The sequence below is a fragment of the Allobosea sp. 67-29 genome, assembly GCF_001898115.1.
In the GTDB taxonomy this organism is placed as follows: Bacteria; Pseudomonadota; Alphaproteobacteria; order Rhizobiales; family Beijerinckiaceae; genus Allobosea.
Genome location: NZ_MKSQ01000008.1, coordinates 264791 through 321307, shown reverse-complemented (window position 1 = coordinate 321307; position 56517 = coordinate 264791). Strand labels below are relative to the sequence as shown.

51 protein-coding genes (2 of these 51 only partly in view) are annotated in these 56517 nt (G+C 67.9%); 38 read left to right on the top strand and 13 right to left on the bottom strand.

Translation table 11 applies throughout. The annotated features are described in order from the left end of the window. The 17 genes from BGO20_RS08140 to BGO20_RS08060 all read left to right on the top strand — a co-directional run. Window positions 1–91, top strand: the 3' end of a protein-coding gene (locus tag BGO20_RS08140; RefSeq protein ID WP_465246019.1) for a phage tail assembly chaperone. It extends 212 nt beyond the left edge of the window; only the last 91 of its 303 coding nucleotides appear in the window; its start codon lies beyond the left edge, outside the window; it ends in the stop codon at window positions 89–91. A 36-nt stretch (window positions 92–127) separates the two neighbouring features. Further along, complete coding sequence (locus BGO20_RS08135; RefSeq protein ID WP_291661350.1) at window positions 128–724, top strand: phage tail tape measure protein; 597 nt, start codon at window positions 128–130, stop codon at window positions 722–724. 9 nt (window positions 725–733) lie between these two features. Then, window positions 734–1372, top strand: a complete 639-nt coding sequence (locus BGO20_RS08130) for a DUF2460 domain-containing protein (RefSeq protein WP_291661348.1) — start codon at window positions 734–736, stop codon at window positions 1370–1372. Window positions 1373–1379: 7 nt separating this feature from the next. Continuing rightward, window positions 1380–2261, top strand: coding sequence for a DUF2163 domain-containing protein (locus BGO20_RS08125; protein ID WP_291661347.1), 882 nt, complete (start codon window positions 1380–1382; stop codon window positions 2259–2261). Then, on the top strand, window positions 2258–2689 hold the full coding sequence (locus BGO20_RS08120; protein ID WP_291661345.1) for a C40 family peptidase: 432 nt from the start codon (window positions 2258–2260) through the stop codon (window positions 2687–2689). Before BGO20_RS08125 ends, BGO20_RS08120 begins: the two co-directional genes overlap by 4 nt. Further along, window positions 2689–6606: a baseplate multidomain protein megatron gene (locus BGO20_RS08115; protein WP_291661343.1), complete on the top strand. Its 3918-nt coding sequence runs from the start codon at window positions 2689–2691 to the stop codon at window positions 6604–6606. The genes BGO20_RS08120 and BGO20_RS08115 overlap by 1 nt, the downstream gene beginning before the upstream one ends. Before the next feature lie 63 nt (window positions 6607–6669). Further along, window positions 6670–6993 carry a PepSY domain-containing protein gene (locus BGO20_RS08110; RefSeq protein ID WP_291661341.1) on the top strand — a complete coding sequence of 108 codons (324 nt, stop codon included), beginning with the start codon at window positions 6670–6672 and terminating at the stop codon, window positions 6991–6993. Window positions 6994–7039: 46 nt separating this feature from the next. Continuing rightward, window positions 7040–7708, top strand: a complete 669-nt coding sequence (locus tag BGO20_RS08105; protein WP_038361444.1) for a response regulator transcription factor — start codon at window positions 7040–7042, stop codon at window positions 7706–7708. A 9-nt stretch (window positions 7709–7717) separates the two neighbouring features. Further along, complete coding sequence (locus tag BGO20_RS08100; protein WP_291661340.1) at window positions 7718–9100, top strand: ATP-binding protein; 1383 nt, start codon at window positions 7718–7720, stop codon at window positions 9098–9100. 67 nt (window positions 9101–9167) lie between these two features. Continuing rightward, complete coding sequence (gene ccmI / locus BGO20_RS08095) at window positions 9168–10271, top strand: c-type cytochrome biogenesis protein CcmI (protein WP_291661339.1); 1104 nt, start codon at window positions 9168–9170, stop codon at window positions 10269–10271. Then, a complete protein-coding gene (gene ccmE, locus BGO20_RS08090) occupies window positions 10268–10774 on the top strand; it encodes a cytochrome c maturation protein CcmE (RefSeq protein ID WP_291661338.1) in 507 nt (168 codons plus the stop codon). Before ccmI ends, ccmE begins: the two co-directional genes overlap by 4 nt. 7 nt (window positions 10775–10781) lie before the next feature. Then, a complete protein-coding gene (locus BGO20_RS08085; protein ID WP_291661336.1) occupies window positions 10782–12758 on the top strand; it encodes a heme lyase CcmF/NrfE family subunit in 1977 nt (658 codons plus the stop codon). A gap of 5 nt (window positions 12759–12763) precedes the next feature. Then, window positions 12764–13228 carry a cytochrome c-type biogenesis protein gene (locus tag BGO20_RS08080; protein WP_291661335.1) on the top strand — a complete coding sequence of 155 codons (465 nt, stop codon included), beginning with the start codon at window positions 12764–12766 and terminating at the stop codon, window positions 13226–13228. 122 nt (window positions 13229–13350) lie between these two features. After that, a complete protein-coding gene (locus BGO20_RS08075; RefSeq protein ID WP_465246009.1) occupies window positions 13351–14529 on the top strand; it encodes a trypsin-like peptidase domain-containing protein in 1179 nt (392 codons plus the stop codon). 122 nt (window positions 14530–14651) lie between these two features. Next, window positions 14652–15335 carry a response regulator transcription factor gene (locus tag BGO20_RS08070; protein WP_291661333.1) on the top strand — a complete coding sequence of 228 codons (684 nt, stop codon included), beginning with the start codon at window positions 14652–14654 and terminating at the stop codon, window positions 15333–15335. After that, window positions 15319–16821 (top strand): sensor histidine kinase, encoded by a 1503-nt coding sequence (locus BGO20_RS08065; RefSeq protein WP_291661331.1) that lies wholly within the window; start codon window positions 15319–15321, stop codon window positions 16819–16821. The genes BGO20_RS08070 and BGO20_RS08065 overlap by 17 nt, the downstream gene beginning before the upstream one ends. Before the next feature lie 14 nt (window positions 16822–16835). After that, entirely contained in the window at window positions 16836–19790 is a 2955-nt protein-coding gene (locus tag BGO20_RS08060) for a bifunctional [glutamine synthetase] adenylyltransferase/[glutamine synthetase]-adenylyl-L-tyrosine phosphorylase (RefSeq protein ID WP_291661329.1), read from the top strand. 3 nt (window positions 19791–19793) lie between these two features. On the opposite strand, the gene BGO20_RS08055 is transcribed toward BGO20_RS08060, so the two are convergent. The 3 genes from BGO20_RS08055 to BGO20_RS08045 form a co-directional block, all read right to left on the bottom strand. Beyond that, a complete protein-coding gene (locus BGO20_RS08055) occupies window positions 19794–22082 on the bottom strand; it encodes a PAS domain-containing sensor histidine kinase (protein ID WP_291661328.1) in 2289 nt (762 codons plus the stop codon). A gap of 213 nt (window positions 22083–22295) precedes the next feature. Next, window positions 22296–24941: an aminopeptidase N gene (pepN, locus tag BGO20_RS08050; protein ID WP_291661327.1), complete on the bottom strand. Its 2646-nt coding sequence runs from the start codon at window positions 24939–24941 to the stop codon at window positions 22296–22298. Between the two features lie 65 nt (window positions 24942–25006). After that, window positions 25007–26446, bottom strand: a complete 1440-nt coding sequence (locus BGO20_RS08045) for a cation-efflux pump (RefSeq protein WP_291661325.1) — start codon at window positions 26444–26446, stop codon at window positions 25007–25009. Window positions 26447–26538: 92 nt separating this feature from the next. Between BGO20_RS08045 and BGO20_RS08040 the strand changes: the two genes are divergently transcribed. The 5 genes from BGO20_RS08040 (at window position 26539) to BGO20_RS08020 (ending at window position 30246) form a co-directional block, all read left to right on the top strand. Beyond that, on the top strand, window positions 26539–26988 hold the full coding sequence (locus BGO20_RS08040; protein ID WP_291661324.1) for a VOC family protein: 450 nt from the start codon (window positions 26539–26541) through the stop codon (window positions 26986–26988). Window positions 26989–26992: 4 nt separating this feature from the next. Beyond that, a complete protein-coding gene (locus tag BGO20_RS08035) occupies window positions 26993–27883 on the top strand; it encodes a PfkB family carbohydrate kinase (protein ID WP_291661322.1) in 891 nt (296 codons plus the stop codon). A 124-nt stretch (window positions 27884–28007) separates the two neighbouring features. Further along, on the top strand, window positions 28008–28328 hold the full coding sequence (locus tag BGO20_RS08030) for a hypothetical protein (RefSeq protein WP_291661321.1): 321 nt from the start codon (window positions 28008–28010) through the stop codon (window positions 28326–28328). 229 nt (window positions 28329–28557) lie between these two features. Then, entirely contained in the window at window positions 28558–29436 is an 879-nt protein-coding gene (locus BGO20_RS08025; RefSeq protein ID WP_465246018.1) for a DUF1003 domain-containing protein, read from the top strand. A gap of 129 nt (window positions 29437–29565) precedes the next feature. Continuing rightward, window positions 29566–30246: an urease accessory protein UreE gene (locus BGO20_RS08020; RefSeq protein WP_291661319.1), complete on the top strand. Its 681-nt coding sequence runs from the start codon at window positions 29566–29568 to the stop codon at window positions 30244–30246. Window positions 30247–30401: 155 nt separating this feature from the next. Here the strand turns inward: BGO20_RS08020 and uxuA are convergent, their stop codons facing one another. After that, on the bottom strand, window positions 30402–31598 hold the full coding sequence (gene uxuA, locus BGO20_RS08015; RefSeq protein WP_291661318.1) for a mannonate dehydratase: 1197 nt from the start codon (window positions 31596–31598) through the stop codon (window positions 30402–30404). A gap of 44 nt (window positions 31599–31642) precedes the next feature. Continuing rightward, complete coding sequence (locus BGO20_RS08010) at window positions 31643–32338, bottom strand: GntR family transcriptional regulator (RefSeq protein WP_291661316.1); 696 nt, start codon at window positions 32336–32338, stop codon at window positions 31643–31645. A 161-nt stretch (window positions 32339–32499) separates the two neighbouring features. Between BGO20_RS08010 and BGO20_RS08005 the strand changes: the two genes are divergently transcribed. The 15 genes from BGO20_RS08005 (at window position 32500) to BGO20_RS07935 (ending at window position 48174) form a co-directional block, all read left to right on the top strand. Further along, window positions 32500–33690, top strand: coding sequence for an extracellular solute-binding protein (locus BGO20_RS08005; protein WP_291661315.1), 1191 nt, complete (start codon window positions 32500–32502; stop codon window positions 33688–33690). Window positions 33691–33778: 88 nt separating this feature from the next. Then, window positions 33779–34846 carry an ABC transporter ATP-binding protein gene (locus BGO20_RS08000; RefSeq protein ID WP_291661716.1) on the top strand — a complete coding sequence of 356 codons (1068 nt, stop codon included), beginning with the start codon at window positions 33779–33781 and terminating at the stop codon, window positions 34844–34846. Further along, window positions 34843–35733: an ABC transporter permease gene (locus BGO20_RS07995; protein ID WP_291661314.1), complete on the top strand. Its 891-nt coding sequence runs from the start codon at window positions 34843–34845 to the stop codon at window positions 35731–35733. Before BGO20_RS08000 ends, BGO20_RS07995 begins: the two co-directional genes overlap by 4 nt. 4 nt (window positions 35734–35737) lie before the next feature. Next, window positions 35738–36568 (top strand): ABC transporter permease, encoded by an 831-nt coding sequence (locus BGO20_RS07990; RefSeq protein WP_291661313.1) that lies wholly within the window; start codon window positions 35738–35740, stop codon window positions 36566–36568. 52 nt (window positions 36569–36620) lie between these two features. Further along, window positions 36621–37625: a tRNA dihydrouridine(20/20a) synthase DusA gene (gene dusA, locus BGO20_RS07985; protein WP_291661311.1), complete on the top strand. Its 1005-nt coding sequence runs from the start codon at window positions 36621–36623 to the stop codon at window positions 37623–37625. A 206-nt stretch (window positions 37626–37831) separates the two neighbouring features. Then, window positions 37832–38311, top strand: coding sequence for a hypothetical protein (locus BGO20_RS07980; protein WP_291661309.1), 480 nt, complete (start codon window positions 37832–37834; stop codon window positions 38309–38311). Next, complete coding sequence (locus tag BGO20_RS07975) at window positions 38308–38889, top strand: peroxidase-related enzyme (RefSeq protein ID WP_291661307.1); 582 nt, start codon at window positions 38308–38310, stop codon at window positions 38887–38889. Before BGO20_RS07980 ends, BGO20_RS07975 begins: the two co-directional genes overlap by 4 nt. 104 nt (window positions 38890–38993) lie before the next feature. Beyond that, entirely contained in the window at window positions 38994–39962 is a 969-nt protein-coding gene (locus tag BGO20_RS07970; RefSeq protein ID WP_291661305.1) for a LysR family transcriptional regulator, read from the top strand. Further along, entirely contained in the window at window positions 39962–41407 is a 1446-nt protein-coding gene (locus BGO20_RS07965; protein ID WP_291661304.1) for a flavin-containing monooxygenase, read from the top strand. The genes BGO20_RS07970 and BGO20_RS07965 overlap by 1 nt, the downstream gene beginning before the upstream one ends. Then, entirely contained in the window at window positions 41407–42381 is a 975-nt protein-coding gene (locus BGO20_RS07960) for an ABC transporter permease (RefSeq protein ID WP_291661302.1), read from the top strand. The genes BGO20_RS07965 and BGO20_RS07960 overlap by 1 nt, the downstream gene beginning before the upstream one ends. Continuing rightward, window positions 42378–43277, top strand: a complete 900-nt coding sequence (locus BGO20_RS07955) for an ABC transporter permease (RefSeq protein ID WP_291661301.1) — start codon at window positions 42378–42380, stop codon at window positions 43275–43277. Before BGO20_RS07960 ends, BGO20_RS07955 begins: the two co-directional genes overlap by 4 nt. Then, on the top strand, window positions 43274–44263 hold the full coding sequence (locus BGO20_RS07950) for an ABC transporter ATP-binding protein (protein ID WP_291661299.1): 990 nt from the start codon (window positions 43274–43276) through the stop codon (window positions 44261–44263). The genes BGO20_RS07955 and BGO20_RS07950 overlap by 4 nt, the downstream gene beginning before the upstream one ends. Next, window positions 44260–45285 (top strand): ABC transporter ATP-binding protein, encoded by a 1026-nt coding sequence (locus BGO20_RS07945; protein ID WP_291661298.1) that lies wholly within the window; start codon window positions 44260–44262, stop codon window positions 45283–45285. The genes BGO20_RS07950 and BGO20_RS07945 overlap by 4 nt, the downstream gene beginning before the upstream one ends. After that, entirely contained in the window at window positions 45282–46853 is a 1572-nt protein-coding gene (locus BGO20_RS07940) for an ABC transporter substrate-binding protein (RefSeq protein ID WP_291661297.1), read from the top strand. Before BGO20_RS07945 ends, BGO20_RS07940 begins: the two co-directional genes overlap by 4 nt. A gap of 40 nt (window positions 46854–46893) precedes the next feature. Further along, on the top strand, window positions 46894–48174 hold the full coding sequence (locus BGO20_RS07935; protein WP_291661295.1) for an acyl-CoA thioester hydrolase/BAAT C-terminal domain-containing protein: 1281 nt from the start codon (window positions 46894–46896) through the stop codon (window positions 48172–48174). Between the two features lie 252 nt (window positions 48175–48426). Here BGO20_RS07935 and BGO20_RS07930 read toward each other — a convergent pair whose 3' ends face one another. The 3 genes from BGO20_RS07930 to BGO20_RS07920 are packed head-to-tail and all read right to left on the bottom strand — an operon-like array spanning window position 48427 to window position 51383. Next, entirely contained in the window at window positions 48427–49116 is a 690-nt protein-coding gene (locus BGO20_RS07930; RefSeq protein ID WP_291661294.1) for an ABC transporter ATP-binding protein, read from the bottom strand. Next, window positions 49113–50360, bottom strand: a complete 1248-nt coding sequence (locus BGO20_RS07925) for an ABC transporter permease (protein ID WP_291661292.1) — start codon at window positions 50358–50360, stop codon at window positions 49113–49115. Before BGO20_RS07925 ends, BGO20_RS07930 begins: the two co-directional genes overlap by 4 nt. A 3-nt stretch (window positions 50361–50363) precedes the next feature. Beyond that, window positions 50364–51383 carry an efflux RND transporter periplasmic adaptor subunit gene (locus BGO20_RS07920; protein WP_465246017.1) on the bottom strand — a complete coding sequence of 340 codons (1020 nt, stop codon included), beginning with the start codon at window positions 51381–51383 and terminating at the stop codon, window positions 50364–50366. 138 nt (window positions 51384–51521) lie between these two features. On the opposite strand from BGO20_RS07920, the gene BGO20_RS07915 reads away from it, so the two are divergent. Next, complete coding sequence (locus tag BGO20_RS07915) at window positions 51522–52220, top strand: TetR/AcrR family transcriptional regulator (RefSeq protein ID WP_291661289.1); 699 nt, start codon at window positions 51522–51524, stop codon at window positions 52218–52220. 185 nt (window positions 52221–52405) lie between these two features. Here the strand turns inward: BGO20_RS07915 and BGO20_RS07910 are convergent, their stop codons facing one another. The 5 genes in view from BGO20_RS07910 to BGO20_RS07890 are tightly spaced (each overlapping or abutting the next) and all read right to left on the bottom strand, a layout consistent with a single transcriptional unit that may run on beyond the window. Continuing rightward, window positions 52406–53422 carry a DUF6925 family protein gene (locus BGO20_RS07910; protein WP_291661288.1) on the bottom strand — a complete coding sequence of 339 codons (1017 nt, stop codon included), beginning with the start codon at window positions 53420–53422 and terminating at the stop codon, window positions 52406–52408. Continuing rightward, window positions 53419–54210 (bottom strand): ABC transporter ATP-binding protein, encoded by a 792-nt coding sequence (locus tag BGO20_RS07905; RefSeq protein WP_291661286.1) that lies wholly within the window; start codon window positions 54208–54210, stop codon window positions 53419–53421. The genes BGO20_RS07910 and BGO20_RS07905 overlap by 4 nt, the downstream gene beginning before the upstream one ends. Continuing rightward, on the bottom strand, window positions 54210–55223 hold the full coding sequence (locus BGO20_RS07900) for a FecCD family ABC transporter permease (protein WP_291661284.1): 1014 nt from the start codon (window positions 55221–55223) through the stop codon (window positions 54210–54212). The genes BGO20_RS07905 and BGO20_RS07900 overlap by 1 nt, the downstream gene beginning before the upstream one ends. Further along, entirely contained in the window at window positions 55220–56071 is an 852-nt protein-coding gene (locus tag BGO20_RS07895) for an ABC transporter substrate-binding protein (RefSeq protein ID WP_291661283.1), read from the bottom strand. Before BGO20_RS07895 ends, BGO20_RS07900 begins: the two co-directional genes overlap by 4 nt. Continuing rightward, window positions 56068–56517: the final stretch of a TonB-dependent receptor plug domain-containing protein gene (locus BGO20_RS07890; RefSeq protein ID WP_291661282.1), read on the bottom strand. 1500 nt of this gene lie beyond the right edge of the window; only the last 450 of its 1950 coding nucleotides appear in the window; its start codon lies beyond the right edge, outside the window; it ends in the stop codon at window positions 56068–56070. Before BGO20_RS07890 ends, BGO20_RS07895 begins: the two co-directional genes overlap by 4 nt.

The following is a 56517-nucleotide window of genomic DNA, read 5'->3' as shown; positions in this document are numbered from 1 at the left end:
GGCCATGCGCGCCTGGCGGCCCGGCGAACCGCAAGCCGCGACGCAGCGCACGGCGCTCTTGGCCCTGATGACCGCTTTTCCCGACACCTGAGGTCGGAACTTGAATCACTTTGTGAAGAGGACGGCCATGACCGATGAAGACGCTCTCGAATCCGTCCGCCTGTCCGATCTGCGGGCGATGGATTCCTTGACTCAATCTCTCAGCCGCTCCTCGGAAAGCTTTGGCAGATCGATTGTCAGTGCGTTCTCGCGGGGTGTCGTCGAAGGCAAGCGTTTCGAGGATGTTCTGCGCAGCGTCGGCCGCTCGATGACCGACAGCCTGCTGAAAACGGCGCTGAAGCCGCTGCAGTCCGGCCTTTCGAGCCTGCTCGGAACCGGTGTCAAAAGCCTGAGCGGTCTCCTGGCGGGCGGGTTCGGCTCGCTTGGTGGCGCCGTGTCCGTTCCTGTCGCGCCCTTCGCCGACGGCGGCATCGTCGCCTCGCCTTCCTATTTTCCGACGGGTCGCGGTCTCGGCCTGATGGGCGAGAGCGGAGCCGAGGCCATCATGCCGCTCTCGCGCGGGCCGGACGGGCGCCTGGGCGTGCGGGCCGGGGGCAATGCCGGGCGTCCGGTCAACGTCACCGTTCAGGTCTCGACGCCCGATGCCGACAGCTTCCGCCGTTCCGAGGCCCAGGTCTCGGCAGCGATCGCGCGGGCCGTCGCGCGCGGCCGCCGCGCGCTCTGAGGGCCGGACATGACCGATTTCCACGACGTTCGCTTTCCGACGGATGTCGCGCGCGGCGCGCGTGGCGGGCCGGAGCACCAGACGCAGGTCGTGACCCTCGCGTCGGGCCGCGAGGTTCGCAACAGCCGCTGGGCCCATTCGCGGAGGCGCTACGATGCGGGGCTCGGCGTGCGCTCGCTCGATGCGCTGGCGCTGGTCGTCAGCTTCTTTGAGGAGCGGCGCGGCAGGCTTTACGGCTTTCGCTGGCGGGATCAGCTCGACTGGAAAAGCACGATGCCTTCCCAGGTGCCGGCAGCAACCGACCAGCTCATCGGCACGGGCGACGGCGTCAGGCTCGAATTCCAGCTCTCGAAGCACTACGGCGCGGGCGCTACGGCCTATCTGCGGACGATCGCCAAGCCGCAGGCCGGCAGCGTGCTGGTCGCGGTGGATGGCGTCCAGCAGCCATCCGATGCGTTCTCCTGTGATGCCGCGACAGGGCTCGTGAGCTTCGCGGCCGGACATGTCCCGCCGCCTGGCGCCGCGATCACCGCCGGCTTCGTCTTCGACGTGCCGGTCCGTTTCGACACCGACGCGATCGAGGTCGATCTCTCCGCCTTCGAGGCCGGCGAGATTCCGCGCATTCCCGTCGTCGAGATCCTGCCCTGAGGCTGCCATGCGCAAGATTGCACCCGACCTTGCCGCTCATCTCGACAGCGGCGCCACCACCCTGTGCCGTTGCTGGAGCCTGACGCGGCGAGACGGTCTCGTCCTCGGCTTCACCGATCATGACCGGCCTCTGTCCTTCGAAGACATCGTCTTCGCCGCGGCGACGGCGCTCGAGGGAGCCGAGGCGACGGCGGAGCTCGGCTTCGCCATCGGCGGTGGCGATGTCGCCGGAGCACTGGCGGCGACCGGGCTGAACGAGAGCGATCTTTCCCGCGGCCTCTATGACGATGCCCGTCTGCGCATCTGGCTCGTCAACTGGATTGAGCCCAGTCAGCGCGTCCTGCTCGATGAAGGCTTCGTCGGCGAGGTCCGGCGTGGCGAGAGCGGCTTCACGGCCGAGATGCGAAGCTTCGCCAAGGCGTTCGACGAGGAGCGTGGCCGGCTCTATCTGCGCTCCTGCTCCGCCGACCTTGGCGACGCGCGCTGCGGCATCGTGCTCAACACGAGTGCGGGCGTCGTGGCTGAAAGCGACGGCCGCCTCGCCCTCTCGACCGTGGAGCTCGGCGGTCATGGCGACGGTCATTTCACCGGGGGCAGGCTCGTTTTCACGTCCGGGGCCAATGCCGGCTTCGTCAGCGAGGTAAAGCGGCACGCCCTCGAAGGCGCAGTAGCCGTGTTCCAGCTCTGGCAGGCCGCTCCGGCGCCGATTCAAGCCGGCGATGGCTTCGGCGTGACGCCGGGCTGCGACAAGAGCTTCGCGACTTGCCGGGCGCGATTTGGCAATGCCGTCAACTTTCGCGGCTTCCCGCACATGCCGACCTCCGATTTCATTATCGGCGGCGTCAGGCCGGGTGATGGCGGGCTCGATGGCGGGAGTCTGTTCCGTTGAGGCGCACCGAGATCGTCGCGGCCGCGCGCGAATGGCTCGGCACGCCCTATCATCACCAGGCCTCGCTGCGCGGGGTAGGCTGCGACTGCCTTGGGTTGGTCCGCGGGCTCTGGCGGAACTTCTACGGCCCGGAGCCGGAGCCGCCACCGCCCTATTCGCCCAATTGGGCCGAGAGCCTCGGGCAGGAGACGCTCGCGATGGCGGCCCTGCGCCACCTGACGCCCGTCGCACCGGCCGAGCGGAGGCCGGGTGACGTGTTGCTGTTCCGCTGGCGAGAGCACCTGCCGGCCAAGCATTGCGCTGTGCTCAGCGCGCCCGATCGCATCATTCATGCCCATGACGGGGCCGCCGTCGCCGAAGTCGCCTTCACCGGCTGGTGGCGACGCCATCTCAGCCACGCCTTTTCCTTTCCCGGAGCAACGGACTGATGGCGACGCTTCTTCTCCAGGTCGCGGGCGCGGCCCTCGGTACGGCTTTGGGCGGCCCGGTCGGCGGCGCGGTCGGCCAGGCGCTCGGCGGCCTCGCCGGCGCAACCATCGATCAGAGCTGGCTCGGCGGGGCGGGCGGAAACAAGGTCGTCGAGGGACCCCGGCTGAAGGAGGTCAACGGCCTCGCGGCCACGGAGGGCGCCGCGATCCCGCGCCTCTACGGCCGCGCGCGCCTTGGTGGGCAACTGATCTGGGCGACACGTTTCGAGGAGGAGATCAAGCTTTCGATCAGCCGCACCAAGAGCGGCGGCAAGGGCGGGCGCTCGCAGAAGACCTACGAGACGACCTACAGCTATTCCGCGAACCTGGCGATCGGGCTCTGCGAGGGGCCGATCGCTTTCGTCCGCCGCATCTGGGCCGACGGCCGCGAACTCGACGTGAACACAGTCGTAGTGCGCGTCCATCAAGGTCACGAAACCCAGGAGCCCGATCCGCTGATCCTGGCCAAGGAAGCGGGCGAGGCGCCGGCCTATCGCGGGCTCGCCTATGTCGTGTTCGAGCGCTTTCCGCTGGCCGATTACGGCAACCGCGTCCCGCAGTTCGATTTCGAGGTCGTGCGCGCGGTGGACGGTCTCGGAGAGATGATCCGGGGCGTGGCACTGACGCCCGGGGCGGGTGAGTTCGTCTACGATATCCGGCCGGTCAGCCACGAGCCCGAAGCCGGCGTGACCGAGAGCCTGACCCGCCACCAGCTCTATGGCGGCGCGGATGCGGACACCGCGCTCGGGCATCTCGTCGCGCTCTGTCCGAACCTGAGGCGCGTCTCTCTGGTGGTGACCTGGTTCGGTGACGATCTGCGCGCGGGCTCATGCAGCGTGGCGCCGCGAGTGGAGGTCGCCCACAAGCCGACGATCGGGACGGAATGGTCGGTCGCGGGCCTCGGCCGGGCGGGCGCCCGGCCGGTCAGCCAGATCGATGGCCGGCCTGCCTTCGGCGGCACTCCCTCGGACGAGAGCGTCGTCGCGCTGATCCGGCGGCTACGCTTCGACTACGGGCTCGAGGTGGTGCTTTATCCCTTCCTCATGATGGATATTCCGGCGGGCAACGGGCTGGCCGATCCCTATTCGGGCGACCCGGGCCAACCCCGCTATCCCTGGCGCGGCCGCATCACCTGCGACCCGGCTCCCGGCCGGCCGGGAAGTCCTGAAGGCACCGCCGCGGCAGCGCCGCAGGTCGATGCCTTCATCGGTACGGTCTCTCCCTCCGACATGGGCATGGCCGGCGGCGGCATCTCGTGCGCCAAACCGGACGAGTGGTCGTATCGCCGGCTGGTGATGCATTGCGCCATGCTGGCGCAAGCTGCCGGCGGCGTCGAAGGTTTCGTCGTCGGCTCGGAGATGCGTGGATTGACGCATCTGCGCGGCGCGACCGGGTATCCGATGGTGGATCATCTCGTGGCGATCGCCGACGACGTTCGCGCGATCCTGCCGACGGCGACGCTCACTTATGCCGCCGACTGGACCGAGTACGGCGCCGATGTCCGCGAGGGCGGCGACGATATCGATTTTCCGCTCGATCAGCTCTGGGCTTCGCCGGCCATCGGGGCCATCGGCATCGACTATTATCCGCCGCTCTCGGATTGGCGCGATGCCGCCGCGCATGCCGATGCCGCGATCGCGCGCGGTCCGGCCGATCTCTCCTACCTGCGCGATCGCCTGGCATCGGGCGAGGGCTATGACTGGTACTATGCCGATGACGCCGGCCGGAAGGCGCAGACGCGCCTGCCGATCGCGGATGGCGGCTATGGCAAGCCCTGGTTGTTCCGGCCCAAGGATCTGGCCGGCTGGTGGGGCAATCCGCATCTTCGCCGTGTCGGCGGCAGTGAAACGACGGCCACCGTCTTCGTGCCCGGCGCGAAACCGATCTGGCTGACCGAGATCGGTGTTCCGGCGGTCGACAAGGGGGCCAATGCCCCGAACGTCTTCCCGGATGCGAAGTCGGACGAAGGCCGCTTGCCGCCATTTTCCAGCGGCGCGCGCGACGACCTCGTGCAGGCGCGCGGGCTGGAGGCCGTCATTTCCGGATATGATCCGGCCCGCAGCGGCTTCGATGCTGCGCGCAATCCGGTCCACCCCGTCAGCGGGATTCGCATGGTCGACCCGGCCCATATCTTCGTCTGGAACTGGGATCTGCGTCCCTTTCCAGCCTTTCCCGACCTCGGCGGCATCTGGGCCGATGGCGGCAACTTCGAGACTGGCCATTGGCTCAACGGCCGCCTCGAGGGCACGCCTGTCGATCGGCTCGTCGCGAAAGTGCTGGCGGATTTCGGCCTGCCGCCGGCCGACGGCATTGCGGTGGACGGCTTTCTCGACGGCTATGTTCTCGACCGGCCGCTGTCAGCCCGGCAGGCGCTGGAGCCACTCGCCCAGACCTTCGGTTTCGACGCGGTGATGAGTTCCGGAACGCTGCACTTCGAGGGCAGGGGCGGGGTAGTGTCCCGCCGCCTCGGCGCCGACGATCTGATCCTCGACAGGGACGGCGAGCCCTTTAGCCTTCGGCGCATGCAGGAGAGCGAGCTGGCGCTCGAATTGCGGCTGGGTTTCAGCGATGCCGAGAACGACTATCGCAACGCCGCTGCCCGCTCACGCCGCTTGGCGGGCGCGGCGCGGCGGGAGGTTGCGGTCGAGACGGCGGTCGTGACCCGCATGGCCGAAGCCCGGCGCCTTGCCGACCAGCGTCTGCAGGAGACCTGGGCTGCGCGCGAGCTGCTCGAATGCGAGCTTTCCCCGCACTGCGTGGACCTGGAGCCGGGCGATGTGGTCGCCCTGACGGTCCAGGGCGCCGACAGGCTGTTCCGGATCACGCGGATTGCCGATGGTCCGACGCGCAGACTGTCCGCACGGTCGGTCGAGCCGGCGATCTACCGAACGACCGGCGTCAGGGGAGGCGACCGGCCGCCGCGATTGCCGCCGCCCTTGCCCGGCCGGCCGCTCGCAATACCGCTCGCCCTGCCCATCGCGACGGCGCAGCCGCCGGTCCTGTTGTCTCTGGCCGCTTTCGCCGCACCCTGGCCCGGCTCGCTGGCGATCTGGCGGGCGGAGGAAAGCGGGCTCTTCGATATCGCCGGCTTCGTCGAGGCCCCGTCGATCGTTGGGGAAACGCTGACGGAGCTGGCGCCCGGGCCGATCTGGCGCAGCGACCGCCGCTCGGCCCTGGAGGTCAGGCTTCGCGGCGGAGTCCTTTCCTCCGTCCCCAACGAAACCGCGCTCGCGGGTGCGAACGCTCTGGCTCTGATCGACGAGGCAGGAGAGATCGAACTGGTGACGGCAGCGGAGGTCGAACTGATCGGGCCGCAGCACTTCCGGCTGTCGGGCTTCACGCGCGGCCTCGGCGGGTCGGAGGCGGCGGCGCAGCGCTCTCTGCCGGCCGGCGCGCGGGTGGTGGTGCTCGACGGCTCCGCCGTTTCGCTGACGGGCGACCTGGCCGATCTCGGCCGGTCGCTGCGCTATCGGGTCGGTCCCGCGCGGCATGATGTCGGTGACCCGACGATGGTCGAGCTTGTTGCGGAGGTTTCGGGACCGGCGCTGCGGCCCCTCTCGCCGGTCCATCCCAAGGCGAGGCGCACCGAGGCGGGCGTCGCATTGAGCTGGCTTCGCCGCACACGTGTCGACGGCGATTCCTGGGACCTGGCCGAAGTCCCGCTCGGCGAAAATGTGGAGCGCTACGAGGTCGTCGTGCTCGATGGCGAGGCGGCGGCGTATGCCGCAGTCGTGAACGAGCCGAACTGGCTTTATCCGGCGGATCAGGAGATCCTTGCGTTCGGTAGCGTCCAGTCGGAGATCGCGGTTGCGATACGCCAGCTCAGCGCGGTGGTCGGTGCCGGGCAGGAATGGCGCGGACGTATCGTCGTCGGCTGATCGGCTCCCGGTTGCGGACGGGGAGAGATGTTCATGGCGCATTCACGCGTGCGGGGCTAATCCGTGACGATGATGCCGGTCGAACCCATTCTCGCCTTCGCGCTCCTGGCGTCGTCGCCGGCGCCGATCGTGCGCGTAGACGATCCGGCGCCGATGTCGTGTCTTTCGTCGGACGAGACACGCACTGCCGTTGCCGAGGGGCTGGTGATCCAGCCGGTCGAGGCCTCGCGCCATGCCCGCCATGCCGCGCCCGGGGAGGTCGTCCGCATCCGGCTCTGCCGGCAAGGCGCCGAGTTCGTCTATGTGGTGACCACTTTGAAGCGCGACGGCAAGGTCGCACGCGTGACACTGGAAGGGCAATCCGGCAAGGTCGCTGCCATCCGGTGATGCCGGATTCGATGCGTTTCCATCCCAGATCCGGAGCGAACATACCGTGAGACTGCTCGTCGTCGAGGACGACAAGGACCTCAACCGCCAGATCGTGACGGCACTCGAGAACGCGGGCTATGCCGTCGACAAGGCGTTTGACGGCGAGGAAGGGCTCTATCTCGGTGAGACCGAGCCATATGACGCTGTGATCCTCGACCTCGGTCTGCCGAAGGTGGATGGCGTCGCCGTGCTGCAAGGCTGGCGCCGGGCCGGCAAGACGATGCCGGTGCTGATCCTCACGGCCCGCGACCGCTGGAGCGACAAGGTGGGGGGCTTCGATGCCGGCGCGGACGATTATGTCGTGAAGCCCTTCCACGTCGAGGAATTGCTGGCGCGCGTCCGCGCCCTGCTTCGCCGCGCCGCCGGCCATGCGACCTCGGAACTAGTCTGCGGTCCGGTTCGTCTCGATACGCGGGCCAGCCGCGTCGTGGTCGACGGCAACCCGGTCAAGCTGACCTCGCACGAATATCGGTTGCTCTCCTATCTGATGCATCATCAGGGCAGGGTGGTGTCGCGCACCGAGCTGGTCGAGCATCTCTACGATCAGGATTTCGACCGCGATTCCAACACGATCGAGGTTTTCGTCGGCCGGCTGCGCAAGAAGCTCGGCGTGGAAATCATCGAGACCGTGCGGGGACTCGGCTACATCGCTGCCGCTCCCGAAAAGGTCTGATCGCAGGACATGCCGTTCCGATCCCACCGTTTTTCGCTGGGTGCGCGGCTGTTCCTTTCGGCGGCGTTCTGCTGCATCCTGATCCTCGTGCTGGCGGGGCTCGGTCTCACCACCTTCTACCGTCGCTCCGCAGAGCGCGGCTTCGACGAGCGGCTTTCCGTCTACATCAAGCAGCTCGTGGCCGATCTGGCGGCGCCGCCGGAGACCGAGCGGCAGACGATCGGCGATCTCGGCGAGCCGCGCTTCGACCTGCCGCTGACCGGCTGGTATTGGCAGATCACCCGGCTCGACGGAGATCGGCCGAGCGTGCGCGCGTCCCGCTCGCTCGTCGGCGGGCAATTGCCCAGGCTTCTCGACCAGGCGATCGCGCCCAACAGTCGCGGCTTGCGCGAGAGCTATGTTTCGGGGCCTGACGATCGCCTGCTGCGGATTCTCGAGCGCGAGATCGATGTCGGGGAAGATGGCCGCTTCGCAGTGGCGGTCGCCGCGCCTGCCGACGAGATCGAGGGCGACATCCAGGATTTCCGCTTCGCCCTGACGATGACCTTCCTCTTGCTCGGACTCGTCCTCGTCGCGTCGACCCTGGTTCAGGTCCGCTTCGGCCTGCGGCCGCTCGTCCGGCTGAGGGCTGCCGTCGGGACGGTTCGAACGGGCGAATCGCAACGTATCGCCGGTCGCTATCCACCGGACCTTGAACCCCTCGCCGACGAACTCAACCAGCTCATCGACGCGAACCGGGAAATTCTGGAACGTGCCCGCACGCAGGTCGGCAACCTCGCCCATGCGCTCAAGACCCCGCTCAGCGTCATGATGAACGAGGCGGAGGGCGGAGGCGACGAGGCGCATTTGTCGCAGACGGTCAAAGAGCAGAGCGCCGTGATGCGCGATCAGGTCCAGTACTATCTGGACAGGGCTCGCGCGGCCGCGCTCTCGGGAGCGCTCGGCGGGGTGACCGAGGCTGCGCCCTCGCTCGACGCGCTGCTGCGCACCTTCATGAAGATATCGCAGGATCGGGGCATCCGAGGCAGCCACACCGTGCCGAAGCGCCTGCGCTTCCGCGGTGAGCGGCAGGATCTCGAGGAGATGCTGGGCAATCTGCTCGACAACGCCTTCAAATGGGCCGATTCCATCGTCGAGGTGTCGCTTGAGCCGGGGACGGGCAATCCCGGACAGCAACTGGCCCTTCTCATCGACGACGACGGCCCCGGCCTGCCCGAGGAAGCGATGGCCGAGGTGCTGAAACGCGGGCGCAGGCTCGACGAAACGACGCCGGGCTCCGGTCTCGGCTTGTCGATCGTGGTCGATCTCGCGAAGCTTTATGGCGGCGAGCTGACGTTGTATCGCTCGCCGCTGGGTGGCTTGCGGGCTCGGCTCGCCCTTCCCTCGGTCTAGACGGGCGAGCAGCCGCGTGACCCTTTGTCACCATGAAGCGGCGCGGCCGATTGATTAAGAACATGCGATGATGATTTGGGCGGTCTTTGCGGTGATGACGGGGGCGGCGATTTTCGCCTTGCTCTGGCCGTTGAGCCGCGTCTCGGCTCCGGGTTTCGCGGATACGGCCGATGCCAGGAGCCTCTACCGTTCGCAACTTGGCGAGATCGACCGGGATATGGCGCGCGGTCTGCTCGCCACCGAGGAGGCCGATGCGGCGCGCGCCGAGGCGGGCCGTCGTCTGTTGCGCGCCGCGGGGGACGAGGTCTCGCCGCCGGGCGAGACCGAGCCCTCCCTGCGCCGCCGCCGCGCCAGCTCGGCCCTGATGCTGTCGCTGGTGCCGATTCTGGCGCTGTTGGTCTACGGCACCTACGGCTCTCCGGATACGCCGGACCAGCCGCTGGCGGCGCGTCTGGCCAAGGCAGGCCCCCAGCAGGATTTCGCCGTCGTCTTCGCGCGCATGGAAGCTCATCTCGCGGCGCACCCGACCGATACGAAGGGATGGTCGCTGATCGCGCCGATCTACCTGAGGCAAGGCCGTTACGACGACGCCGCCAACGCGTTCGCCTCTGCGCTGCGATACGGCAAGCCTGATCCGGAACTGCTTGCGGGCCTCGGCGAGGCGCGCACGCTCGCGGCCGATGGCGTGGTAACGGCTTCCGCGCGCGAGGCCTTTTCCGAGGCGACGAAACTCGACCCGGGCAACCCGCGAGCCCGCTATTATCTGGCCTTGGCGCAGGAGCAGGATGGCGATGAGCCGGGCGCGGTGGCGTCTCTGAAGAACCTGCTGGCCGGCTCGCCGCCGGACGCAGCCTGGACCGCGGCGGTGCGGGACCGGCTCGCACGCATGGAATCGGCAGCCGGCCGGGACGCCATCGCAGCGCTGCCCGACGGCGCGCGTGAGGAGGCGATCCGCGGCATGGTGGACGGCCTCGCGGAACGGCTCGACGCCGGCGGGGGAACGCTGGCCGAATGGTCGCGCCTGATCCGTGCCCGCTCGGTGCTCGGCCAGAAGGCGCAAGCCCTGCAGGCGGTGAAGACCGCACGCGAGCGATTGGCGCAGGACGCTGCCGCAGTTGCGGCGATCGGCGCCCTGGCCCAAGAACTGGGCCTGAAGGAGGCCACGCCATGACGGCTGCCCAGACCACCCCGCTGCAGCCTGCCAAGCGCCGCGTCTCGCGCAAGCAGCGCAGGCTTGCGATCATCGCGGCGGCCGGGACCGTTCTCGCTCTCGCGGCCGGGCTCGTGCTCTTCGCCATGCGCGATACGATCGTGTTCTTCTACGGGCCGACGGAAATCGCCGAGAAGGGCGTGGCCCCAGGCACGCGCATGCGTCTCGGCGGCTTGGTCGAGGCAGGGTCGGTGCAGCGTGGCCCCGGTCACCGCGTCGCCTTCGCGGTGACCGACGGCAAGACAGCCGTGAAGGTCAGCTATGACGGGTTGCTTCCCGACCTGTTCAGGGAAGGGCAGGGCGTGGTGACGGAAGGCGTGTTCGAGGGCGCGGGGCGCTTCAGGGCCGATTCCGTGCTCGCCAAGCATGACGAGACCTACATGCCGCGCGAAGTTGCCGACACGCTGAAGAAGCAGGGGCACTGGCAGGGCGAAACCGGCGCGGCTGCGCCGGCCAGGCCGTGAGCGCGGCATGATCGTCGAGATCGGACATTATGCGCTGGCGCTGGCGCTCGGCGTTTCGGTCATCCAGGCGCTGGTGCCCCTGTGGGGGCTGTCACGACAGGACCGGGCGCTGGCTTCGGTCGGTGCCAGCGCGGCGCTGATCAGCTTCGCGCTGGTCGCGCTCGCCTTCGCCTGCCTCGTCGCCTCGTATGTCCGTTCCGATTTCTCGGTCGCCAACGTCTTCGAGAATTCGCATTCGGCCCAACCGCTGATCTACAAATTCACCTCGGTTTGGGGCAATCACGAAGGCTCGCTGCTGCTCTGGGTGTTCATCCTGACCCTGTTCGGCGCGCTCGTGGCGCTATCGCGCCGTTCGCTGCCGCCGCGCCTGCGGGCGGGAGCGCTGGCGACCCAGGGGCTCGTCGCCGTCGCCTTCCTCGCCTTCACCCTGCTGACCTCGAATCCCTTCCGGCGGCTCTCGCCGGCGCCGGCCGAAGGGCAGGACCTCAACCCGATCCTGCAGGATCTCGGGCTCGCGATCCATCCGCCGCTGCTCTATGTCGGCTATGTCGGCTTCTCGATGACCTATGCCTTCGCGGTCGCGGCCCTGATCGACGGCCGCATCGACGCGATGTGGGCCCGCGCCGTCAGGCCGTGGACATTGCTGGCCTGGACCTTCCTGACGCTCGGCATCGCGATGGGCTCCTACTGGGCCTATTACGAGCTCGGCTGGGGCGGCTGGTGGTTCTGGGATCCGGTGGAGAATGCCTCGTTCATGCCCTGGCTCGCCGGCACGGCCCTGATCCATTCGCTGGTGGTGATGGAGAAGCGCGACGCGTTGAAGGTCTGGACCATCCTGCTTGCGATCCTGACATTTTCGCTGTCGCTGCTCGGCACCTTCGTCGTCCGCTCGGGCGTACTGACCTCGGTCCACTCCTTCGCCAGCGATCCGGCGCGCGGCCTCTTCATTCTGCTGATCCTGGTCTTCTTCGTCGGCGGGTCGCTCGCACTCTTCGCCTGGCGTGCGCCGCTGCTGCGCCAGGGCGGGCTCTTCGCCCCGATCTCGCGCGAGAGCGCGCTCGTCGTGAACAATATCTTCCTGGCCACGGCCTGTGCCACGGTCTTCGTCGGCACGCTCTACCCGCTGGCGCTGGAGATGCTGACGGGCGACAAGATCTCGGTCGGGGCTCCTTTCTTCAACGCCACCTTCGTGCCCGTCGTGGTCCCGTTGCTGCTGTTCCTGCCGATCGGCCAGTCGCTGGCCTGGAAACGGGGCGATCTGCTCGGCGCAGCCCAGCGGAACCTGGCCGCCTGCGGGCTCGCCGTTCTTGCCGCTCTGGCCTTGATCGCCTTCACGCGCGGCGGCCCGGTACTGGCCCCGCTCGGCGTCGGGCTCGGGCTGTTCCTGGTGCTTGGAGCCGGCTTCGATCTGGGAGAGCGCATCGTCGCCCGTGCCAGCGGCTGGCCTGCGATGCTGTCGCGTGCGCGGGGCCTGCCCCGCTCGGCCTGGGGTACGGCGCTGGCGCATGCGGGCATCGGGCTCAGCATCATTGGCATCGCAGCCGCTGCCTGGAGCAGCGAGGCCATTGCGGTGCTGAAGCCGGGAGAGCGCCTGACCGCCGGGCGCTACACCGTGGTGCTCGAATCCGTCGTCCCGCGGACCGGCCCGAACTTCCGGGCCGAAGTCGCGCGCTTCCAGCTCTTCGCCGGTGATCGGGAGCTCGCGCCGGTCGAGGCTTCGAAGCGCGTCTATACTGCCCGCTCCATGCCGACGACCGAGGCCGGCATCCGCACCGACTGGCTCAGCCAGGCCTACGTCAGCCTCGGCGAGGCTCAAGGCGACGGCCTCGCGGTCCGGCTCTACGACAAGCCGCTGATCCTGCTCATCTGGATTGGCGCCCTGGTGATGGCCATCGGGGGAACGCTGTCGCTGACCGACCGGCGCTTCCGGCTGGCCGCGCCGCGCCGCGCCGCGCCGTTGGCGGCGCCGCAGCCTGCGGAATGAGACCCATGCGGCGCCTGCTCTTCGCTCTCGTCGCTCTCATGCTCGCGCTGCCGGCTGCGCATGCGGTCCAGCCCGACGAGATCCTCAAGGATCCTGCCCTCGAGCATCGCGCCCGCGCGATCTCGGGCGGGCTGCGCTGTCTGGTCTGCCAGAACCAGTCGATCGACGATTCCAACGCGCCGCTGGCCCGCGATCTGCGGATTCTGGTGCGCGAGCGCCTGCAGGCGGGAGACAGCGACCAGGCGGTGGTTGATTTCGTCGTGGCCCGCTACGGCGACTTCGTCCTGTTGCGGCCGCCCTTCAATGCCCACACGGCCATCCTCTGGGCGGCGCCTTTCGTGATCCTCCTGGGCGGCGCGATCTTCGTCTGGAGCCGGCGCCGGAGCCTGCCGGCTCCCGGGGCGGTTTCGCGCCTGACCGAGGAGGAACGACGGCGGCTCGACCAGCTTCTCGGCGAGGAGCGCGACTGAGCCCGCCCCCTCCGCCAACCTTACGAAATCGTCATCTTCAGGCCAAAGCCGCGTAAGGCGCCCGGCCTCATGGTCATCCTCACGAGCAGGGAAGAACCCTGTCGCTCCGAGAGGTTCCAACCATGACGACACAATCCACCCAGAGGAAGACCTTCCTGCGCCGCGGCGCCCTTCTGGCCGGCACCGCCATCCTCGGCATCGGCCTCGTCGCCGGCGTCGCAGATCGCGCACTCCTGCAGACCGACCAGGCCTTCGCCCAGCCGATCCAGCTCTCCGGCACCCAGACCCAGCTGCCCTCCTTTGCCGATCTCGTCGACAAGGTGAAGCCGGCGGTCGTCTCGGTCCGCGTCAAGACGGAGGTCGCAGCGGCCTCCGACCAGCAGAATCTCGACGATCTCCCGCCGCAGCTGCGCCGCTTCTTCCGCGATTTCGGCGGCGAGGACGGCGGCCGCATGGGCAAGCCGAAGCCGCAGATCGGCATGGCCCAGGGTTCGGGCTTCTTCATCAGCCAGGACGGCTATGTGGTGACGAACAACCACGTCGTCGAGCATGCGGTCGACGTTCAGCTCGTCACCGATTCCGGCAAGACCCTCGAGGCCAAGGTCGTCGGAACCGATCCGCGCTCCGACCTCGCCCTGCTGAAGGTCAAGGATGGCGGCGACTTCCCCTATGTGAAGCTCTCCGACGCCAAGCCTCGCATCGGTGACTGGGTGCTGGCGATCGGCAACCCCTTCGGCCTCGGCGGTACGGTCACGGCCGGCATCGTCTCGGCCCAGGGCCGCGACATCGGTTCCGGGCCCTATGACGACTTCCTGCAGATCGACGCGCCGATCAACCGCGGCAATTCGGGCGGCCCGACCTTCAACGGCAATGGCGAGGTCGTCGGCGTCAACACCGCGATCTACTCGCCCTCGGGCGGCAATGTCGGTATCGCCTTCGCGATTCCCGCCTCCACGGTCAAGCAGGTCGTCGACCAGCTCAAGAAGGACGGCAAGGTGGCGCGCGGCTTCATCGGCGTGCAGATCCAGCCCGTCACCAGCGAGATGGCCGATGCGATCGGCCTGAAGGATGCCCATGGCGCGCTCGTCGCCGAGGCGCAGAACGACGGCCCGGCCGCCAAGGCCGGCATCAAGCGCGGTGACACCATCACCGCCGTCAACGGCCAGGAGGTCAAGGATGCCCGCGACCTGTCGCGCAAGATCGCGAACATCGCGCCGGGCTCCAAGGTCTCCGTCACCCTCTACCGCGAAGGTCATTCCCGCGACGTGACCTTCGAGGTGGGTCGCCAGCCCGCGGCCTGAACGAAGCAGGCAGGCCCCTTGGATTCCTGTCGCCCCAACCAAGGGACCCGCCGTCGCGGCGGCAGGCCGGACGCGTACGCTCCGGCCTGCCGTTTTCATGTGTCTTGGGCTAGTCTCCCGCCATGCGACTCCTGATCGTCGAAGATGATGCCGAGGCTGCGGCCTATCTGACCAAGGCCCTACGCGAGGTCGGCCATGTCGCGGACCATGCCGCGGATGGGCTCGAGGGCTATGCCATGGCCGAGGGCGGCGGCTACGACGTGCTGGTCATCGACCGCATGCTGCCGCGGCTGGACGGCCTGTCCCTCATCCGTTCGCTGCGCGAACAGAAGGACGAGACGCCGGCGCTGATCCTCTCGGCGCTCGCTCAGGTCGATGACCGCGTCAAGGGCCTGCGCGCCGGTGGCGACGACTACCTGCCGAAGCCCTATGCCTTTTCCGAGCTGCTCGCCCGCGTCGAGGTGCTGGCGCGTCGCCGCGGCGCGCCGAGCGCCGAACCGACGGTCTATCGCATCGGCGGGTTGCTGCTGGACCGGCTGGCCCATCGCGTCACCCGGGACGGGCAGGAGATCGTGCTTCAGCCGCGCGAGTTCCGCCTGCTCGAATACCTCATGAAGCATGCCGGGCAGGTCGTGACCCGCACCATGCTGCTGGAGAACGTCTGGGACTACCATTTCGACCCCCAGACCAATGTCATCGACGTGCATGTCAGCCGCCTGCGCTCCAAGGTCGACAAGGGCTTCGAGCATCCGATGATCCATACCATCCGCGGCGCGGGATACATGGTCCGTGACGGCGCGCACTGAGGTCCCCCGGCGCAGGCGTTCGAAATTCCTGCCGACGCTGTTCCGCACGACCGCGTTCAAGCTCACCGCGGCCTATCTCGTCATTTTCGGGCTCTTTGCCGCCTTCGTGCTCGGTTACGTCGCCTGGAACGCCCAGCGCCTGCTCAGCGATCAGATCCGCTCGACCATCGATGCCGAGATCCAGGGGCTTGCGGAGCAGGCGCGGCAGGGCGGCATCCGCCGGCTCGTCAGCATCGTCGAGCGCCGCTCGCGCGCGCCCGGTGCCTCGCTCTATCTGGTGACGACACCCGTCGGCGAGCGGATTGCGGGCAATGTCGAGGCGATCCCGCCCGGGACGCTCGACAAGACCGGCGAGAGCGAGATCGAATATGCCCGCACCAGCGAGACGATCGACACGCCGAGCCATGCGATCGTTCGCGTCTTCGTGCTGCCCGCCGGCTTCCGCCTGCTGGTCGGCCGCGATGTCGAGGAACGCGAGCGGCTCGGCAAGGTCATCCGCCGGGCGATCGGCTGGTCGCTTGCCCTGATTTTCGTGCTGGGCTGCTTCGCGAGCTGGTTCGTGGCGCGCCGCGTGCTGCGTCGCATCGACGGGATGACCGAGACGGCGCACGGCATCATGGAAGGCGATCTCAAGGGTCGGCTGGCCATTGCCGGCACCGGTGACGAGCTCGACCGTCTCGCCCTCAACCTCAATGCCATGCTCGACCGCATCGGCGAGTTGATGGCGGGCATGCAGCAGGTCACCGACAACATCGCCCACGATCTGAAGACGCCGCTGACGCGCCTGCGCAACAAGGCGGAGGAAGCGCTGCGCAGCGCAACCTCCCAGGATGAATTGCGCGGTGCCCTCGACGGCGCGATCGAGGAGGCGGACAACCTCATCCGCGTCTTCAACGCGCTCCTGATGATCGCGCGGCTCGAGGCCGGCAGGATCAGCGAGAACATGGAGGATCTCGACCTGTCGGAGATCGTCTCGGGCGTCGCCGAGCTCTACGAACCGCTCGCGGAGGAAGTGGGACTGAGGCTGGTCGGCGATGTCGCGCCCGATCTTCACGTCGTCGGCAACCGCGAGCTCGTCGGCCAGGCGCTGGCCAATCTCGTCGACAACGCCCTGAAATACGGCCAGCCCGCAGACGGCGGCGAGGCGACGGTGACGGTCGCTGCCCGGCGCCGCGACGGCGAGATCGAGCTTTCGGTCGCCGACCATGGCGACGGCATACCCGAGGCCGATCGCGGCCGCGTGCTCGACCGGTTCATCAGGCTCGACGCCAGCCGCAGCAAGCCCGGCTTCGGGCTGGGGCTCTCGATGGTGGCGGGAGTCGTGCGCCTCCATGGCGGTCAGCTGCGGCTCGAGGACAATGCGCCGGGGCTGCGTGCCGTCATCTCGCTGCCCGCGGTCGAACCCAAGCCTGTGGAAACGCCGCCTTCCCCGGACACTGAAGCCTCGACAGCGAAGCCAAACCCTGTTGGCGTTCCCTCGATCTGAGGGAGTGGGCAGCAATGACGGGGCAGCTCTGTGACAGGCTGGAGGCGGCGCCGGTCCTGCCGGCGAAAGCCAGCGCCGCGGCGCTGCTGAAGCGCGAACTGATCGAGCGCCTGCATGACGAGGTCGCCGCCCACGCCCTGCAGGCGCATCTTGCCACGCATCCGCGCTCGGCTGCGCTGGTGGCGGGGGTCCTGGCCCATTCGCCGTTCCTGACGCAGGTGATGCGGTTCGACCCCGCGGGACTGCTCGCAAGCCTGACGGAGGCGCCGGAAATGCGGCGCGATGCGCTGCTGGCCGCCATCGCCGCTTTCGGCGCCGGCGATTGCGAGACCTCCGACCTGATGCGTGAGCTGCGCCGCTTCCGCCGTGCCATGGCGCTGCTGATCGCGCTCGCCGATATCGGCGGAGTCTGGGATGTCGAAGCCGTGACGGCGGCACTGACGGCGACTGCGGACATGGCGACGAAGCTCGCCACCGACCATGCGCTGCGGCAGGCTGCCGATCTCGGCCGGATCAATCTCGCCGATGCCGCGGATCCCGGGCCAGGCTCGGGCCTCGTCGTGCTGGCGCTAGGCAAGCACGGCGCCGGCGAGCTGAACTACTCCTCCGATATCGACATCGTGGTCTTCTTCGATCCCGAGGCGGCGGAGGCGGCCGGCGTCCGGGAGCCGTCGAGCTTCTTCGTCAGGCTGACGCAGCAGATCGCCCGCATCATCCAGGAGCGCACGCCGGACGGCTACGTCTTCCGCGTCGACCTGCGCCTGCGGCCCGACCCGGCCTCGACCCATGTCGCGATCGCACTGCCCAGTGCCTATTCCTATTACGAGACGGTCGGGCAGAACTGGGAACGCGCCGCCATGATCAAGGCGCGCCCCATCGCCGGCGATGCCGAGCTGGGCAGGCGCTTCCTGCGCGACCTCTCGCCCTTCATCTGGCGGAAATATTTCGATTTCGCCACCATAGCCGACATTCACGCGATGAAGCGCCAGATCCAGACGGTGAAGGGCCACGAGACCATCGCGGTGGCCGGACACAACGTGAAGCTCGGCCGCGGCGGCATCCGCGAGATCGAGTTCTTCGTCCAGACCCAGCAGCTCGTCTTCGGCGGCCGGCGCCCGGCTCTGCGCGGCCCGCGCACGCTCGACATGCTGAAGGAGTTGACCAACGAAGGCTGGATCACACCGCAGGCGCGCGACGAGCTCTCCGAATCCTACCGCTGGCTGCGCACCATCGAGCATCGCCTGCAGATGCGCGACGACGAGCAGACCCAGACCCTGCCCAAGGCGGCGGGCGAGCTCGAAGCCTTCGCCCGCTTCTGCGGCTATGCCAACGGCGCGGCCTTCGGCAAGGCGTTGACCGCCCATGCGAAACGCATCGAGGGCCACTACGCCCTGCTTTTCGAGGAAGGCCCGAGCCTCGCCTCGGAAGCCGGCACGTTGAGCTTTACCGGCTCGGAGGCCGATCCCGAGACCGTCGAGACGCTCGGCAAGCTTGGCTTCCGCGACGGCACGACCGTGGCGGAGACGGTGCGCGGCTGGCACTTCGGCCGCCGGCCGGCGGTCACCAGCGCCCGGGCTCGCGAGGTCCTGACCGAACTGACCCCGGCCCTGCTGGTCGCACTCGGCCGCACCGCCGATCCCGACGGCGCGCTCGCCCATCTCGACAACGCCTTCGTGCGGATGCCGGCGGCGATCGAATTGCTGACGCTGCTGCGTTCCCACGATTCCCTGCTGACGCTCTTCGCCGAGATCCTCGGCAGCGCGCCGCGCCTCGCAAGGGTCGCGGCTCTGCATCCGCACGTGCTCGACGGGGTGATCGACCCGGCCTTCGGGCAGGCGGTCCTCGATGTCGAGGCGCTCGAGCGCCGCATCCGCAACTATGTCGGTTCGCCGCCGCCCAGCGTCGAGGACGGTCTGGACCGTTTGCGCGATGCGGCCCGGCAGGAGAATTTCCTGGTCGGAGCGCGGCTGCTTTCGGGTGTCTATCCCGCTCAGGGGGCAGGACAAGCTTACTGCGCCGTGGCGGAAGCCTGCCTGCGCGTCGCCTTCGCCGATACGCGCAGGTCTTTCGCCGAGGATCACGGCGTCGTCGCGGGAGCCGAAACCGTGGTGCTCGGCCTCGGCCGGCTCGGCGCCGGCGAACTCACGCCCTCATCCGATCTCGACCTGATCCTGCTCTACGACCGGCCGGAGGATGCCGGGCCGAGCGTCGGGGCGCGCAGCCTCGATCCCGTGACCTGGCATGTCCGCTTCACCCAGCGCCTCGTCGCGGCGCTGACGGTGCCGACGCGGCGCGGCACGCTCTATCAGGTCGACATGCGTCTGCGTCCGACGGGCAACAAGAGCCCGGCGGCGACGCAGTTCGCCGGCTTCGAGGCGTATCACCAGGGCGATGCCGAGATCTGGGAAGAGATGGCGCTGACCCGCGCCCGCGTGGTCGCGGGCGACGCCGGGCTGGCACGGCGGGCGGAATCCGCTATCCGCGCGATCCTGTCGCGCAAGCGCGAGCCGGCGAGGGTCGCCGCCGCCGTCGCCGAGATGCGCGCGCTGATCGCCAGGGAAAAGGGCGAAAAGGATCCCTGGGACCTGAAGCTCGCCGCCGGCGGCCTTACCGACCTGGATTTCCTGGCCCAGTTCCTGCTGCTGGCTCATGCCAGCGCGCACCCCTCGCTCATCGTCAACGACACTGCCTCGGTCTTCGCCGCTGCGCGGGCCGCCGGGCTGCTTTCGGAGGCCGATGCCTCGGCGCTTCTCGAGGCCCATCGGCTGATCGGCGACGTTCAGCTCTGGCAGCGCTTCACGGTCGAAGAGGCTTTCGATCCCAAGGCCGTGCCGGCGCGGGTGCTGCAGCGGATTGCGACGGCGGTCGGCCGCCCGGATGTGAAGGTGTTGAAGGCGGAGCTCGACGAGGTCCGCGCCGGTGTCCGCGCGATCTTCACCCGCGTGATCGGACAGGCGCGGGCGGGCTGAGGGTCACGCCGCCTCGGCGGTGACCCGCCCGGCGCCGCCGTCGAGCGGCAGATGCACCATGACGACCGTGCCGGCGCCCATGGCGGAGCGCAGCCGCAGGGAACCGCCATGCAGCTCCGCCAGCGAGCGGGCGATGGCAAGGCCCAGCCCCGAGCCCTTGTAGCTGCGCACCAGATCGCCCTCGACCTGCTCGAACGGACGCCCGACCCGGTCGATCTTGTCCTTCGGGATGCCGATGCCGGTATCCTCGATGAAGACGTTGATGGCACCCGGCACATGGCGCGTGCGCACCGCGATGCGCCCGCCTTCCGGCGTGAACTTGACGGCGTTGTCGAGCAGGTTGCCGAGGATCTGATAGAGGGCGTGCGGGTCGGCCTCGATATGGGTGTCGGTCGGACCTTCGATGGTGAAGGCGAGCTGCTTGCGCTCCATCTCGGCTTCCACCTTGCGGACGGCCTCGTCCAGCACGGGCTTGATCGCGATCTCGCTGCGCTCCAGCCGCATCTTGCCGGATTCGATGCGCGACATGTCGAGGATGTCGTCGATGATGCCGAGCAGATAGCCGCCGCTGGAGCGGATGTCGCGAACATAGTCGGTGTATTTGTCGCCGAGCGGGCCGAACATCCCGCCTTCCATGATCTCGGAAAAGCCGATGATGGCATTGAGCGGCGTGCGCAGCTCGTGGCTCATATTGGCGAGGAATTCGGACTTGGCGCGGTTGGCGCTCTCGGCCGCGGCCTTCTGTTCGAGGTAGCGCTCGGCGAGGTCGGCGAGCTGCTGGGCCTGTGCCTCGAGCTTCTGCCGCGAGGCCTTGAGATCGGTGACATGCATCAGGAGCTGGTGCTCGGACTGCGTTAGCCGCTCCTCCTGCTGCTTCAGCTTGGTGATATCCGTGCCGACCGAGACCGAGCCGCCATCCTTGGTGCGCCGACCGTTGACCTGCAGCCAGCGGCCATCCGAGAGGCGCGCTTCGTAGGAGGCGGCGCCGCGCAGGGTGCGCACGGGCTCGCGGTCGATATGAGGCTGGGCGCTGAGCGCCATGATCTCGTCATGGCTCGTGCCGGTCAGCAGCATCTCGGGAGCGATCTGGTGGAGCTGCTGGTACTTGGCGTTGCAGAGCACCAGCCGGTTCTCCGAATCCCAGAGCACGAAGGCTTCCGAGATCGCCTCGACGGCGTCACGCAGGCGGGCGTCGGCAGTGGCAGTGCGCTCGGCCATGCGGCGCTGCTCGGAAATGTCGACCACGATGCCGACCAGATGGTGCGACTGGGTGCGGCGATCGACGACGAGCTCGGCGCGCGCCTTCAGCCAGATCCAGTCGCCATCGGCGTTGCGGACGCGGAAGTCCTGGTCGATATGGCTGGTCTCGCCGCGGCTGATCGCGTCGGCCAGGGCGTAGAGGTCGACGTCCTCGTGGTGGATGAAGCTCATCACCTCGCCGAAGGACATGTACTCGCCGCGGCGGTCGTAGCCGAGCAGGGCGTACATCGAATCCGACCAGTAGATCCGTCCGCGGGCGAGATCCCAGTCCCAGAGGCCGCAATGGCCGCGGTTGAGCGCGGTATCGATGCGCTCGCGCACGCAGTCGCAGTCCTGGTCGGCGGCACTGGCGCGCTTGGACTGGAGCATGAAAGCGAGCGTCGTCATGGCCAGCACCGCTCCGGCCGCCCCGAACAGGATGCCGAGGCTGGTGCGCCGGTCCTGCCACAGGGACAGGGCGCGGGAGACCGGCTGCAGCACGGCGACTTGCCCGAGCGGGCTCGCCAGGTTGCGGACGACGGCCAAGACCTCCGGGCCGCCGGGAAGGGTGATGCGCATCACTCCGGCGCGGTCGCCGAAGACGGTGAGCGGCTGGGTCTGGCCGAGGAAGTCGACCAGCGTGCGCGATGTCTGGCCGATGGTGGGTTCACTGGCGATGACGCGTCCGTCGGCGCCGCTGACATGCACGATGCGTCCGCGCGAGGAGAGGTGCTTCGCGGCCATGCCGGCGAGGACCGCGCCGGGCTCCTTCCCTGTCTGGCTGCCGTTGTCGAGCTCTCGGGCGATCAGGGCGGAGATCACCTCCATGTCGCCGGTCGCGTCGATCAGGGCGTCCTCGCGCAGCGCCGCCGTCTGGATCGCGACGCCGGCGCTCAGGATCACGATGAAGATGCCGACGAGCAGCGGGATAGCCGTACGGAAGGTGGGCTCGAAGCTCTCGAAGCGCTGATACAACGGATGGGTCAGCGAGCGCGCTACACCCAGAATCGTATCGGCGCGCACGGATGCGCACTGCGCGTTGGCACGCGACATGCCCGGTCCCCCTTCGGAACTTTACCGTCAGTAAGATCGGGAGACGTGCCGCATCCCCGCGAATCACAGTCAGTTGAATCCGCGCGACTCGGTTTGTCTAGCCTTGAGTTGAGTCAACCATGCAGAATGCGCCCTATGGTTGTGTCGATCGCTCGAATGAATCCTGTGCGCGTAATGGATCGTTAACCTTTTTCGAGCGGTCCCGTTAACCTCTCAGGCCAGCGCCCGTTCGGCGATGTCGGAGACGTCGCGCGAGAGGTTCGGCGTGCGCGCCACCAGCGCCAGCGCCTCCTGCGCCAAACGCCGGCGGCCGGGCTCGAGCATGCGCCAGCTCTTGAACGAGCCGAGCAGGCGCGAGGCGACCTGCGGGTTCGTTCGATCGAGCGCGGTCACCATGTCGGCGACGAAGCCATAGCCCTCGCCATCGGCCCGGTTGAACTGGGTGAGGTTGGCCGCGAAGCCGCCGATCAACGCCCGCACCCGGTTCGGGTTGCCGAGGGAAAAGGCGGGGTGCTGCATCAATCGCTTGACCCGATCCAGAGTCTCCGGCTCGGCGATGAGCGCCTGCGCCATCAGCCATTTGTCGAGCACCAGCGGCTCGCCCGCATAGGCCTCGGAAAAGCGGGCGATCAGCGCTTCGCGGCGTCGGCCCGGGACCAGCGTCATAGCTGCCAGTGCCGCCAGCCGGTCGGTGAGATTGTCGGCCGTCTCGAACTGCTCCTCGCACAGCCTCGCCCCGTCCTCCGGCGCGGCCAGCGCGGTGAGGCCGAGCAACTCGTTGCGCAGCGCGCGTCGCCCGGCCGAGGCGGCATCGGCCTTGTACGGCCCCTTCGTCTCCAGCGCCTGGCGCAGACCGGACAGTCGCGGCAGAAGCGCCGTGCCAATGGCGCTCGACAGGGCGCGATGGGCAGCGAAGATCGCATCCGGATCGATCTCCTTGCCGATCTCGCGGGCGATGTCGGCCGGCGCGGGCAAGCGCAGCACCTGCGCCGCGAAGGCGGGGTCGGCTAGCGCATCCGTCTGCAGGAAGCCGTCCAGCGCATTCCCGAGCTTGGCGGTGGTCGCGGCGAATGCTCCGCGCTCGGCTCCGGCCTTGCCGGCAGCCACCAGAGCGCGCGTCGCGATGCTCTGCAAGGCCTGCCAGCGATTGAAGGAATCGCTGTCGGTGGAGAACTGCCGTACGAGATCGGCATCGGACAGGTCGAGTTCCAGCCGTGCCGGCGCCGAGAAGCCGCGCAGCAGCGACGGGATCGGCGCTTCCGTCACGCCCTCGAAGGTGATGGAGAGCGAAGGGCTGTCGAGCACGACGAGCCCGTCGCCGGCATAGGCGTTGGACTGCGTCTTCAGCGGCAGGTCGCCATGGGCGCCGACCAGGCCGAGCTTGATCGGCAGCACCATCGGCTTCTTGTCGCTTTGCCCCGGCGTGGGTGGCGTGCTCTGCGCCAGGTCGAGCGTATAGCGCTGCGTCGCCGCATCGTAGCGTCCCGAGGCCACGATGGTCGGCGTGCCGGCCTGCTCGTACCAGCGCGCGAAATCGGAGAGGTCCTTGGCCGAGGCTTCCGCGAAGCAGGCGAGGAATTCCTCGATCGTCGCCGCCGTGCCGTCGCAGCGCTCGAAATAGAGGTCCATGCCGCGCCGGAAGGCGTCGTCGCCGATCAGGACCTTGAGCATGCGGATGACCTCCGCGCCCTTCTCATAGACCGTCGGCGTGTAGAAGTTGTTGATTTCCTTATAGGCACGCGGTCGCACGGGATGGGCGAGGGGGCCGGCATCCTCCGAGAACTGGGTCGAGCGCAGGGTGCGGACATCGGCGATGCGTTTCACCGGGCGGGAGCGCTCGTCGGCGGAGAACTCCTGGTCGCGGAAGACGGTGAGGCCTTCCTTCAGGCAGAGCTGGAACCAGTCGCGGCAGGTGATGCGGTTGCCGGTCCAGTTGTGGAAATACTCATGCGCGATGATCGCCTCGATCGAGGCGTAGTCGCCATCGGTCGCGGTTTGCGGATCGGCCAGCACGTATTTGTCGTTGAAGATGTTGAGGCCCTTGTTCTCCATCGCCCCCATGTTGAAATCCGACACGGCGACGACGCTGAACACGTCGAGATCGTAGTTGCGGCCGAAGACCTGCTCGTCCCAGCGCATGCAGCGGACCAGCGAATCCAGCGCCCAGCCGGCGCGCTCGGCCTTGCCGGGCTCGACATAGATGGCGAGTTCGACCTTGTGGCCGTCGGCGGTGACGTAGTCCTGCCGGACATGGTCGAGCGCGCCGCCGACCAATGCGAAGAGATAGGCGGGCTTGGGATGCGGATCGTGCCAGACGGCGAAGTGCCGCTCGCCGCCCGGCAGCTCGGCCGCCGCGACGAGATTGCCGTTGGAGAGCAGCACCGGCGCCTCGGCTTTCGCCGCTTCGAGCCTGACCGTGTAGACGCTCATCACGTCCGGCCGGTCGAGGAAATAGGTGATGCGGCGGAAGCCGTCTGCCTCGCATTGCGTGCAATAGACCTTCGACGAGCGATAGAGCCCCATCAGCTTGGTGTTCGCGGAAGGGTCGATTTCGGTCTCGATCGTCAAGGTGAAGCCGCGCCGCGGGGGAGCGTGGATCGTCAGCGCCTGCGGGCTCGCCGCATAGGCGGAGGCGTCGAGCGGCTTGCCGTCGAGGCTGATCGTCTTGAGGGAGAGTTCGTCGCCGTCGAGGGTCAGCGGCGCACCGGGCTGCCCGGCCGGGTTGGGGCGCAGGCTCAGCAGGGAGCGCACACGCGTCTTCGTCGGGTGCAGGCTGACGTCGAGATCGACGGTATCGATCAGCCAGTCGGACGGGCGGTAATCCTCGAGGCGGATCAGCGGGGCATCTTCGGTACGCATGGCAACCCTGATGGCAAAGGTCAGGGTTCCGTATGTAGCCTCTGCCGGACGGGCTCGAAACCCCGCTAGCCGCTGACGGCCGGCTCGGCGTGGCTGACCAGCCGGCAGACTTGCGGCCTTGCGATGCGCACCGCGCGCTCGATCGCGTCCACCGCGGCATGGACGGCCGCGACATCGAGCGCCGGATCGACCCGGCAATGATAGTTCACCACCAGCCCCTTGGCGGTCTGGCGCACGCGCACGCTGTGGATGTCGTGGATCGGCCCGGCGAGCCTGGCGGTTTCGCCGGCGAGGGCCTTGCCGATATCCTCGACCGTCTCCCAGGCGGCATTGTGACCGGCGGGCTGGCCGGTTTCCATCGGCTCGATATGAGTCTCGACCTCGGTCTCGCCACCGAATTCGGCTCGGATGGCATTCTCCAGCCGCGTCGCGATCTCGTGCGCCTCGCCAAGGGGCAGCGTCTGGTCGACCTCCATGTCGAGGCTGACGGAAAGCTTGTCGCCGATCGAGTGCACGGTGACGTGATGGACCGGGATCTTCAGCTTGAGCGCGATCAGGAGCACGCGTTCCAGCGCGGTCTCGTCGTCGACCTGCACGGGATCGGCGGTGATGGTGATCTCGGCGCTCGGCTCCGTCAGCATCAGTGCCGCGGCGAGCTCGGCCTTGATCGCGGTGACCCGTTCCAGCGGCAGAGTCCGCGAAACGCTGATGCCGATCTCGCCGTGGACGCGTCCGCCGGCGGGCCGGACGCGCAGCCAGTTGATGCCGACGACGCCGGGCACCATGCGGGCGGCCTCGTGCAGCCTTTCGCTGACGCCTTCGGGCGCAGCGTCCATCAGCGTGTCGAGGGTTCGCCGGGCCAGCCTGTAGGCCGAAAAGGCGGTATAGGCGGCGATGGCGAAGGCGGCGAGGGTGTCGGCCCGCTCGACGCCGTACCAGACGCCGATCAGCCCGAGCAGAACGAGGGCCGAGCCGATGAAGTCGGCCGAGAAATGCGTCGCCTCGCCGGCCAGTGCCTCGCTGCCCGTCTCCTGGGCGACCTTGGTCAGAGAGCGCCAGCGAATGGCGTCGACGGTCATCGACAGCAGCATCACGCCGATGACGATCGGCGTCACCGCGACGTGCTCGATGATGTTGTTCCACAGCCGGTTGCCGGCTTCCCAGAGGATCGCTCCGGCGAGGGTGAAGAGGATGGCGGTCTCGACCAGCGCTGCGAGCGCCTCGACCTTGCCGTGGCCGTAGTGATGCTCGTCGTCGGCCGGCTTGTCGGAGGCGCGGACCGCGAACCAGGTGAACAGCGTCGAGCCGACATCGACCAGTCCCTGGAGCGCATCGGTGAGCAGGGCGAGCGAGCCGGAGAGCAGCGCGCCGACGATCTTCGCGGCCGTCAGCAGGATGGTCGCCATCACGGAAAGGATCGCCGCCCGCTGCTTGATATGCGCGATCTGGGCGGGCGTGGCGCGCTCAGGCGGGGCCGTCGCCGGTCCGTCTTGCGTTGTCGTCATGGCTCGTCCTGTATGGCGTCGCTTGGAACGGCGAAGCTCTTGCCTGATTTAAGAGCCGGATCAACCCTGTTCCCGATCAGCGAGGAAGACCGATGCGATATCTCCACACCATGGTCCGCGTGACCGACCTCGATCAGGCGCTGGACTTCTACGTCAACAAGTTCGGCTTGGTCGAAACCCGCCGGATCGAGAACGAGAAGGGCCGCTTCACGCTGGTCTTCCTCGCCGCCTCGGACGATCTGGCGGAGGCGAAGGCCGGCGCCTCGCGCGGCCGCCCGACGCTGGAGCTGACCTTTAACTGGGATCCGGAAAGCTACACCGGCGGCCGCAATTTCGGTCATCTCGCCTATGAGGTCGACGATATCTACGCGACCTGCGACAAGCTGATGAAGGCCGGCGTCACCATCAACCGCCCGCCGCGCGACGGCAACATGGCCTTCATCCGCTCCCCCGACAACATCTCGATCGAGTTGCTCCAGAAGGGCGATCCGAAGCCGCCGGCGGAACCGTGGGCGAGCATGCCGAACACCGGGAGCTGGTAACGACTTGGCCGGCGTCTTCTGCCTCGGCATCGCAACGCTCGACTATGTCTACAGCGTCGAGACCATGCCGACCCGCGGCGAGAAGTACCGCTCGCGCGGCCTTGCCGTCGTCGGCGGCGGCTGCGCCGGCAATGCCTCGGTCGCCATCGCCCGCCTCGGCGGTGCCTGCTGGCTGGCGACGCGCCTCGCCGACGACTTCACCGGGGACAGGATCGTCGCCGACCTGAACGCGGAGGGAGTCGATACCCGCTTCGCCCGCCGCGTCGCCGGTCTGACCTCGCCGGTCTCGGCCATCCTGGTCGATGCGCAGGGTGAGCGCATGGTGATCTCGCATTCCGACCCGGCGATGCCTGAAGATGCCGGCTGGTTGCCGCGCGCGTTGCCCGAGGGGGCGGGTGCCGTTCTGGCGGACACGCGCTGGGGCGAGGGCGCTCTTGCGGCGCTGCGGCTCGCGCGCGGGGCCGGCAGGCCGGGGGTGCTCGACGGCGATCGCAAGCCGCCCCATCCCGACCTCGTCGCGGCGGCGAGCCATGTCGTCTTCAGCCAGCAGGCGCTGCGCGAGGTCTCCGGCGAGGAGGATCCGCGCCTGGGCCTTGCCAGGATCGCCCGCGACGCCTCGACCTGGATCGCGGTCACGCTCGGCAAGGAGGGCGTCCTGCACTGGGACGGCGAGGTTCGCCACAGCCCCGCCTTCGTGGTCGAGACCGTCGACACGTTGGGCGCGGGCGATGTCTGGCACGGCGCCTTCGCCCTCGCTCTCGCGGAGCGGCGCGGCGAGGTCGAGGCGATCCGCTTCGCATCCGCCGCGGCCGCGCTGAAATGCACGCGCTTCGGCGGCCGGGGCGGCGCGCCGGGGCGGGAGGAGGTGGAACGCTTCCTCGCCGAGCAGCGCTGATCCGGTCTGCGCTTCGGGCGCGGCGATCCCGCCGGAAGGCGGTGGCGTCGCGTGGTCGTCACGCGGCTGGGGCATCAGACCGGTCATGCGCCGTTGCGCATCTGGTCAACCTAAGGAGAGCCGCATGCTGCCGATCCAGGGTTTGAAGTGCATCTACGACACCACCGGCCGGGGCTGGTCGATCGAGCTCGTGCTCAAGGCCGAGGGCGAGGCCGCGGTCCGTCGTTTCGATGTCGACGGGCCGGACGATGCGGAAATGCTGATCGAGGCCTTCGAGGATTCCTCCGTCAGCGCCTTCGATCCCGAAACCGGCGAGATCGTCTTCGGCTACGAATATCTCGATCTGGACGACGAGGACGACCTGGCGGAGGACGACGACGAGGCCGATGAGGATTCCGAGGAGGAGCCGGAGGACGACGACGATCAGGGCAAGGCGACGTCCTGAATTCTTCGCCGATTCGGTCAAGCCGGATGCCTAGGCGCCCGGCTGAAACGGAAAAGCCACTTTTCCGCAGAAAATCGATGGCATAACACAATGCAAGGTCGCCCCGTCGCCGGAACGGCGGGGCGACCTTGCCGTCGCTGCGATCGGAAGGGGTCCGGCGTCGGCTGGGCGAGTTCGGCAGGAACCCGATAGGTCACGCGTGAGCGAAAGATCCGACGACAAGCACGAGATGTCGGGGCTCGATATTCCGCCGGTCGCGGAACCCTTCGAGCTTCCCGCGGCGCGCGCCGGTGCCGGCCGCAAGCGCGGCGTCTGCGCGATCAGCGGGCAGGAGACCGCCCGGAAGAACCTCATCGAGATCGGAACGCTGCGTCCGGCATTGGCCGAGCACATCCGCAACGACTTTCCCGAACTTCCCGACCATGCCCTGATCAGCCTCAAGGAGCTTGCGCGCTACCGCACGCGCTACGTCGAGGAGATCCTGCGCGAGGAGCACGGCGAGTATTCCGACCTCGACCGCGAGGTCGCCGAGAGCATCGCCCGTCAGGAAACCATCGCCGAGAACGTCGAGGACGATTTCGAGGAACACCGCACGCTCGGCGAGCGCCTGTCCGACAATCTCGCCAGTTTCGGCGGCTCCTGGGCCTTCCTGATCAGCTTCGCCGTGGTGCTCTTCGTCTGGATGGCGGTGAATGTGGCGATGGGGGCGGCCAATGCCTTCGATCCCTACCCCTTCATCCTGCTCAATCTGGTGCTGTCCTGCATCGCCGCGATCCAGGCTCCGATCATCATGATGAGCCAGAAGCGCCAGGAGGCGAAGGACAGGCTGCGCTCGGCCAACGACTATCAGGTCAATCTCAAGGCCGAGCTCGAGATCCGCCATCTGCACGAGAAGATGGACCATCTGATCACCCGCCAATGGCAGCGCCTCGCCGAGATCCAGCAGGTCCAGCTCGAGATGCTGCAGGACCAGCAGGCCCGCCCGGCACGTCCGAAGGTCGTGGTCAAGAAGGTCAAGAAGAAGCCGAAGGCCAAGCCCAAGCGAGCCCCATCCGCCGAAGAGGCGGCTCCGCCGACGGTGGAACCTCCTGCTTCCGGCGAGAGCTGAACCCCGCCGGTGCGGCACCTCGGCGCGACGCCGAAAGCGCGGTAGCGCGGCCGTCCGTTTGTGCTACTGAGGTGCGATCCGGGCCGCGAGCCGACGATGGCTCCGGCCCCAGCCAAGGGATCATCGCAGATGCTTCGCGCCAACTCCCTCGTTCGCAAGGCCGCCGTCCGCCCCGAGCGCGTCGCGGACACGCTCGGTCTCGCGCACCGCGACCGCAATCGCGGCGGCGTGACCGCGACGACGGCGGGCGGGCTCGAGATCGAGATCGCGCTCGACAAGCCGGCAGTGCTGAACGACGGCGATGCCCTCAAGCTGGAGGATGGCCGTCTCGTGCAGGTCAGGGCCGTGCCCGAAAGCCTGCTGGCGGTTCGTGCCGAGAACCCGCTGCGGCTGACGCGCCTCGCCTGGCATCTCGGCGGCCATCACGTCCCGGCCGAAATGACGGCCGATGCGCTCTACGTCCCCAACGATCCGGCGCTGGCTGAGCTGGTGCGCGGGCAGGGCTGCGCGATGACGCCGGTCGAGCGGCCTTTCCAGCCGGAGCCGGAGGTGCATCACCACGCCCATGGCGACGATTGCGGCTGCGGCCACGACCATCATCACCATGGCCATCACGATCATGACCATGGCCCCGACCACCACGGTCATGCGCATGAGCACAAGCATGAGCACGGCCACAAGCACGAGCATGCCCATGGTGAAGGTTGCGGCTGCGGTCATGATCACGACCATCATGGGCACGGCCACCACGATCATGGTCACGGTCATGGCGCCGCGCATGGCCACAAGGGCCATTCCCACGACCACTGAGGCGGATGCAGCGCGTCATGCTCGGGCTCGGCCCGAGCATCGCGGGCCGTGAGCGCACTTTTGCCGGAGATTTTCGGGTCCGCGCTTCGCTTCGCCCGAGAACCACGGCTGACGGTCTTTGCAGAAAGGCGGGCGCTTAGCCCGCCTTTCGAGTTTCAGGCGTCGTAGCCCTTGACCTGCGCCAGCGCCGTCATCACGCCGCGCAGCTCCGCGAGCCCACGCAGGCGGCCAACGGCCGGGTAGCCCGGAAAAGAGCCCTTGCCGAGGTCGTCGAGCAGTTCGTGGCCGTGGTCGGGCCGCATCGGAATTTGCCAGGCGGTGAGGCCCGCGGCCTTGCGGCGCTGTTCCTCGGCCATCAGCGCGTCGACCAGCGCGACCATGTCGGTGTCGCCGCCGAGATGCTCGGCCTCCATGAAGGAGCCGTCGGGGTCCTTGGCGACGTTGCGCAGATGCGCGAACCAGATCCTGTCGGCGAAGCGACGCGCGATGCCCGGAACGTCGTTCTTCGGATTGGCGCCGAGCGAGCCGGAACAGAGCGTCAGTCCGTTCGCGGGAGAATCGACGGCGTCGAGGATATAGGCGATGTCATCCTCGTCCGAGCAGATGCGCGGCAGGCCGAAGAGCGGCCGCGGCGGATCGTCCGGGTGGATGCACATCCGGATGCCGACCTCCTCGGCCGTCGGGATGATCGCTTCGAGGAAGCGCTTCAGGTTCTCGCGCAGCTTCTCATGGGTGATGCCGGCATAGCGTTCGAGAATGCGTGCGAGGCCGGGCAGGTCGTAGCGGTCGAAGGCGCCGGGCAGACCGGCCATGACGCTGGAGAGCAGCCGGTCGCGATCGGCCTGTGTCGACCTCTCGAACCAGGCCTTGGCCTTGTCCATCACGTCGGCCGAATGGCCCTCGTCGGCGCCCTTGCGCTTCAGCATGAAGTGGTCGAGCGCGACATATTCGTGCAGGTTGAAGCGCAGGGCCGTGCCGCCGCCGGGCAGCTTGTGGGCGAGCTCGGTGCGGGTCCAGTCCAGCACCGGCATGAAATTGTAGCAGATCACCTCGAGCCCGCAGGCGGCGAGGTTGCGCATCGACTGGCGGTAGTTCTCGAAGATGGTTTCGAGGTCGCCTTCGCCGATCTTGACGCTCTCATGGATCGGCAGGCTCTCGACCACCTTCCATTCCAGGCCGAGGCTCCTGTCCGAACGGACAATGGCCTGGCGCTTCTCGATCTCCTCGACGCTCCAGACTACGCCATAGGGAATCTGGTGCAGCGAATTGACAATGCCGCTCGCGCCGGCCTGCCGGGCCTGTGCCAGAGTCACGACATCGTCCGGCCCGAACCAGCGCCAGCATTGTTCCATGGTCTTGTATCCTCGTGAGAAATGTCGCTGTGCGGAGGGCGGCGTCAGGGGCCTTCGTGGGCGAGCCTGGAATCGTCGAAGGCGTCGGCATGATCCTTCGCGATGGTGTCGATCGTCGCGAAGACGGTCCGCAGATGCGCGCGCATAGCGGCCTCCGCTCCCTTCGCGTCATGCTTGATGACGCAGGCTGCAATGATCCTGTGCTCGTTCAGGATCACTTCAGACCAGGAGGGCGTTTCCAGGGAGAGGCAGCGCACCCGGTCCATCTGCGCTTTCACGCCCTCGATCATGCTCCAGACGGCGCGATGGCCGGCGATGCGCGAGATCTCCGCGTGGAAAACCTCGTCCAGACGGAAGATCTCCGCCCGGTCCTGCCGCAGTACGGCCTGCGCCTGTGCGTCGATCTGCGCTTCGAGCCGGCGGCAATCGGCCTCGCCGATGCGCTGCGCGGCCAGCACGACCGTGCGGCACTCCAGCGTCTCGCGGACGAACTGGCTGTCGTGCACGGCCGCCAGATCGATCGGTGCGACGAAGGTGCCGACCTGAGGCACCGCGACGAGGAAACCTTCATCGACGAGCCGCTTGAACGCCTCGCGCACGGGCGTGCGGCTGACGCCGAAGCGCAGCGCCATCCGCGCCTCCGACATCGACTCGCGCGGCTTCAGCGCGCCGCTGATGATGTCGGTGCGCAGCATGCTGTAGATCTGATCCGTGCTATGACGGCTTGCCGGATGGGCCATTGCCAAGCTCTTGACGACTAGTATACTAGGATACCGATTAACCGGGGCTTGCGTCAACTTGGCAGGGCCGGGCGGTTGATAGGCGGGTGTCGGATGGCGGCGGCCGGACCTGCGCAAGACAAGAAGCAAAGAAGCGGAACCCCGCATCTGGAGGAGATAACATGGCTCAGGACAGCATCAATCGTCGTCACTTCCTCGGCGGCGTCGCCGGCCTCGGCGCAGCCGTACATGCGCCGGGAGTCTTCGCGCAGCAGCCGAAAGTCCCGGCTTCGCCGGTCACGATCAGCGTCGTCGACGTCGGCGGCGCCCTGGCGCTGGTGCAGACGCCGCTCGAGAACTATCCCAAGATGAAGCCGAAGATGGCTTCACGCATGGTCTTCACCAAGGCGCCGGCTCCCGAGCTGCCCTCGAAGATCAAGGCCCAGCAGAGCGCCGGCCGCCTCGACATCGATCTGGTCATCGGCGGGCTCGACGTGCTGTCGGCAGGCATCGACCAGAAGCTCTGGGTCGAACTGCTGCCCCAATTCGCTTCGGAGTTGCCGAAGCCTGAGGACATCTACCTGAAGCCTGCGCTGGCCATGCACAATCTCGGTTCGGGCCAGGGCATGGCGATGGTGTACTATCCGTCCGGCCCGCTGCTCGAGTACATGCCCGATCGGGTCAAGCAGGTTCCGACCTCGGCCGAGGAGCTGCTGGCCTGGACCAAGCAGAACAAGAACCGCTTCTTCTATGGGCGCCCGGCCAATTCCGGCCCCGGTCGCACCTGGATCATGGGGCTGCCCTATCTCCTCGGCGACAAGGACCCCAAGGACCCGGAGAAGGGCTGGGACAAGACCTGGGCCTACCTCAAGGAGCTCGGCGAGAACATCGACTACTACCCCGGCGGCACCGGGCAGACGATGAAGGAGCTGGGTGACGGCACGCGCGACATCATCGTCAGCACCACGGGCTGGGACATCAACCCGCGCGTCCTGGGCATCGTGCCGAAGGAAGCCAAGGTCCAGACCCTGAAGGGCTTCCACTGGGTCACGGACGCCCAGTACATGATGATCCCGAAGGGTGTTTCCGACGAGAAGCTCGCGGTGCTGCTCGATCTGATCCGCCACATGCTGACGCCGCAGCAGCAGGCCTACACCTATGACGAGGGCTATTTCTATCCCGGTCCGGCGGTGAAGGATGTCCCGCTCTCGATGGCTCCGGAATCCAGCCAGAAGGCCATCGCCGAGTTCGGTCGCCCCGAATACGAGAAGATGATCGCCGACAACCCCATGGAAACACCGCTGACTCCCGAGAAGATGGTTGCGGCTTTCCGCATCTGGGACGAGCAGGTCGGCGGCGCCAAGAAGAAGTAACGACCGGCCGGGTGGCGGGCTTCGCGATCGGGGAGCCCGCCACCCGTCACCATTCGATCCAGCTCTCCAGATTCCGGACGCCATGACCATCAACGCAGCCTCTTTCCGCGAGCTCAGGCTCGATCGCCTGAGCCGCGACTTCGGCAGCCACAACGCCCTCAAGGACGTATCGCTGACGATCGGCAAGGGCGAATTCATCGCCCTTCTCGGCCCTTCAGGTTGCGGCAAGTCGACGACGCTGAACCTGATCGCGGGCCTGCTGCCGGCGACCGGCGGCGGCATCTGGCTCGACGACAAGCGCATCGACCCGCTGCGGCCGGAGGAGCGCGGTTTCGGCATGGTGTTCCAGAACTATGCGCTCTTCCCGCATATGAGCGTGAACAGGAATATCGGCTTCGGCCTGAAGATGCGCGGCGTTCCCAAGGCCGAGATCGATCGGCGCGTGGCTGAAGCGGCAGCGCTGGTGCGCCTGCAGGGCCAGACCGAGAAACTGCCCGGCCAGCTTTCCGGCGGCCAACAGCAGCGCGTCGCCATCGCCCGTGCCATCGTGGTGGAGCCGCCGCTGGTGCTGATGGACGAGCCGCTCTCGAATCTCGACGCCAAGCTGCGCCTCGAGATGCGCGCCGAAATCCGCCGCATCCACAACACGCTCGGCGCGACCACGATCTACGTCACCCACGATCAGGAAGAGGCGCTTTCGCTCGCCGACCGCATCGTCGTGCTGCGCGACGGCGTCGTGCGCCAGGTCGGCACGCCGGAGGACCTGTTCTCGCGCCCGGACCATCTCGACGTCGCGGAGTTCATGGGCTTCCGCAACAAGGTGAAGGGCAAGGTCGCGAACGCCGCCGATGGCCGCGCCACGGTCGCCGTCGGCGATGCGCAGATCGCGGGCCGCACCCGAACCGAGGTGACGGCCGGCGCGGGGGCCTGGCTCGCCATCCGGCCCGAGGACCTGCAGCCCGTCGCCGCCGGCCAGCCGGGCCTTGACGCCCAGGTGGTCTCGACCGAGTTCCGCGGCCGCGAATTCGTCGGCTTCGCCCGCATGGCCGACGGTACGGACCTCTCCTTCCTCGCCCATGACAAGCTGTCGCCGGGCGAGGCGGTGACGCTCGCGGCCGATCCGGACCGGGTTCTGGTCTACGGAGCCGCGGCATGACCACCGTTGCTCCTTCCATCCCGCTGAAGCAGCGGCTGGCGGCGCGCGGGCTCGACGGTCTCACGCTGCTGGTCGTGCCGGCCATCCTGTTCGTGCTGCTGCTGTTCATCTACCCGTTCCTTTACGGGCTCTTCCTGTCCTTCGAGCCGAAGGCGGGCGGCGTCTTCGCCAACTACCAGCGCTTCTTCTCCGATTCCTTCCTGTACGGCACCATCGCGACGACGCTCTGGCTGGCGCTGCCGGTGACGATCGTGACCCTGGCTCTGGCGATCCCGATCGCCTTCCGTGTCCGGCTGATGCGCAACCAGCGCCTGCTGACCACGATCCTCGTGATCCCGATCACGCTCGGCACGGTTCTCGTGGCCGAGGGCCTGCTGAACTATCTCGGTCCGCAGGGCTGGTTCAACCGCACGCTCATGACGCTCGGCATCATCTCCTCGCCGGTGAAGTTGCTCCACAACTACTGGGGCGTGATGCTCTCGCTGGTCATCACCGGCTTCCCCTTCACCTTCCTGCTGACGCTCTCCTATCTCTCGGGCATCGATCCGGCCCTGGAGAATGCGGGCGCGACGCTGGGCGCGGGACCGTGGGAGCGCTTCAAGCACATCCTTTTCCCATTGCTGTTGCCGGGGCTGGCGATCACCTTCTGCCTCAGTTTCGTGCAAGCCTTCTCGGTCTTTCCGTCGGCGGTGCTGCTCGGGGCCCCGGCGGGGCCGACGCGCGTCATCTCGATCGCAGCCTATCAGGCGGCCTTCGAGGAATACGATTACTCCATGGCCTCGGCGGTCGCGATGATCATGGCGGTGGTGCAGCTCGCCATCGTCGTCGCGGTGCTGGCGGCGCGCGGCCTGCTCTATCGCGGCCCGGCTGGCGGCGGAAAGGGCTGATCCCATGGTGAAAGACACCCGTCTCTCGACGAAGCTCTGGGCGGCCGCGAACTGGACGCTGATCGGCTTCTTCATCGTCAACCTCTTCGCGATGATCGCGACGGTGGTGACCTCTTCCTTCGCCACGCGCTGGCTCGGCACCTGGCTGCCGGCCGGCTGGACGACGCGGTGGTATTCCGCCGCCTGGTCGGAGTTCCAGCTTCATGACGTGCTGTTCGTCACCTTCCAGATCGTCTTCCTGGTGGTGGCGCTGTCGGGCCTGATCGGCGTGCCGGCGGCCTATGCGCTGGCGCGGCGGGACTTCCCCGGCAAGAAGCTCGTCATGCTGCTCTTCCTGCTGCCGCTGCTGGTGCCGCCGATCACCTTCGGCATCCCGCTGGCGACGGTGCTCTACCAGACCGGCTTCGCCGGCCAGATGTCCGGCGTCGTGCTGGCGAACCTCGTGCCGACGGTCCCCTTCGTCATCCTGGTGATGATCCCCTTCATCGAGCAGATCGACACCAAGATCGAGCAGGCGGCGCGCGTGTTCGGCGCCAACACCTTCAAGCTCTTCGTGCATGTGCTGCTGCCGCTGCTGATGCCCGGCATCCTGGCGGCGCTGCTGCTGGTGCTGGTCAGGACGCTCGCCATGTTCGAATTGACCTTCCTGACCGCTGGCCCGACCAGCCAGACGCTGGTCGTCGCGCTCTACTACGCGGTCTTTGCCTCGGGCGTGCGCGCCGTGCAGTCGATCGACGCCATGGCCGTGATCTACATGGTCACCACGCTGATCTGGCTGATCATCGCGCTGCGCTTCGTCAACCCGACGCAGATCGTCGCCCGCGCCAAGAGGTGAGGGCGGCGGCCCGGGCGTGCAAAACCCGGCCGAATGCTATAGGGGAGCGGCCATGACCGCGCCGCTCCCGACCATGCGCTTCTCCGTCGCGCCGATGATGGATTGGACCGACCGGCATTGCCGGACGATCCATCGCCTGATGTCGCGCCATGCGCTGCTCTACACCGAGATGGTGACGGCGCTCGCGGTCATCCATGGCGACCGGGAGCGCCTGATCGGCCTCGACGCGATGGAGCATCCCGTCGCGCTGCAGCTCGGCGGCAACGATCCGCAACTGCTTGCCGAAGCCGCGCGGATCGGCGCCGATTTCGGTTACGGCGAGATCAATCTGAATTGCGGCTGCCCGTCCGATCGTGTCCAGGGCGGCGCCTTCGGCGCCTGCCTGATGCGCGAGCCGGCGCTGGTCGGCGAATGCGTCGCCGCGATGAAGGCGGCGGTTTCGGTTCCCGTGACGGTGAAATGCCGCATCGGCGTCGACGATCAGGACCCGGAAATCGCGCTCGACGCCCTGACCGCGGCGGTTCGCACGGCGGGCGTCGATGGGTTGATCGTCCATGCTCGCAAGGCCTGGCTGCAGGGACTTTCGCCGAAAGAAAACCGCGAAATCCCGCCACTCGATTATGAGCGGGCCTATCGCCTCAAGGCAGCCAATCCCGACCTGCCGGTCGCGATCAACGGCGGCATCAGGGCTCCGTCCGAGTGGCTGCCGCATTTGGAACGGCTCGACGGCGTCATGGTCGGCCGCGAGGCCTATCAGAATCCGGAGATCCTGCTCGCGGTCGATCCGCTGCTGTTCGGCCGCGAGGCGCCGGTCTCCGACGCCTTCGCGATGCTCGATGCACTGGAGCCGCATATTGCGGCCCATCTGCAGCGGGGTGGCCGGCTGCACGCCTTCACGCGGCATCTCGTCGGCCTGTTTCCGGGCCGTCCGGGCGCCCGGCTGTTCCGCAGGCACCTCGCCGAGCATTGCGTCCAGGTCGGTGCGGGCCTGGCGGATCTGCGCGCGGCGGTCGGCCATGTCGCGCGGCGCGGGTGGGGTGCGGCCGACGCCGCCTGACCCATCCTGTTTCGGGCGGAGCGCGCCCGGGCTTGAACCCGACTTATTCGATCGGATCATCGTCGAAAGCCGTTCCCGGAAGGCGAACGGCGCTGACCGGCCGCGCGCTGGTCGGCGAATGCTGCGACGGATTGACACGGCGCGAAGAGGCTAGTTAATTCACTCAAGGTATCAACTTTGCAGGTTGATGCACAAAGGGGATTATCATGGCGGAAGCTGCCGGCTCGGATTCGTCGCTCTGGCAAGGTGCGTTGGCGGGGATCGCGGCGCGGACGCGCGGCAACATCGTCGCCATGAGCCGAAAGGCGGAGGAGGCGGTCACGGCGCCACATGATCCGGGCGCCTTCCCGGCGCGGTGGCGCCTCGCCGTGGCGGCGCGCATCGCCAATCTCAATGGTCTCGCCGACATCGCCGGGCACTATCTGGCAGGGGTCTCGGATCCGGCTTTGCGGGCGCTCGCCGAGCCTTCGGCGGCCGGGCGGGACGATCGCGAAAGGGCCGTGCTTGCCTTCATGGACAAGGTCGCCGCCGAGACGCGCGCTGTAGCCGCAGAGGACATCGAGGGGCTGAAGGCGGCCGGCGTCGCCGACGCCGATATCGTCCGCTTGTGCGAGCTGAACGCCTTCATGAGCTACCAGGCGCGCGTTTTCGCCGGGCTCGCGATCCTGCAGGGAGAATCCGCATGAGCCGGGTCGTGCATCGCTTCACCCGTACCGTGCCCGAGTGGCGCCCGCGGGTCACGCCGGTCGATCTCGCCGAGGCTACGCCCGAGCAGCGCGAGGCGCTCAAGATCACGCCGTCGAACACCAAGGTGTCGGACTACGTGCTGGTGCTGGCGCATGATCCCGAGACGCTGTCGGTGCGCTCGCCGCTGTTCAACGCGATCATGTACGATTCCGGCGGTATGAGCCGGGCGGAGCGCGAGATCGGCGCGATCGGCGCTTCGATCGTCAACCGCTGCATCTACTGCGCCGCGGTGCATGCATCCCGCCACGCCCAGCTCGCCAAGGACACCGCCGTTACGGACGAGCTGTTCGCTCGCGGCGAGAAGGCGGCGCTGCCGCCGCGCGAGCAGGCGATCTTCGACTTCTCGGTCAAGCTGTCGCAGACGCCGCCGGCCGTGACCGAAGCCGATGCTGCCTGTCTGCGCGAGGCCGGCCTGAGCGAGGCGGAGATCGTCGATCTCATCCTCTCCACGGCGCTGTTCGGCTGGGCCAACCGCCTGATGCACGTCTTGGGCGACCCCGTCCGCAACGACGATTAGAGCTTTCTCGAGCGAAGCTGGGTACCGGCTGGCATGAAGAACATGCGCCAAAGCGGGAGGCTGGGGCAGTTCCACGGCTCGAAGAAGCGTGGGAGCGTCCCCGGATGAGCCGCCTCAAGATCCTGGAGGCCTATCTGCAGGTCGCCTCGCTCGGCAGCGTCACTGCGGCGGCGAAGCATCTCGGCGTGTCCCAGCCTTCGGTCAGCCGCATGATCCAGGAATTGGAGCGCGATCTGGGCCAGCCCTTGTTCGAGCGGGCCGGCCAGCGCCTGGTGCTGACGCCGAAGGGCATGGTTCTGCGCGATGACGTCGAGCGGGCGCTCGCCGGCTTCGTCAACCTCTGGGAGCGCGCCCGCGAGATCGTCGGCGAGGCCGAGCCACCGATCCGCATCTCGGCGGTGTCCGCGCTTGCCTTCGGTCTGCTGACGGACGCCTGGCAGGCGGCCGGCGAGGGAGCCGACGCGCCGCGTCTCATGGTCGAAGTGGAAAACCCGGACCGCGTGCAGAATGCCGTGATCTCCGGCAATGCCCAGATCGGCGCGACCAGCGCGCCGCTGCTGCATCGGGACCTAGTTCTGGAATGGCTGGGGACGGCGCCCTGCGTGCTGGCGGTGCGGGAGGACGATCCGCTCGCGCGTGCCGATGGCCCGGTGGAGCTGCGCGCGCTCGCGGGGCGCAATCTCGTCGGGATGTCGCTGCGCCGGGGCGTTCCGGCCCGCATCCGTGCCACTCTCGATGCCGCGGGCGTCGATGTTCGCGTCAAGGTTCGCACGACCTCGACGATGAACGCGCTCTCCTTCATCCGGGCGGGGGCGGGCATCGCCATCGTCGAGCCGTTGACGCTGACAGCCGACACGCTGCCCGGCATTCGAATCCTGCCGCTGGCCGAAGCGATCCCCTATTGCTTCGGTGCGGTGACCGCGCGCGGCGTCGCGGTGCCGGACAAGGCGCGCGAACTGATCGCGGCCATGCAGAACGCGGCCGAGCGCCGGCTCGACGATTTCACCTTGATCCCGCCGGAGGAGCATCAGGCGCTCCTCGCATCGCTGACCAAACAGGAGGCGCGGCTGTGATGGCCGATCCGAATATCGAAGGGCTGGAGGTGCTGAACCGCCGCGTCGCCCGCGAGCTAGAGCTGCTCACCTTGCCGGCAGCGCCCTGGGTGCCCGAGCGTGAGGTGGGGGGCGAGCGGCTGCTCGACGTCGCCATCATCGGCGCCGGCATGGCCGGGCTCGCGGCGGCGGCCGCCATGCGCAATCTCGGCCTGAACGTGGTGAATTACGACCGCCGGCCGCGCGGCTTCGAAGGTCCATGGGCGACGACGGCGCGCATGGAGACGCTGCGCTCGCCCAAGACGCTCACCGGCCCGGCGCTCGGCATCCCCTCGCTGACCTTCCGCGCCTGGTTCGAGGCCCAGTTCGGCGCCGCGGACTGGGAGGCGCTCGACAAGATTCCCCGGCTGATGTGGATGGATTACCTGCGCTGGTTCCGCGCGGTGCTGAATCTCGACATCCGCAACCGGCACGACATCGCCGCTATCCATCTCGGCGCCGACTACGCCACGCTCGAGATGGATGGCCCGGCTGGCCGGCAGCGCGTGCTGGCGCGGCATGTCGTGCTGGCGACCGGCCGCGACGGGCTTGGCGGCCCCTATGTGCCGGCGATCGCCGAGAGCCTGCCGCGCGAGCGCTGGGCGCATTCCTCCGACGAGAACGATTATGCCTCGCTGCGCGGCAAGCGCGTCGCGGTGGTTGGTGCGGGCGCCTCGGCCATGGATAGCGCCGGCACCGCCCTGGAGGCCGGCGCGGCCCGTGTCGACCTCCTGATCCGACGCCGCGACATCCCGCGCATCAACCGCGGCAAGGGCATGGGCCATCCCGGCTCCGTGGCCGGCTACCGCTATCTGCCCGATGACTGGAAATGGCGGATCAACGGCTATGTCGCCCGCGAGCAGGTGCCGCCGCCGCGCGCCAGCGTGCTGCGTGTCTCGCGCCATCCCAATGCCTTCTTCCGGCAGGGAACGGCGCTGCTGTCGGCGCGAATGGAGGGCGAAGACATCGTGGTCGAGACCAGCGCCGGGACGATGCGCTTCGACTTCATGATCTTCTCGACCGGCTTCAAGGTCGACTGGGACAATCGTCCTTTCCTTGCCGAGATCGCTGCGCAGGCCCGTTTCTGGAGCGACCGCGACATGCCCGGCGACGCCGAGCCGAGCCTTGGCGCCATGCCCGATCTCGGCCCCGCCTTCGAGTTTCAGCCGAAGGTGCCGGGCGCCAGCCCGGGCCTCGAGCGGGTGCACTGCTTCTGCTACCCGGCGATGATGTCCCACGGCACGGTCTCGGGCGACATTCCGGCGATCAGCGACGGGGCCGAGCGTCTCTCGCAGGCGATCGCCGCGCGGCTGTTCGTCGAGGATGTCGAGACGCATTTCGCCCGCGGCCAGGCCTATGCGGAGCCGGAAATCTTCGGCGACGAATGGGTACCGATCCTGCCGGAAGAGACAGCGGTGCCGGTCTGATGCTGGGTTGGCTGCTCCAGCGCGTCGCGCAGGCGCTCCTCGTCATCGTGGCGATGTCGCTCGTCGTGTTCCTGGGCATGCATGCCATCGGCAACCCGGCCGACATCCTGCTGGCGCCTGACGCGACGCAGGCCGACAGAGCCGAACTCATCGCCCAGCTTGGGCTCGACCGCCCGCTCTGGCAGCAATATCTCAGCTTCGCCGGCAGCGCCCTGCAAGGCGATCTCGGCCGCAGCTTCGTCTACAACGTCCCGGCGGTCACGCTGATCCTGCAGCGCCTGCCGGCGACGCTGGAGCTCGCCATCGCCGCCACCGCCTTTTCCGTCATCTTCGGCGTGCCGCTCGGCCTCTATGCGGGTCTCTACCCGGAACGGCGCCTCTCGAAGCTGATCACCACCGGCAGCATCCTCGGCTTCTCCCTGCCGACCTTCTGGGTCGGTCTCCTGCTGATCATGACCTTCAGCGTCTATTTCGGCTGGCTGCCAGCGAGCGGGCGCGGCGAGACGGTCCATCTTCTCGGCGCAGACTGGTCGTTCCTGACCTTGAACGGCTGGCGGCACATGCTGCTGCCGGCAATCAACCTGTCGCTTTTCAAGGTCTCGCTGGTGATCCGGCTGACGCGGGCCGGCGTCCGCGAGGTGCTGCCGCTCGACTATGTCCGCTTCGCGCGGGCCAAGGGCCTGCGTCGCGGCCGGATCGTGATGATGCACGTCCTGCGCAACATCATGATCCCGCTTGTCACGGTGCTCGGCCTCGAGCTCGGCTCGACCATCGCCTTCGCGGTCGTGACCGAGAGCATCTTCGCCTGGCCGGGCTCGGGCAAGCTCATCCTGGACAGCATCAACGCGCTCGACCGGCCGGTGGTCATGGCCTACCTGCTCGTGGTGGTGACGCTCTTCGTCGTCATCAACCTCGTCGTCGACATCCTCTATCGCATCCTTGATCCGCGTGTCCGCGAGGAGGCCTCGGCATGACGAGCGCTCCCGTCGCCTCCGGCCGCCGTCCGGCAGTCACCGCGCTGCGCCGCTTCCTGCGCGCGCCGACCGCCGTGATCGGGCTCGCCCTGATGGCGCTGCTGATTCTCGGCGCGGTCTTCGCCCGCGAAATCGCGCCGCAGAACCCCTTCGATCTGGCCGCGATCGACGTGCTCGACGCCAGGCTGCCCCCCGGCTCGGCGTCGATGAGCGGAGATATCACCTATTGGCTCGGTACGGACGGGCAGGGCCGCGACCTGTTCTCCGCCATCCTCTACGGCCTGCGCACCAGCCTGACCGTCGGCGTCGGCTCGGCGCTGCTGGCCGGCATCCTCGGTATCCTGCTCGGGCTGATCGCAGCCTGGAGCGGCGGCATCGTCGATGCGCTGATCATGCGGCTCGTCGACCTGATCATGTCGCTGCCCTCGATCCTCGTCGCCCTGCTGATGCTCGCGCTGCTCGGCCGCGGCATCGGCAATGTCGTGCTGACGCTGGTGCTGCTGGAATGGGCCTATTACGCCCGCACCGCCCGCGCCCAGGCGCTGGTCGAACGCAAGCGCGACTATTTCGAGGCGGCTCGCGGGCTCGGCCTCCCGACCTACCGCATCCTGCTGCGCCATGTCCTGCCCAACTGCCTGCCGCCGCTGCTCGTCATCGCGGCGCTGCAGGTGGCGCGCGCCATCACCCTGGAGGCGACGCTCTCCTTCCTCGGGCTGGGGGCGCCGGTGACGCAGCCCTCGCTTGGCCTGCTGATCGCCAACGGCTTCCAGTTCATGCTTTCCGGAGAGTACTGGATCAGCTTCTTCCCGGGCCTGACGCTGCTGCTGGCGATCGTCGCGATCAATCTCGTCGGCGACCGGTTGCGGGAAGTGCTCGACCCGAGGGCGCTGCGATGACCGCGCCGCTGCTCGAACTCCGCCATCTGCGCACCCGCTTCCGCACCGACCGCGGCGATCTCGACGCGGTGCGCGACGTCTCCTTCACGCTGCGGGCCGGCGAGACGCTCGGCCTCGTCGGCGAGAGCGGTTCCGGCAAGTCGGTCACCGGCTTCTCGATCATGGGGTTGATCGATCCGCCCGGCCGGATCGTCGGCGGTGAGATCCTGTTCCGTGGCCACGACCTGACCAAGCTCGACGAGGAGAGCCTGCGCCGCCTGCGCGGCAATCGCATCGCCATGGTCTTCCAGGACCCGATGATGACGCTGAATCCCGTGCTGCGGATCAGCACGCAGATGATCGAGACCATTCGCGCGCACGAGTCGATCGACGAGGCCTCGGCGCGGGTGCGCGCCCGCGACGCGCTCGGCGCGATGGGTATCCCAAGCCCAGAGGCGCGGCTCGACGCCTACCCGCACCAGCTCTCGGGCGGCATGCGCCAGCGCGTCGCCATTGCCATCGCCCTGATCAACAAACCAGACCTCGTCATCGCCGACGAGCCGACGACGGCGCTGGACGTCTCGATCCAGGCGCAGATCCTGGCCGAGGTGCAGCAACTCACCCGTGAAGCCGGTACGGCGCTGCTCTGGATCACGCACGACCTCTCGGTGATCGCCGGCATCGCCGACGAGATCGCGGTGATGTATGCCGGCCGCATCGTCGAGCAGGGAGGGGTCGATGCGGTGCTCGACCGGCCGAGCCATCCCTACACCGCCGGCCTTATCGGCAGCCTGCCGGGGGCGAGCGCCCCGGGCTCGATGCTCGTCCAGATCCCCGGCACCACACCGGACATGGTCGATCCGCCACAGGGCTGCGCCTTCGGCCCGCGCTGCGCGCGCCGCGCCGAGGACTGCGCCCGGCAGCCCGGCTTCACGGAAGGGGCGCACAGGCTGCGCTGCTTCCATCCCCTGTCCGGTCCCGCTTCGCCGGCCGAGGTGGCGGCATGACGACGAAGCCTACCACCACCGCTCCGGCGCTGGAGACGCGCAATGTGAGTCGCCGCTTCGGCCGCGCAGAGGGGCTTGCGGTCAGACTGCATCTCGCCAGGCGGCGGCCCGTCATCCACGCGCTCGACGGTATCGATCTCACGATCCCGACGGGCGAGTTCGTCGGCCTGGTCGGCGAGTCCGGATCGGGCAAGTCGACGCTCGGGCGCATCGCCGCCGGGCTGCTGTCGCCGAGCGATGGTGCCGTCAGCGTGTTCGGGCGCGACCCGCAGGGCGACCGCTCTGTCCATCGCGACGTGCAGCTCATCTTCCAGGATCCGCAGGCGAGCCTCAATCCGCGCATGCGCGTCGCTTCGGCGATCGGCGAGGCGCCCCTCGTCCATGGCATTGTCGGCCGCGCCGAACTCGATGACTATGTCTGCGCCCAGATGCGCCGTGCCGGCCTCGACCCGGCCTATCGCCAGCGCTTCCCGCATCAGTTTTCCGGCGGCCAGCGTCAGCGCATCTCGATCGCGCGTGCACTGGCTATGCAGCCGCGCTTTCTCGTTTGCGACGAGTCGGTCGCATCGCTCGACGTTTCGATCCAGGCGCAGATCCTCAACCTGTTCATGCAACTGCGGCGCGATCTCGACCTGACCTATCTGTTCATCAGCCACGATCTGCGCGTGGTGCAGCATGTCGCCGACCGCGTCGTCATCATGTATCTCGGGCGCATCGTCGAGGACGCGCCGGCGCGTCAGTTCTTCGCCCATCCCAATCACCCCTATACGCAGGGGCTGCTGGCCGAGATTCCCGACCTCAAGCAGCGGCGCCGGGTCTATGCTCCCGTCAAGGGCGAGATCCCGAGCCCGGCCGCGCCGCCGCCCGGCTGCCATTTCCACCCGCGTTGTCCGGTCGCCTTCGACCGCTGCCGCATCGAGCGGCCTGCCCTGCGCGAGATCGCGCCGGGCCATCGTTCCGCCTGCCACCTCAACGACGCGCCCGAAGGGGAACGCCGCGCGCCAACAGGAGAGATCGCATGACGACAAGACTGAGCACGCTTGCCCTTTCCGCGGCACTGATCGTCGCGGGAGGGACCGCCTGGGCCGAGGATCTGCGCATCGGCTTCGCCGATCCGGTCTCCGCGATCGACCCCGAGCTCAACAATTATGCCGGCGACCATTCGGTGGCGCAGCACTTCTTTCCGGCGATCGTCGCGCAGAAGACGATCGGCGGCATGGTTCCGGGCCTTGCCGAGTCCTGGAAGAACACCTCGCCCACCACCTGGGAATTCAAGATCCGCGACAAGGCGGTCTGGACCGACGGCCAGCCGGTGACGGCAGACGATATCGCGTTCTCCTATCAGCGCGCGCAGAGCGTTCCGGGATCGGTGGCGAGCTTCAAGAGTTTCCTGCGCAGCGTCGCCAAGGTCGAGGTCAAGGATCCGCACACGCTGGTCATCACCACCAAGGCGCCCGATCCGCTGCTGCCGATCAACCTCTCCAGCATCTATGTCGTCAGCAGGCATGTCGGCCAGACCGCGACGACCGACGACTACAACAGCGGCAAGGCGATGGTCACCGACGGCCCCTACGCCTTCGTCAGCTACACCCCCGGCGACCGTATCGAGATGAAGCGCAACGACACCTACTGGGGGCCGAAGGCCCAGTGGGACAAGGTGAGCTATCGCTACATCGCCAATCCCGCGGCGCGCACCGCGGCGCTGCTCTCCGGCGATGTCGACATGATCGACAAGGTCTCCTTCTCCGACATCGAGAAGCTCGAGAAGAACCCCAGGGTGAAGGTCTGGTCCTATCCCGGCCTGCGCGTGCTGATCCTGCAGCCGAGCTTCAACCCGGCTCCCTCGAAGTTCATCACCGACAAGGCCGGCAAGCCGCTCGACAAGAATCCGCTGCTCGACGTGCGCGTCCGCAAGGCGCTCAACATGGCGATCAACCGCGACGCCATCGCCGACCGTGTCGCCCGCGGCGGCGTCACCGTCGCGACGCAATGGATGCCGGCCGACACCTTCGGCTACAACCCCGACTACGCCAAGATCGCCGTCGATCCGAGCAAGGCCAAGGCGCTTCTCGCCGAAGCCGGTTATCCGGACGGCTTCAAGCTGACCATCCATGTGCCGGGCGAGCGCTATCCGCTGGCGCCGGAGACGGCTCAGGCGGTCGCCCAGTTCTGGACCCGCATCGGCGTCGAGACCCAGGTCGAGGTGGTGCCCTTCTCGGTCTATGTCTCCGGCGCCAACAAGAACGAATATGCGATGAGCATGATCGGCTGGGGCAACGGCACCGGCGAGGGCACCTATGCGATGACCTCGATCCTCGCCACCAACGACCCCGCCAAGGGACTCGGCGCCTCGAACTGGGGCCGCTACGGCAACCCGAAGCTGGACGATGCCCTCGCCAGGGCCGGGGCTGAATTCGACGATGCCAAGCGTGAGGCGATCATCAAGGACGCCGTCAAGGTCGTGATGGACGATGTCGGCGTCATCCCGCTCTACCACTACAAGAACATCTGGGCGAGCCGGCCTGACCTCAAGGTCGTGCCCTGGAACAGCGATCGCACCGTCGCCATGCAGGTCAGCAAGGCGAAGTGACGGGGCTGGAAACCCGGACGTAAGGGAGACGGAAACCGCCATGGCCGCGAGCTTCACGGTCAGTCCCTCGGTCGATCTGATCGACGTGCCGCGCCGGATCGTGCTGGCCGGCTTGCCGACGGGCGCGGAGGTGACCATCGCTGCGGAGACCCCGCGCGATGGTCGGCTCTGGCGGGCGGAAGCGGTCTTCGTTGCGGACGGCGGTGGCGCCGTCGACCTGACGCGGGACGCTCCGGTGCGGGGAGCCTACCAAGGCGTCGCCGCCATGGGCCTGATCTGGGCACAGGAAGGCGAGGGCGAGTTCTTCCACGCCGACATGGCGCGGCCGCTCGAGACCACGCTCACAGCCTCCATCGGCGGCGCGACCGTGGCTTCCGGCAGCTTCACCCAGATTCTGATGGCCGACGGCGTCACCCGCCGGCCCTTGATCGAGGACGGCCTCGTCGGCACGCTGTTCCTGCCGGCTGGCGAGGGCCCGCATCCTGCCATCATGATCCTCAACGGCTCGGGTGGCGGCATCAACGAGCCGCGCGCGGCGCTCTGGGCCTCGCGCGGCGTTGCGGCGCTGGCACTCGGCTATTTCGGCGCGCCGGGCCTGCCGAGATACATCTCGAACACACCGCTCGAATATTTCGCCCGCGCTCTCGACTGGCTGCATGCGACGGTGCGCCCGCTGAATGATTTTGTCGCCGTTGCCGGGCAGTCGCGCGGCGGCGAGCTCGCGCTCTTGCTCGGCGCGACCTTCCCCGACAGGGTCTCGGCGGTGCTGGGCTATGTGCCGAGCGCCTTCGTGCATGGCGGGCAGGCAGCGGCGGATCCCGCTCCCGGGCTCGGTCGCGACGGTCCGTGCTGGACGCTCGATGGAAAGCCGCTCGTCCATCAATGGCAGGACAATCTCACCGCGAGCTGGAAGCCTTACGACGAAGCGAAGGAGTTTCGTCGCAACGCCGACGCCATGCGCACGGCTCTGGGTGATCCCGCCGCCATGGCCCGCGCCCGCATCCCGGTCGAGCGGATCGCCGGCCCTGTCCTGCTGATTTCCGGCGGCGACGATGGCGCCTGGCCTTCGGACCTCTACTCGCTCATCGTGCAGTCGAGCCTGCTCGCCGCCGGTCATCCGCATGAGGTCGTGTGGAAGAACTGGCCGGCTGCCGGCCACTCCATCCTTTTCCCTCATGTGCCTTCGACCCGCATCGCCCATCGCCATCCGGTCTCGGGCATCGCGACGACGATGGGCGGCACGCCCGCTGCCAATGCCGAGGCCAATGACGGCGCCTGGGCTGCCGCCCTCGCGTTCGTTGGGCGGCACGGCGGACGCTAGGCGGCCGGACGGTGTGGGGAAGCCGAAGTTTGCCGCGCCAGCCTTCAATTAGCTTCATAACCCATTGAAATATTTCAGTGCGGCTGTGTTAGCGTTTAGGTTGAGAGTGCCGCAGTTAAGGCAAAGTGCTTCCGCAGCCAGGGCGCCGTGCCGTGGGCAGGCGAGCCCACCGGCTGAGCCTTGGCCTATGCCAGTGAAGTTGCGTGCGAGGAGAAGCGCTGTGCGATAGCTCCCAAGCCATGCCCTCAGCTCTCAGCCAGCCGCCCATCGATCAGCCAGCCGCCCATCGACGAGATTGATGCGTCTGCTCGCCCTCGCCGCAATCTCAGTGTCGTGGGTCACCGCGATCACCGTCTTGCCGCGCTCGCGCACCAGCGCATCCAGAATGACGAAGACCTGCTCGGAATTCTTGCTGTCGAGGCTGCCGGTCGGTTCATCCGCGAGGATCAATGGCGGATCGTTGGCAAGCGCGCGGGCGACGGCGACACGCTGGCGTTGGCCGCCCGAGAGCTGGTCGGGCCGTTTGTCGAGATGGTCGGCGAGGCCGAGCGTGCTCAGCAACTCTGTCGAACGCTCGCGCATGGCGGTCGCACCGAGCCGGCCGAGCCGGCGCATCGGGATCTCGACATTCTCCCGCACCGTGAACTCCGGCAGCAGGAAGTGGAACTGGAAGACGAAGCCGAGCGTCTCCAGCCGGATTCCGGCCCGTTCGCGCTCGCTCAGCCCGGCCGTGTCCCTCCCCTCGATCGTGAGCGTGCCGGCGCTTGGTTTGTCGAGCAAACCGAGCAGGTAGAGCAGCGAGGACTTTCCCGAGCCGGACGGGCCGGTGATGGCGACGAACTCGCTCGCCCCGATCGTCAGCGTGATGTCCTGGACCAGCGTCACCGGCACAGCGGCGGGTAGCACGCGGGTGAGCCCGACCGTCTCGATCAGCGGGTTCATGTCGCGCCCCGGATGATGTCGACCGGGTTGAGCCGGGCCGCCTGCCTTGCCGGCAGGTAGCCGGCGACGCCGGCCGAGACCAAAGCGAAGCCAGCGGCGATCAGATAGTGCCAGATGCTCCAGGCCAGTGGCAGGCGGGTGATCTCCTGCGCCACGCTGGCGCCCGACAATTCGAAGCGGACCAGGGAGAGCGCAAGGCAGAGCAGGAAGCCGAACGCCCAGCCGATCAGCGAGCCGCCGGCGCCGAGCGCCATTCCTTCGAGCAGGAAGAGGCGGCGCATATCGGTCTCGGTGAAGCCGAGCGACTTCAGGATGGCGATGTCGCGTGCCTTCTCGTGCGTGATCGTCGAGATGATGTTGAAGATGCCGAAGCCGGCCACCAGCAGGATCGCGCCGACGACCGTGTACATGATGACATTGCGGATCACGAGCGCCTGCAGCAGCGACTCGTTCGCCTCCTGCCAGGCCATCGCCTTGTAGCCGAGCTGCGCCTCGGCCCGACGCGCCACCTGCGGGGCGGCGGCGGGATCGTCGAGCTTAAGCCTGATCTCGTTGATTGCGTTCGGGCGCTCGCTCAGGATCTGAGCGTTCTTGAGCAGGACATAGCCCTCGCCCTCGTCGCGGGCGGTGGTGCCGGTGTGGAACAGACCGACGATCTTGAAGGCACGGCTCTGGCCGGTCGAGGAGACGACGGTCACCGTGGCGCCAAGCTCCGCGCCAAGGCGCTGCGCCAGCCGATCGCCGACGATGATGTTGTTGCCGCCGGCGATCAGCGAGGTGAAGCTGCCCTGGCGAAAATCCTTCGCGAGCGATGAGACCTTCATCTCGCCCCGCGGCTCGATGCCGATGATGCCGATGCCGACGTCGCGCCCGGAATAGCGCACCACCCCTTGCGTCTTCAGGCTGAGCGCCAGCCGCCCGGGCACCCAGGCCCTCAGCATCGCGACCGCCTCGGTCGGGTTGAGAATGCCGCGCCGATCGTCCTTCGGCCGCAGGCCGGCAATGTGGACCACGGCAAAGGCGTCCTGCGCCGGCTGGCGGCGGGCATTGCGGTATTCGTCGGTGATGTCGACATGCGGCATGGTATCGACCAGGCGCGCGACGAAATCATCCTCGCCACCCTGCATCAGCGCGGCCATGGCGATCGAGAAGCCGACGCCGAGCGCGACGCCGATGACCGCGACCAGGGTCTGCCGGCCGCGGCCGCGGATATGCGTCAGCGCCAGAGCGAGGATCAATCGCACGGCTCAGCCGCCTTGCGGCGCGACGTGAGCGCCATCGCGAAGCTTGTCCGGAAAGGGCGTGATGACGCGGGCCTGGTCGGGCAGGCCCGAGAGCACCTCGACATCGCCGGTGCCGCGAATTCCGATCGATAGCTCGCGGCGGCGGGCGCGGTCGCCCTCAATGACGAAGACAGCATTGCCCTGCACGGCGGCGACCGGCAGCAGCAGCGCCTCTTTCGCCACGCGCGTGATGATGTTGAGTTCGACCGTCATGCCGATCAGCAGCGGCGTGTCATCCGGCAGAGCGAGATAGACACGGTAGGTCTTGGCGACGGGATCGCCCTTGGGCGTGATGCTGTCGACGGTTCCCTCCAGCGTCCGCCCCGGGAAGGCGTCGGCCCGGATCAGGGCGCGCTGGCCGGCCTTGACCTGTGGGATGTCCTCCTCGTTGACCTCGGCGACGACGCGCAGCGGCTTGGCCTCGCCGATCCAGAACAGCACGGTGCCGGGCTCGGCGATCTCGCCGACTTCGCCGTCGCGGCGCAGTACGGTGCCGCGCATCGGGGCGCGCAGGACATAGTTCTCCAGGCGCGCGGTCTGCCCGGCGATCAGGGCCGAGGCCTGACCCATCTCGCTGCGGGCGCGGTCGAGCGCCTGCTGGCTCATCACATTGCGCTCAACCAGCACGGTGAGCCGGTCATGCTCGGCTGTGGCGAGCTTCTGGCGGGCCTTGAGCTCGGCCAGGGTGGCTTCGGCCTGGACGCTGTCGAGCCGGGCGAGGACGTGCCCCTGCTCGACGCGCTGGCCTTCGCAGTCACAGCGCTCGACGATGCGCTCGCGCACCAGCGCCGCGACCTTGGCCCAGTTGCGTGGCTCGACCGTGCCGGTAGCGTAGACGATCTCAGCCGCGTCGCCGCGCTTGGGCACGACCGTCGCGACTGCCACAGGCTTCGTCAGGAACCAGTATCCGCCCCCGGCGGCGGCGAGCGCCGCGACGATGAGAGAACTGCGAGCGAACTTCACGGTATCCTCCGCAGGAGGCATCACATCGGCGGCTTCAACCCGAGGTGATCACAGGCCAAAACGCATTGCACCGACAGCGTCTTGCGCGCACAATCGCGAAAGACCGACCGTCGGTCATTATACAGACCGACGGTCGGTCGTCAAACAAGAGCGAGTTGTATGCCCCGCATCGTGAAGTCCGCGGATGATCGCAGGAACGAAATCCTCGACGGCGCGCAGGCGCTGTTCTTCGAGCGCGGCTACGAGCGCACGACGGTCAACGACGTGATCGCCAGGGTCGGTATCTCGAAAGGCGGCTTCTACCACCACTTCACGGCGAAGGAGGATCTGCTGGAAGGCATCACCGCCCGGCTGGCGCAGGACGCCGTCGCGCGCGTCCGCGATATCCTCGACGATCCCGGCCTCAGCGCCCTGGAACGACTGAACGGCTTCATGGCGCGCTCACGCAGCATGAAGCTGGCGGACGCACCGAAGTTCAGGGCGGCCTTCGACGTGGTGTTCCGGCCGGAGAACCTCCTGCTCTACCACCGGATCAATGCCGCCTCGATCGCGGTGATGCGGCCCGTCCTCACCAGGATCATTGCGCAGGGCAAGGCCGAAGGCGCCTTCACCGTGCCCGATCCCGAGGCTGCGGCGGAGATTCTGCTGCATCTCAACGCCAGCACGCACGACGCCGTCGCGCGCACGATCGACGCGATGGGAACCGCGGGGGAAGACGCCGCGATCGCGGCGCTGGATCAGCGCTTCCAGTTCCAGGGCATCGCGATGGATCGCATCCTGGGCCTGCCGGACGGGAGCCTGACCATCGTCGAGCCCGGCTTTACGCGTGCGGTGATGACGGCACGCCAGGCCGGCTAGCCAACCCGTCGTGACGGCAACCGATTTTCCCGGATTGAGGCCGGCCTCCAAGCGTAGTTGGCAGTGAGCTATTTTCGTCCATGCTGCCGTCCCGCGCTGAATGTCCGCTGTGGGCTGGGCAGCCAGAGTCCGCTTATGGCGCAATCCACGCTTGCCCCGATTATCAATGCCCGATGCCATTTCCCTCAATGTGCATAGGGCTCGGCAAATTCCTGCCCGTCATCGCCAGCTTCACGCGCATCGAACGCAGCCAGCCACGCTTTCAATAGCGTGCCGTGACCTCCCGCCGCGGTCTGCTGTCGCAGAGCGACCTTTACCGAATGCCGAGCGAAGCGATTTCCTGGGTCCGGACGTGCCTCGGGCCCGTGTCCCGCAGAAAGATCAGCGATCACCGCCTGCTTGATGGCGATCCGAGCAGGGTCGCCGAATGCGTGAAGCAGGTTTTCGAACCGTTGGAAAGCTGCCGCATCGAACGCACGCGGCCGCCCCATGGCGTCTTTCGTCGGGTGGGCCGGCACGAGATGCGCGCATGGCACAAATCCGTCAGGAACCGGCTCGGTCGCGGCATGGGTGCGGCCCGAACGCAGGAGCTTCGGCAGCACATGGGTATGCGGTCCCTCGGGGCTCCTGCCATCTGCCGGCGGGATCGGCTGGTAGACCTCGCAACGGCCGAGGCGGGCGACGAAGACGCGATGAGGTCCTGCGGCCAGGATCGCGCCCATGGCGCCGCTGCCAGGTGCGAAGAGCGGCCGGCCGGCCTCCGCTCTGAGGATGGCAATCAAGGCAGGATCGGCGGTGCGGATGCAGATATCGGCTTGAAGCGTGCCGAGGCCCATGTCGAAGAGGATCGAGGCGCGATCCTCAGCGCGCAACGCATCCTCGTCCGGGCCGAGTTCGGTCAGCACCGTGCGGCCTGACATGGCGCAGGCAGTTTCGGGCAGGCAGAGGGCGACGCGGTGGTTCCAGCTCGCGCCAGTGGCGGATTCGGATGCGAAGAGGCGAATGCCACCGAGCGGTCCGAAACCGATGCCGCCGCGTGCGGTCGTCACGGAGAGCAGGCCCGGCCGGTCGACGACCTCGCAGGCCTCGTCGGGATCGCGCATGAACTCGGCGATGGCGCCGAATGTGCCGAGGTTCCACTGCGTCTCGACTGTAGGGATGTGCTCGCGCAGCAGTGCGCGGACGGTTTCAGTGTCGGTCATGGGTCGCTCCTCGATGGTGTCGTCGTCCGCCAGGGCAGGATGAAGCGGACGCTCTCGTGGCTGCCGCGCAGAGCCGTCACGCCGAAGGCCTCGGCCAGTCGATCGTCGTCCAGGACGATCGCCGGTTCTCCTTCGGCCGCCCGTGTACCCCTGTGGATCAGGAGAAGGCGGTCGCAGAAGCGCGCGGCGAGCGTGAGATCGTGCAGCACGACGGCGATGGCTGTCCCACCGGCAGCGACGGTGCGCAGCAGTTGCAGGGTGTCGAGCTGATGACCGGGGTCGAGCCCGGCGAGAGGTTCATCGGCGAGGAGATAGTCGGCCTCGACCGCGAGCGCGCGCGCCAGCATGACGCGTCGGCGCTCGCCACCGGACAAGGTGCCGAGCGTGCGCCCGGCAAATGTTGCAACATGGCAGAGCGCCATGGCCTTCGCGACGGTGGCATGATCCGCCTCGCTTGCGCCGCCGAAGGGCTTTCGATGCGGCAGCCGGCCGAGCCCGACCAGGGCCTCGACCGACAGCGACCAGGCGGCGGCCCCATCCTGGGCGAGAAAGGCGATCCGACGTGCCAAGGCGTGTCGCCCGAGCTGGCGGGCCGTCACGCCGTCGTAGAGCACATGCCCATCGTCAGGCGTCAGCAGCCCAGCGATCACGCGCAGCAGAGTGGTCTTGCCGGCGCCGTTGGGGCCGATGATGCCGAGCACCTCGCCCCGACGAAGTTCAGCATCGACACCAGTCAGCGCGGGATGGCCTCCAAGCGCAATGGAGATACCCTGCCCGACGATCGCCATCACAGCGCCTCCCGCCGCAGACGCTGGACCAGCGCGAAAAGGAAGGGAGCGCCAATCAGCGCGGTGACGACGCCGAGCTTGAGCTCGGGGCGTATCGGCGCAAGGCGCACGCCGAGATCGGCAACCAGCACCAGGATCGCGCCGCCAAGACCGCTCGCGACCAGAAGCCGCCCGGGGCGGTGCCCGACCAGCGGGCGCAGCAGATGCGGCACCACCAGGCCGACGAAGCCGATCGCGCCGGTGACGGCAACCGCGCTGCCGACCGCGAGTACCGCTCCGCCGATCAGCCGCGCGCGCAGCCAGGTGAGATCGAAGCCGAGACTCGCGGCCGTCTCCTCGCCGAGACTCAGCGCATCGAGCGCCGGAGCCGTCGAGGCCATCAGCAGCCAGCCGGAAAGCATCAGCGGCAGCACCAGCCAGACATGGCTCATGCTGCGGTCCGCCAAAGACCCCATCAGCCAGAACACGATCTCCAGCGCGGCGTAAGGATTGGGCGCAAGGTTGAGCGCGAGCGCCGTCGCCGCGCCGGCGAAGCTGTTGAGCGCGACGCCGGCGAGGATGAGCGTCGTCGTGCTCGCGCCGCGCCCAAGCAAGATGAAGAGAACGAGCGTCGCGAGCAGCGCTCCTGCAATGCCACCGAGCGGCAGGGCCAGCGCGACCGTGGCCGAAAGGCCGCTATAGAAGGCAGCGACCGCGCCCAGCGCCGCGGCGCTCGAAATGCCGACGACGCCGGGCTCGGCCAGCGGGTTGCGCATCAGCCCCTGCATCGCCGCTCCTGCCATGCCGAGGCTGAAACCGACGAGTGCTCCGAGCATTGCGCGCGGCAGGCGCAGTTCCAGCAGCACGAGCGCCGGCAGGCTAACCTGTCCGGAAACGGCATCGGCGAGCGCCCGGCCGAGTGGCAGCTGCGCATAGCCGACAGCGAGCGATGCGCCCGACATCGCCAGCATGGCGAGGCCCAGGACCGGCAGCAGGAGGGCGGGACGGATTTCGACTCCAGTCCGAGACCTCATCGGGGCTGCTCCCTCGCGGCAACCAAAAGCTCGATCGCATCGACCACGCTCGGTCCGGCGCAGGTCCATAGGCGCGACGGCAGCGGGACCAGTCTGAGCCTGTCGGAAAGTCGTGCGATCACCGGGTGATGCAGCACCTCATGGGCGAGCGAGGGCGGACTGTCGGGGGTGTCATTGAGCACGAGTATCTCGGCACCAGCGAGCGCGACCGTTTCTAGCGGAATCTGGCCGTAACTTTCGATGCCGAGTTCGGCCGCGATGTTGACGAGGCCGGCGCGAGTCAGGATCTCGTCGACGAGCGAGCCGCGTCCGACGGTGAAGCCGTTCGGACGCAGCACGATCGCGCGCAGCGGCTTCGGCCGACGGCGCTTGGCGAGCGCGGTGAGACGCGTGTCGATGTCCGCGACCAGGGCCTCGCCACGAGCCTCCTCGCCGAGCAGCGCCGCCATCTCGCGGATCTGGGCGCGCATCTCGGCGAGGTTGCGCGGCACGCCGAATTCACGCGGGCGCGCGCCGACGCGCTTCAGCAGCCCGACCGTCGCCCGTGTCGTGTAGGCACCGGCGATCACGAGATCGGGCTTCATGGCCAGCACCTGCTCGACGACCCCGTGATTGGCCGGGATCCGCCGTGCGACTTCCGCCATATTGGCGTTGCGCGGGTCCTGCGAGAGCCAGGTCACCGAGGCGATGCGCTCAGGATCGGCGAGACGCAACACCAGCTCGTCCGTGCACATATTGAGCGAAACGATGCGCTGCGGCCGCGCGACCGCAACCGAAGTCGCCGCGAGCGCGAGGCCCGCAGTGACCAGAACTGCACATTTCGCTCCGCGGAGAAGACCGATCCTCATCCGCCGAAGGCGACCTTGACGCCACCGAATGCGCCGAAGCCGGGCACGAGGAAGCCGACCGGGTTCTCCCAACGCTTGTCAAACAGGTTGTCGATGCGCCCGAAGACCGTGACCTTGTCGGTGGCCTTGTATTCGGCAGCGAGATTGACGATCGCTGCGCCCTTGGCCTTGAGGCGCGAGACGGAGAAGTCGCGGTTTCCGTCGATCCAGGGGCCGACATAGATCAGTGTCGCCGACAGGCTGAGCTGTTCCATCGGCGTCCAGGTCGCCGTGCCGCTGGCCTTGTGGCGCGGCCGGCGCAGCAGCTCCTGCCGCGCGACCTCGTCCTGCGCGAGGGTGAAGGTGTAATCGGCCCTGACCTTGAACTGCTCCGAGATCTGCAGCGCAGCAAAGGCCTCGACGCCCTTGGTTTGCGCCTTGCCGACATTGGCGTAGGAGGTGCCCGC

Bases quoted from the DNA above. Each gene is read 5' to 3' on its own strand.
- BGO20_RS08135 (WP_291661350.1), top strand. From the start codon at position 128: ATGACCGATGAAGACGCTCTCGAATCCGTCCGCCTGTCCGATCTGCGG.
- BGO20_RS08130 (WP_291661348.1), top strand. From the start codon at position 734: ATGACCGATTTCCACGACGTTCGCTTTCCGACGGATGTCGCGCGCGGC.
- BGO20_RS08125 (WP_291661347.1), top strand. From the start codon at position 1,380: ATGCGCAAGATTGCACCCGACCTTGCCGCTCATCTCGACAGCGGCGCC.
- BGO20_RS08115 (WP_291661343.1), top strand. From the start codon at position 2,689: ATGGCGACGCTTCTTCTCCAGGTCGCGGGCGCGGCCCTCGGTACGGCT.
- BGO20_RS08100 (WP_291661340.1), top strand. From the start codon at position 7,718: ATGCCGTTCCGATCCCACCGTTTTTCGCTGGGTGCGCGGCTGTTCCTT.
- ccmI (WP_291661339.1), top strand. From the start codon at position 9,168: ATGATGATTTGGGCGGTCTTTGCGGTGATGACGGGGGCGGCGATTTTC.
- ccmE (WP_291661338.1), top strand. From the start codon at position 10,268: ATGACGGCTGCCCAGACCACCCCGCTGCAGCCTGCCAAGCGCCGCGTC.
- BGO20_RS08085 (WP_291661336.1), top strand. From the start codon at position 10,782: ATGATCGTCGAGATCGGACATTATGCGCTGGCGCTGGCGCTCGGCGTT.
- BGO20_RS08080 (WP_291661335.1), top strand. From the start codon at position 12,764: ATGCGGCGCCTGCTCTTCGCTCTCGTCGCTCTCATGCTCGCGCTGCCG.
- BGO20_RS08075 (WP_465246009.1), top strand. From the start codon at position 13,351: ATGACGACACAATCCACCCAGAGGAAGACCTTCCTGCGCCGCGGCGCC.
- BGO20_RS08070 (WP_291661333.1), top strand. From the start codon at position 14,652: ATGCGACTCCTGATCGTCGAAGATGATGCCGAGGCTGCGGCCTATCTG.
- BGO20_RS08060 (WP_291661329.1), top strand. From the start codon at position 16,836: ATGACGGGGCAGCTCTGTGACAGGCTGGAGGCGGCGCCGGTCCTGCCG.
- BGO20_RS08055 (WP_291661328.1), bottom strand. From the start codon at position 22,082: ATGTCGCGTGCCAACGCGCAGTGCGCATCCGTGCGCGCCGATACGATT.
- pepN (WP_291661327.1), bottom strand. From the start codon at position 24,941: ATGCGTACCGAAGATGCCCCGCTGATCCGCCTCGAGGATTACCGCCCG.
- BGO20_RS08045 (WP_291661325.1), bottom strand. From the start codon at position 26,446: ATGACGACAACGCAAGACGGACCGGCGACGGCCCCGCCTGAGCGCGCC.
- BGO20_RS08040 (WP_291661324.1), top strand. From the start codon at position 26,539: ATGCGATATCTCCACACCATGGTCCGCGTGACCGACCTCGATCAGGCG.
- BGO20_RS08030 (WP_291661321.1), top strand. From the start codon at position 28,008: ATGCTGCCGATCCAGGGTTTGAAGTGCATCTACGACACCACCGGCCGG.
- BGO20_RS08025 (WP_465246018.1), top strand. From the start codon at position 28,558: ATGTCGGGGCTCGATATTCCGCCGGTCGCGGAACCCTTCGAGCTTCCC.
- BGO20_RS08020 (WP_291661319.1), top strand. From the start codon at position 29,566: ATGCTTCGCGCCAACTCCCTCGTTCGCAAGGCCGCCGTCCGCCCCGAG.
- uxuA (WP_291661318.1), bottom strand. From the start codon at position 31,598: ATGGAACAATGCTGGCGCTGGTTCGGGCCGGACGATGTCGTGACTCTG.
- BGO20_RS08010 (WP_291661316.1), bottom strand. From the start codon at position 32,338: ATGGCCCATCCGGCAAGCCGTCATAGCACGGATCAGATCTACAGCATG.
- BGO20_RS08005 (WP_291661315.1), top strand. From the start codon at position 32,500: ATGGCTCAGGACAGCATCAATCGTCGTCACTTCCTCGGCGGCGTCGCC.
- BGO20_RS07995 (WP_291661314.1), top strand. From the start codon at position 34,843: ATGACCACCGTTGCTCCTTCCATCCCGCTGAAGCAGCGGCTGGCGGCG.
- BGO20_RS07990 (WP_291661313.1), top strand. From the start codon at position 35,738: ATGGTGAAAGACACCCGTCTCTCGACGAAGCTCTGGGCGGCCGCGAAC.
- dusA (WP_291661311.1), top strand. From the start codon at position 36,621: ATGACCGCGCCGCTCCCGACCATGCGCTTCTCCGTCGCGCCGATGATG.
- BGO20_RS07980 (WP_291661309.1), top strand. From the start codon at position 37,832: ATGGCGGAAGCTGCCGGCTCGGATTCGTCGCTCTGGCAAGGTGCGTTG.
- BGO20_RS07975 (WP_291661307.1), top strand. From the start codon at position 38,308: ATGAGCCGGGTCGTGCATCGCTTCACCCGTACCGTGCCCGAGTGGCGC.
- BGO20_RS07970 (WP_291661305.1), top strand. From the start codon at position 38,994: ATGAGCCGCCTCAAGATCCTGGAGGCCTATCTGCAGGTCGCCTCGCTC.
- BGO20_RS07965 (WP_291661304.1), top strand. From the start codon at position 39,962: ATGGCCGATCCGAATATCGAAGGGCTGGAGGTGCTGAACCGCCGCGTC.
- BGO20_RS07960 (WP_291661302.1), top strand. From the start codon at position 41,407: ATGCTGGGTTGGCTGCTCCAGCGCGTCGCGCAGGCGCTCCTCGTCATC.
- BGO20_RS07955 (WP_291661301.1), top strand. From the start codon at position 42,378: ATGACGAGCGCTCCCGTCGCCTCCGGCCGCCGTCCGGCAGTCACCGCG.
- BGO20_RS07950 (WP_291661299.1), top strand. From the start codon at position 43,274: ATGACCGCGCCGCTGCTCGAACTCCGCCATCTGCGCACCCGCTTCCGC.
- BGO20_RS07945 (WP_291661298.1), top strand. From the start codon at position 44,260: ATGACGACGAAGCCTACCACCACCGCTCCGGCGCTGGAGACGCGCAAT.
- BGO20_RS07940 (WP_291661297.1), top strand. From the start codon at position 45,282: ATGACGACAAGACTGAGCACGCTTGCCCTTTCCGCGGCACTGATCGTC.
- BGO20_RS07935 (WP_291661295.1), top strand. From the start codon at position 46,894: ATGGCCGCGAGCTTCACGGTCAGTCCCTCGGTCGATCTGATCGACGTG.
- BGO20_RS07930 (WP_291661294.1), bottom strand. From the start codon at position 49,116: ATGAACCCGCTGATCGAGACGGTCGGGCTCACCCGCGTGCTACCCGCC.
- BGO20_RS07920 (WP_465246017.1), bottom strand. From the start codon at position 51,383: ATGCCTCCTGCGGAGGATACCGTGAAGTTCGCTCGCAGTTCTCTCATC.
- BGO20_RS07915 (WP_291661289.1), top strand. From the start codon at position 51,522: ATGCCCCGCATCGTGAAGTCCGCGGATGATCGCAGGAACGAAATCCTC.
- BGO20_RS07910 (WP_291661288.1), bottom strand. From the start codon at position 53,422: ATGACCGACACTGAAACCGTCCGCGCACTGCTGCGCGAGCACATCCCT.
- BGO20_RS07905 (WP_291661286.1), bottom strand. From the start codon at position 54,210: ATGGCGATCGTCGGGCAGGGTATCTCCATTGCGCTTGGAGGCCATCCC.
- BGO20_RS07900 (WP_291661284.1), bottom strand. From the start codon at position 55,223: ATGAGGTCTCGGACTGGAGTCGAAATCCGTCCCGCCCTCCTGCTGCCG.
- BGO20_RS07895 (WP_291661283.1), bottom strand. From the start codon at position 56,071: ATGAGGATCGGTCTTCTCCGCGGAGCGAAATGTGCAGTTCTGGTCACT.